Genomic DNA, 57671 nt, shown 5'->3' on the forward strand with positions numbered 1-57671 from the left:
GCTGGGCAGCCTGGAGAACGCACTCGAGGACTTCCCGGGCTGCGCCGTGGTCATCTCGCACGACCGCTGGTTCCTGGACCGCACCTGTACCCACATCCTCGCCTGGGAGGGCAACGTGGACGAGGGGCAGTGGTACTGGTTCGAGGGCAACTTCGAGGGCTACGAGAAGAACAAGGTCGAGCGTCTCGGCCCCGACGCGGCGCGCCCGCACCGGGTCACGCACCGCAAGCTCACCAGGGACTGACCGCAGATGGCCACGCCGACCACCCAGGGCTCGGACGCCCCGACCACCGGAACCTCACCCGGGGCCGCCACCGTGGCGGGGGCCGTGCACCGGGCCCGGATCCCGTTGCGCATCTCCGACTTCGTGGGCATGCACGTCAACAACGTGCGGTTCCAGGAGTTCTCGCAGGACGCCCGGCTGATGTGGTTCCGCGAGAAGTTCGGGGTGCCGGGCTCCCGGGTGCCGATCGCGCTGGCGCGGTGGATGGAGATCGATTTCCGCCGCACCATCGCCACGGGCGTGCCCGAGGTGTGGGTGGACGTGCAGGTGTTGCGGGTGGGCCGCACCTCGTTCACGATGCGGACCTCGATCGGCTCCGAGTCGACCGGCTCCGAGCCCTGCGCGGTGGTCGACACCGTCATGGTGGTGACCGCGGATGACGAGACCACGACACTGGAGATCACCCCCGAGGAGCGCGCGGCGCTGCTCGGGGACCGGGAGGAGGCGGGATGACCATGCGCGACGCCGTGGACGCCGGAACGTTCCGCTGCACCCTGCAGGTGCGGTGGGCGGATTTCGACCAGTACGGCCACGTCAACAACATCAAGTACCTCGAGTACGCGCAGGAGGCGCGGATCCTGTTCATCCGCAGCCGATTCGGGCCGTTCGGCCTGGGCAACCTGCCCCAGGTGGTGCGGCGCACCGAGATCGACCACCTGCGGCCCGTCCTGCGTGACTCCACCTCGGTGGACGTGGAGATCGACGTCGAACACGTCGGGACCACGTCGTACCAGATCCGCCAGACCATCCTGGACGCGGCGGGCGAGATCTGTTGCACGCTGCGGGTGGTCATGGTCGCCTACGACTCCTCCACCTCGACCGCGGTGGAGATTCCCTCCGGTGTCCGCAACGTGCTGGAGGCGGCCACACAGCCGGCGGCGATCACCGACCAGGGGCCCGCCACGTGACCGACCAGCTCGTCTACGAGACCGGCGGCCCCCTGGGCGTGTCCGGACAGCCGGGTCGCCGGGTGTTCACCTCGGCGATGCCGGTCCGGTGGTCGGACCAGGACCTCTACCATCACGTCAACCACGCCCGGATGATCACGCTCATCGAGGAGGCGCGGATCCCGTGGCTCTTCTCCGAGGGCATGCCCACCGCGACGCTCACCGCGGGAGCGGTGATGACCGACCTGTCGGTGAAGTACCGGGGCCAGGTCAAGCACGCCGACGGCCCCATCCGCGTGCGCATGTGGTGCGAGAAGGTCGGGGGAGCGATGTTCGTGGCCCGGCACGAGGTCCGCGGCCGCACCACCCCGGACTCGGCGTCGCCCGCGGTGGACTGCACGGCCACCATCGCCGCGTTCGACCTGGCAACCCAGCGCCCGCGTCGGTTCACCCGCGCCGAGCGCGACTATCTGCTGGAGTTCCGGCACGAGGACCCGGCGTGACGGCACCGGGTTCGGACGCCGGGATGATCCGGGTGCCCGACCCCGCCGACCGCGACGACCTGCGCACCCTCCTCCGCCGCATCCTCCGCCTCGATGAGGCCGCCGTGGTGCGGCTGACCTCCGGGGCCGGGGGCCGGATGCGCGTGTGGGCCCGCACTCCCTTCGGGGCACTGGTCGTCCGCGGACTCGGCGGCGACTGCCCCGGCGGCGACGTCGTTGCAGGTGCGGACCATCTGCTCACCGAACTCGACGTCCTGCCGCGCGGAGACATCGACGGTCGGATCGACCCCGGTATGCCACTGCTCTCGGCATGGCAGGGACTGCTGCCGCCCACCGACGGGTTCCAGCCCGTCGAGGACGTGCCGGCCCAGGTGCTGCTCGACCTCACCCGGTCGGGTCGGGAGGCCGCGCGGGAGAACGCCGGCCCCGCCGGCCTGCCGCCGTCGCTGCTCGACCAGGTCGCCCTGACCGTCCGCGCGGACACCGCCCACCCCGTCGGCGTGGACATGCGGACGGTGTTCTCCATGGTGATGTGCGGGTTCGTGCCGGAGAAGGCCGGTTCCGCCCCGGAGGGCGAGCCGGTCCGCGTGAGCGAACGCGGCGCCTGGCTCCGTCTGGACGCCCGGTACGGCACGGTGTTCCGGCGGACCGACTCACTCACCCTCGAACCACTGCGGTGACCGCTCCCGACTTCTCCATCTCCTGGCCCGGGCGGGGCCGCGCCGCGGCCCCGGGCGCCGACGGCCCGGTCCCGCGGATCGAGGCCCTCGTCACCGGCGACGCGGATCGCGCCGACGGGGCCGGGTTCGTCGCCGAGGGGGCCGTGCTGGTCGGTGACGGCGCGCGCATCGCCGAGGCCCACGACGCACTGGCCGCGCACGGCCTCGCGCCGTGCGGCGCCGCGCAGGTGGTCTACCTCGACCCGCCGTACAACCGTGGGGGCCGGTTCGACGCCTACCACGACAACATGCCGCGCCACGAGTGGCTCGACTACATCGAGGCGCGGCTCGTGGTGGCCCGCGACCTGCTCGCCGAGACGGGCACCGTGTGGGTACACCTCGACGACGCCGAGGCCCACCGGGTGCGTTGCCTGCTCGACGAGATCTTCGGCGCCGACGCGTTCATCGCGGACCTCACGGTGGAGAGCAACCCCAAGGGTCGGCAACTGGACCGCTTCTTCGCGGGCTCCCACGACCGGCTGATGGTGTACGCCCGTGACCCCGAGCAGGTACGGCTGGCGGGCGGGGTGGCCTCGGCGGTCGATCCGGCGGACTTCCCGCACCGGGGCATCGACGGGGTCAGCTACCGGCTCCTGCCGTTGCGCAACACCAACAAGCGTTTCAACCCGCGGACCACGCCCACCATGACGTACCCGCTCTACGGCGACCCGGGCACCGGCGAGGTGTCGGTGGAGCCGGGCGAGGGACTGGAAGAGGTCCTCCCGGTGTTCGGCGATCTCACCCCTGCGGTGTGGCGGTGGTCGCGAGAGCGGGCGCGGGAACGCGTCGGCGACCTGGTGTGCCGGACGGTGAAGGGTCGCTCGGGACCCCGGGTGGACATCTACCAACGGGACCGGTTCGAGGCGGGTCGGATCAAGAAGCTCAAGACCATCTGGCTGTCCCAGGAGGTCGGCTCGACGGACACCGCGCGAGCCGAACTGAGGGCGGCCGGGGTCGACGGGTTCCGCACCCCCAAGCCGGAAGCGCTGATGCGGCGGGTCGTCGAACTGGCCACCGACCCCGGCGAACTGGTCGTGGACCTGTTCGCCGGGTCCGGGACCACGGCGGTCGCGGCCCGTGCACTGGGCCGGCGCTGGGTGGTGGTCGAACGCAACCCCGAGACGGTCCGCGACGTGCTGGTGCCGAGGTTGCGAGTCGGCTCCGACGACGGTTAGCGGAGCATGAGCCCGCCGCCGTCGACCATCATCGTCTGGCCGGTCATGTACGACGCGTCGTCGCTGGCCAGGAAGACCGCGACCCGTCCGATGTCGGACTCGGGGTCCCCGAAACGGCGCATCGGGGTGCCGGACAGGAGCCGCTTCTCGATCCCCGGGTTCGCCTCGATGTAGGCTTCCACGCCCTCGGTGAGCGCGAGGGGGGAGATGACGTTGACGTTGATCCCGTCGCGCGCCCACTCGTTGGCGGCCACCCGGCTGATCGCGCGGATCGCCTCCTTCGCCGCGGCGTACGACGCCTGGGTGGGGCTGCCGTCGATGCCGGCGCCGGAGGCGAAGTTGATCACCGACCCGTCCCGCCTTGCCAGATGCGGGTGTGCGGCCTTCATCAGCCAGAATGTCGGATAGAAGCCGGTGGAGAAGGACAGGTCCATCATGTCGCCGGTGGTCTCGAGCAGTGGCGCCTGTCGGGAGGCGTGGGCGTTGTTGACCAGGACGTCCAGGTGCCCGAACGCCTCCACGGCGGCCGCGACGATCGATGCGGCGTTGGCCTCGACCGAGATGTCCGAGTGGAGGTAGCGCACCTGCTCACCGAGCTCGGCGGCGAGCGCGTCCCCGGCGTCGTCGTTGATGTCCACCACGAGGACGTTGGCGCCCTCCTTGACGAACGCACGGGTGATGCCGCGGCCGATCCCGCCGGCACCGCCGGTGACGATCGCGGTCTTGTCGGAAAGTCGCACGTCGAAGCCCTTCAGGAGTCCTGCAGCCACACGGCGGTGTCCGGTGGCAGATCCCTCCCGTCGAGTGGGCCGGAGGCGAGGAGGATCTCGCCGTCGGGCAGGGGCACCGTCCGAGGGGATGTATTGATCATGCACAGGATCCCGCCGCCTTCGCGCCGAAACGCCTGACACCCGTCAAGTTCACTTTCCCAGACGATCGCTTCGGTGTCCGCCGTCGGCCAGGATTGCCTGATCCCGATCGCCGTCCGGTACAGCGACAGCACGGAGTCGGGGTCCTCCCGCTGGGCGGCGACCGTGAGGTGCGACCATCCCTCGGGCATCGGCAACCAGGTGTCGTCGGCGGTCGAGAACCCGTACGGGGGCCGGTCGCCCTCCCACGGGATCGGCACGCGGCAGTGGTCACGGCCCATCTCAGCGTGGCCGGTCCGTTCCCAGGTGGGGTCGGTGAGTCGATGGTGGGGGATCGCAAAATCGCTGGGCAGGCAGAGCTCGGCACCGTTGTAGAGGAACGCGATCCCCGGCAGCGCCAGCGTGACCAGGAGCATGGCGCGGGCCCGGGCCGTACCGACGGCCCCGTTGCCGTAGCGGGTCACCTCGCGGACGACGTCGTGGTTCGACAGCGCCCATGTGGGTGCCGCCCGCGAGACCCGTGCGGCCTCGAGCGTGGAGTCGATCGCCTCGCGCAGGGCGCGCGCGTCGAACGGGGCGCCGGTGAGGGCGAAGTGGAACGCGAAGTGCAGCTCGTCGGGTCGGAGGTAGCGGGCGAACCGGTCGGTCGGTCCCACCCACACCTCGCCGAAGGTGGCGGCGCCCGGGTAGTCGTCGAGGACGCGGCGGATCCGTCGGTGGATGTCGTGGACGCCGGGTCGGTCCCAGCGCGCGTCGCGGGGGTCGACGACGAGCTGGGCGATCTCCACGTCGTCGGGTAGGTCCGCCAGGTCGTCGGGTTTGGCCAGCCCGTGGGCCACGTCGATCCGGAAGCCGTCGACCCCCAGGTCCAGCCAGAACCGCAGGGTCCGCTCGAGATCGTCGGCGACCTCGGGATTCGTCCAGTCCAGGTCCGGCTGTTCGGGGGCGAAGAGGTGGAGGTACCACTGGCCAGGCGTGCCGTCGGGCTCGGTGACGCGGGTCCAGGCGGGTCCGCCGAACACCGACGGCCAGTTGTTCGGCGGTTCGGAGCCGTCCTCGCCGCGGCCGTCCCGGAAGAGGTAGCGCGCGCGTTCCGGGCTGCCCGGTCCGGCGGCGACCGCGGCGGCGAACCAGGGGTGCTCGATGCTGGTGTGATTGGGCACCAGGTCCATGATGAGCACCTTGCGGGCGGCGTGGAGCCGCCCGAGGAGCTCACGCAGCGTGTCGACGCTGCCGAACAGCGGATCCACGTCCCGCGGGTCGGACACGTCGTATCCGTGGTCGGCGCCGGGGGAGCGCATGATCGGGGAGAACCACACCCCGTCGACGCCCAGATGGTCCAGGTGGTCGAGGCGGTCGATCACGCCCTGCAGGTCACCGACGCCGTCGCCGTCGGAGTCGGCGAACGACCGCGGGTAGATCTGGTAGAGGACCATGTCCTCCCACCGGCGCGTCGCGTGGGAGGGAGGCCTCACCTGATCTCCGCGGTGTTGACCATCATTGCCGCGGCGCGGGTGAGGTAGTCGACCAGCGCGGCCCGGTGTTCGTCGTCCAGCGTCTCGCGGTCGATCGTGTCCACGGCGGCCAGCATGTGGGTGAGCCAGGCGTCGTGGGCGGCGCGGTCGACGACGTACGGGTTGTGCCGCATCCGCAGCCTCGGGTGCCCGCGCTGCTCGGAGTAGGTGGTGGGCCCTCCCCAGTACTGCTCGAGGAACATCCGCAGGCGGTCCTCGGCCGGCCCCAGGTCCTCCTCGGGGTACATCGGGCGCAGCACGGGGTCGCCCGCCACCCGGCGGTAGAACTCGTGGACGATCTTCCGGAACGTCTCCGCTCCACCGATCTCGTCATAAAAGGTGCTGCTGCTCATGCCTCCCATCATGCCTGCCCAGGCGCTCGTGGGGCCCCTGGGCAGGTGGTGACGGGTGGGCGGTGGTGGCCGGACCCCCCCGGGGACGACGACGACGAGATCCCGCGACGGCGACCCGGATCCGCCCGCCCGCCGGGCCGAACCGGCGGGGTCGGCCACCTTCTGCTACGCGTTAGCCGCACGAAGTGTTCACCGAAGGTGCATCATCGTGGCAGGCGAGGTTCACGACGAGCCCGGACACGGCTGATGCACTGGGCTCGGGGCAGACGAGCGGAGACCGACCATGGGCACTGCAGTGCGCGAGAACACGGAGTACCGACAACGGGGTTCACGATCCCCCTCCCGGCTGGAACCGGTCCCGGACCGGCACGTCCCGCTCGCGTCCGCCCCGCGCGTCCTGCTGCTCAACGCCAGCTACGAGGCCCTGACGGCCCTGCCCGCCCGCCGCGCGGTGGTGATGTTGATCGGCGGTAAGGCCGACGTGGTCCATGACCACCCGGTCGAGCTCCTGGTCCGCTCGGTGGACACCGCGATCCGCGTGCCGTCGGTGATCCGGCTACGCGAATACGTCCGGATCCCGTACCGCTCGCAGGTCCCCATGACCCGCGCGGCGCTCATGCACCGCGACGGACACAGGTGCGGCTATTGCAGCGCCAAGGCCACCACCGTCGACCACGTCATCCCGCGCAGCCGCGGGGGAGCGCACGGGTGGGAGAACTGCGTGGCCTCCTGTGCGCCGTGCAACCACCGCAAGGCCGACAAGCTGCTCTCCGAGCTCGGCTGGGAGCTGCGGGTGCCCCTCGCCGCGCCGCGGGGCCGGACCTGGCGGTTGGTGTCCCAGTTGCGGGAGATCGGCCCGCACTGGGAGGACTACCTCTACCTCGACGCCGCCTGACCGACCGGTGTGGCCGCCCGGCCGACCGGCCGGTCAGCCGGCCTCGGCCGCGTCGACGGCCCGGGCGTCCAGAGCCCGGACCATGTCGGCGGTCTGCTCGGCGATGATCCGCCGCAGGGCCGACGGGTGGGTCTCGTCCGCGACGACCTGCTCGAAACGCTCGACGGTGTCGCGGTCCACCGCCCAGGACGGGAAGAGCCCCTCGGCGACGGTCTGGGCGAGATCGCCGGGTCGTGCCCTCCACAGCGCAGTGACGTCGTCCAGGTAGCGCTCGCAGAGGCCGGTGAGCAGGTGCTCCTGACCGGGCAGGTCGACACCCAGGAGCGTGGCGCGCACGATCGCGTTGGTGGGGGCGTCGGCACCGGTCTCCAGCAGCAGCTGCTCGGCCTCCTCCTTGGCTCCGACGGTGGGGCGGGCGGCACGCGCGGTGGCGGCCCGCCGGGCTCCGCCGGCGGTGTCGTCGGTGGCCAGTTCCGCCTCGATGCTGTCGGTGTCCGCGGCGCCGGCGGCGACCAGCGCGGTGAGCACGGTCCAGCGTAGGTCCGTGTCGACGACGAGGCCGGGCAGTCCCGCGTCGTCGGCTCCGGCGTCGAGGAGCGTGGCGAGCACGCGCCCCTGATCGACACCGACCGGGCAGGCGCACAGGGCGGTGAGGAACGCCAGCTGGTGATCGGACCCCGCCTCCGCGTCGCGGGCCGCGGTGAGCATGGCTGCGGAGAACGTCTTCCAGCCGGTGGCGGCGGCCCAGTCCGGGTCGGCGTAGCGTGCCAGCGCGGTCTGGGCCTGGGTGAGCACCCTCTGCACCACGCCGATGTGGGACTCACGCGGCACGGCCCGGGCCACGACCTCGACGAACCGGCGGGTCGGCAGGCGCCCCTCCCGCGTCATCTCCCACAGTGCGGACCAGCACAGCGTCCGCGCCAGCGGGTCCGCGACGTCCTCGAGCGACTCCAGGACGGTGGCCAGGGACCGCTCGTCGAGCCGGACCGAGCAGTAGGTCAGGTCGTCGTCGTTGGGCAGGACCAGATCGGGCACGGGCTGCCCGGCGAGCGCGGCGACGGGCGTCCGCTCGCCGGAGATGTCCAGCTCGGCCCGTTCGGTGCGCACGATCGCACCGGACCCGTCGCGGCTGTACAGGCCCACGCCGAGCCGGTGGGTGCGCAGCTCGCCGGCGCCCGGGGACGCCGGGCCCTGGACCACGGTCAGGTCGTCGATCGTGCGGGAGTCGCCACCGGTCGTGACCTCGACGGAGATCGGGTTGATGCCGGTCGTGCGCAGCCACTGGTCGGCCCAGCCCGACAGGTCGCGCCCCGACGATGCCTCCAGTGCGGAGAGCAGGTCGTCGAACCGGGCGTTACCGAAGGCGTGGTCGGCGAAGTACGCGCGCAGACCGGCCAGGAACGGCTCGCGACCGACATAGGCCACGAGCTGCTTGAGCACCGAGGCGCCCTTGGCGTAGGTGATCCCGTCGAAGTTCGTCTCCACCGTCTCCAGGTCGGTCATGTCCGCGGCGACGGGGTGTGTGGAGGGCAGCTGGTCCTGGCGGTACGCCCACGACTTCTCCACGATCGCGAAGGTCGTCCAGGCGTCCGTGTACTGCGTCGCGTCGACCTGGGCCAGCACCGAGGCGAACGTGGCGAAGGATTCGTTGAGCCACAGGTCGTCCCACCAGAACATGGTCACCAGATCGCCGAACCACATGTGGGCCATCTCGTGCAGGATCGTCTCGTTGCGCCGTTCGTAGCGGTAGCCGGTGGCCCGGGAGCGGAAGACGTAGTCCTCGAGGAACGTCACGGCACCGGCGTTCTCCATGGCACCGGCGTTGAACTCTGGGACGAAGATCTGGTCGTACTTGCCGAACGCGTACGGCAGGCCGAACTCACGGTGGTAGAAGCCGAAGCCCTCCTTGGTCTCGGCGAACAGGCGTTCCGAGTCGAGGAACTCCGCCAGCGACGCCCGGCACAGCAGGCGTAGAGGAATGGTGCCGTGCTCGTCGGTGTAGGCGTCCTCCACCACGTGGTACGGGCCCGCGATGAGGGCGACGAGGTACGTCGACATGATCTCGGTGGGGGCGAAGCGGTGCACCACGCCACCGCCGGGGGCCGGGGACTCCTCGGCCGGGGTGTTGGCCACCACCACCCACTGCTCGGGCGCGGTCACCGTCAGGGTGTAGCGGGCTTTGAGGTCGGGCTGGTCGAAGCAGGCGAACACCCGCTTGGCGTCCGCTGTCTCGAACTGCGAGTAGAGATAGACCTCCCCGTCGGCCGGGTCGACCATCCGGTGCAGGCCCTCACCGGTGGTGGTGTACGCCAGATCGGCGTCCACGATCAGTTCGTTCGTCGCCTGCAGGTCGGGCAGGGTGATGCCGTCCTCGTCGTTGTATCGCTCGTCGCCGGGGGCCGGGAACAGTTCCCGGCCGTTCAGGGTCGCCGACCGGATCACGGCCGCGCGGAGGTCGATGAAGGTCTCCGCACCCGGACGGGAGCAGGAGAACCGCACTACGGTGCGCGAACGGAAGGTGTCGGTCCCGGGCCCGCCGTGGCCGTCGGTGAGATCGATCTCCACGTCGTACGACTCGACGGCGAGCAGTTCCGACCGGGCGGCGGCGTCGGCGCGGGTGAGGTTGAGCGAGCGCATCGGTGAGGACCTCGGTTCGGTGGGGGTTCGGCTACCGCACCAGTCCTACCACCCGGCGGGGAGCCGAGGCGGCCGCAGTGGCGGCGGCCGCCGGAGACGGGGAGGATGGGGTCATGACATCAACTACCCGGTCCGCCACCCGCTCCGTCGACTTCTGGTTCGACCCGCTGTGTCCGTTCGCGTGGGTCACCAGCCGCTGGATCCTCGAGGTGGAGAAGGTCCGCGACATCTCTCTGACGTGGAACGTCATGAGCCTGTCCGTGCTCAACGAGGGTCGCGACCTGCCCGAGGACTACACGGCACTGATGCAGCGCGGCTGGGGGCCGGTGCGCGTGGCCATCGCCGCGGCGAAGCTCCACGGTCCGGAGGTCCTCGGGACGCTGTACACCGAGTTGGGCACCCGCATCCACGACCAGGGCCGCGGCATCGAGGACCCCACCGTGATCACCGAGGCGCTCCAGGCTGCAGGCCTGGACGCTGACCTCGCCGCCGCCGCGGGGACCGACGAGTACGACGACGAGCTGCGCGCCTCCCACCACCGTGGCATGGACCCGGTGGGCGACGAGGTCGGGACCCCGGTCCTCCACGTCGACGGCACCGCGTTCTTCGGTCCCGTCCTCACCCGCATCCCGCGAGGCGAGGACGCCGGCAAGGTCTTCGACGGCGCCGCCATGCTCGCCGACTACCCGTACTTCTTCGAGCTCAAGCGAAGCCGTACCGAGGACCCGCAGTTCGACTGAGATCGCGCGCGGCTGTGGTCGGCTGGGCGGCTCTCGCCCGGCCTCGCCTGCCGTGGGGATCCGTGGAGTCGCGTGGCAGAATCTCCGTCATGCGCATCTACCTGGGGGCGGACCACGCCGGCTTCGAGACCAAGAACGCCATCGCCGAGCACCTGAAGGCCTCCGGGCACGAGGTGGTCGACTGCGGCGCCCACACCTACGACGCCGAGGACGACTACCCGGCCTTCTGCATCGACGCGGCAGCCAAGGTCGTCGCGGACCCGGGCAGCCTCGGGATCGTGCTCGGCGGCTCCGGCAACGGCGAGCAGATCGCGGCCAACAAGGTCCCCGGCGCCCGCTGCGCCCTGGCGTGGAGCGTCGAGACCGCGCGGCTGGCGCGTGAGCACAACAACGCCCAGCTCATCGGCATCGGGGGCCGCATGCACTCGGAGGAGGAGGCGCTCGCGATCGTCGACGCCTTCCTCGACCAGGAGTGGTCGGGGGTCGAGCGTCATCAGCGGCGCATCGACATCCTCGCCGAGTACGAGGCCACCCACGAGGCCCCGCCCGTCCCCGGCGCCTGAGTCCCCGTGCCTGAAGGGCACACCCTTCACCGGCTGGCCCGCCTGCACACCGAGTACTTCGCAGGCGGGCCCGTTCGTGTGTCCAGCCCGCAGGGGCGGTTCGCCGACCACGTCAGCGTCGACGGCCGGTACTTCGACCGCGCGACGGCCGTCGGCAAGCACCTCTTCCACCACTACGAGGGCGGCCTCGCGGTCCACGTCCACCTGGGGTTGTACGGGTTCTTCGACACGCACCTCGTCCCCGAGGGGCAGGACCCGCCCGCCCCGGTCGGGCAGGTGCGGATGCGGGTGGGCGCGACGGCGGGGGACGGGCCCGCCCACGTCGTCGACCTGCGCGGCCCGACCCGCTGCGAGGTGATCGCCGAGGCGGGCGTCGCAGACGTACGAGATCGGCTGGGCCCGGACCCGCTGGACCCCGCGGCCGATCCCGATCGGGCGTGGGCGCGGATCAGTCGTAGCGCGCGGACGATCGGTGCGCTGCTCATGGACCAGAAGGTGCTGGCCGGCGTCGGCAACGTCTACCGCGCCGAGGTGCTCTTCCGGCACGGGATCAGCCCGTTCCTCCCCGGGGTGGAGCTGCGCGAGGGGGAGTTCCGGGCGCTCTGGGACGACCTCGTGACGCTGATGGAGGTCGGGGTGGAGACCGGCGCCATCCACACGATCCGTCCCGAGCACGACCACGGCGACGTACCCCGCCGGGGAGCCGATCGACCGCGCAATTACGTCTACCAGCGCGACGGCTGGGCGTGCCGGGTGTGCGGGGACGAGATCGCCCTGCAGACGATGGACGCCCGGACGCTCTTCTGGTGCCCGACGTGCCAGGCGGGCCGACCGCGCTGAGGCCGCGCAGGCGGCATTTCGCAGCCGCCCGCCGCCATGGCGTCTCGCGCGCACCGCGGTGCGGGCAGGGCGCCGGGCCGAGGAGCGGCTGTGGGAGGTGCGGGCATGCGCTCGCGCGAGACGCCATCCGCGGGAGCGCCTGCGGGGCGGAGGTGGGGACTTCGCGGGGATGCACCGCGTGGGACCTCCGGCCGGGAAATCGACGATGCCCCGCCTCGTCAGTGTCTGACGGGACAGGGCATCCGGTGGAGCGGGTGACGGGAATCGAACCCGCGTAGCCTGCTTGGAAGGCAGGGGCTTTACCATTAAGCTACACCCGCGTCGGCAGCCTGACCTGGCGTTTCATCCACGGTCACGCTCACGCCCGGACAACACTACCGGACCCTGGCGGCGCTCCCAACTCCCGGTCCGACAAGTCGGAATCGGCGGGCGGATGGCCCTGTCGTACACTGGGCGAGTTGGTTTGCGGCCCGGCGGATGTCCTGTGCATGATCGCGGGATGGTCGGCCGCGCGACTCACCGGGATGTGGCGCAGCTTGGTAGCGCATCCGCTTTGGGAGCGGAGGGTCGCAGGTTCGAATCCTGTCATCCCGACCAGCGGAGCCGAAAGACACGAACCCCACATGACTTCCTAGGAGAACATCACCGTGAAGAGCACTGTCGAGCAGCTCAACCCGACCCGGGTCAAGATCACCGTGGAGGTGCCGTTCGCGGAGCTCGAGCCGGATTTCGCCAAGGCCTACAAGTCGCTCGCCGGCCAGGTCAACATCCCGGGCTTCCGCCCGGGTAAGGCCCCGGCCAAGCTCCTCGAGTCGCGGATCGGTCGCCCGGCGGTCCTCGAGCAGGTCATCAACGACATGATCCCGTCGCGCTACAGCCAGGCCGTCGACGAGCACGAGCTCGTCGTGCTGGCCCAGCCCGAGATCGAGGTGACCAAGCTGGAGGACAACGACGTCGTCGAGTTCACCGCCGAGGTCGACATCCGCCCGGAGATCACCCTGCCGACCTTCGAGGACCTCGAGGTCACCGTGGAGGCCCCCGAGACCGACGAGGCCGCCGTCGACGCGGAGCTGGACAACCTGCGTGCCCGCTTCGGAACCCTCAAGGGCGTCGAGCGCGGCGCCACCACGGGCGACTTCCTCTCCGTGGACCTGGCCGCGACCGTCGACGGCGAGCCCGTCGACGAAGCCTCCACCGAGGGACTGTCCTACGAGCTCGGCTCGGGCACCCTCGTCGAGGGCCTGGACGACGCGGCGGCGGGTCTCAAGGCCGGCGAGTCCAAGGAGTTCACCTCCTCGCTCGTCGCCGGTGACCACGCCGGCAAGGAGGCGGTCATCACCGTCACCGTTCAGTCCGTCAAGGAGCGCGAGCTGCCCGAGGCCGACGACGAGTTCGCGCAGATGGCCAGCGAGTTCGACACCCTCGACGAGCTCAAGGCCGATCTGACCGAGAAGGTCGCGCAGCAGGCCAAGGCCGGCCTCGCGGGCGAGATCCGCGACAAGGTCCTCGACGCGCTGATGGAGGCCACCGACGTCCCCACCCCGGAGGCGGTCGTCGAGTCCGAGGCCCACGCCCAGATGCACCAGCTCATCGACCAGTTCGGTGGCGACGCGTCCATCCTGGACCAGGCGCTGGCCGCCGAGGGCACCGACCGCGAGACCTTCGAGGCCGAGACCCGTGAGGGTGCCGCCCGCGCCATCCGCAGCCAGCTGCTGCTGGATGCCGTCGCCGAGCAGAACTCGACCGATGTCTCGCAGGAGGAGCTCACCCAGCACATCCTGTTCCAGGCCCAGCGCTACGGCATGGACCCCAACCAGTTCGTGCAGCAGATCCAGCAGGCCGGTCAGCTCGGCTCGCTGTTCTCCGACGTCCGCCGGTCCAAGGCTCTGGCCGACGTGATCGGCAAGGTCACTGTCAAGGACACCGAGGGCAACGTCGTCGACACCAGCGAGTTCTTCGGCACCGTCGAGGCCGATGGCGCCGATGACGCCGAGGCGACCGCGTCCGACGCCGACGAGACGGCAGCGGACGAGAAGGACTCCGACGCCTGATCGTCCCTTGATCGACCCCCGACAGGGCCGGGACCGCACCACGCGGCCCCGGCCCTGTCGTCGTGGCCCCCGCGGACGATGCTGGTGGCCCGACGCTGAGAGCGAACACCCGCCCCGGCGGGACGGTTCCGTCGTCGGTGTTGGTTAGTGTTTGACGTAACGGTTCCCCGGCCACCGGTCGGCCGGGCGCCGCGCTAGCGGTGAAGACGATGAGCGAAGGTAGGATCCCCGTGGCCCAGAACGGTTCAGCGGCTCAGCCCGGTTCGACGCAGCCCGCACTCAGCTCGCCGGGGTCGCACGGACTCACCCTCGGCGACTCCGTGTACGAGCGCCTCCTGCAGGAGCGGATCATCTTCCTGGGCTCCCAGGTCGACGACGACATCTCCAACCGCCTCTGCGCGCAGATCCTGCTGCTCGCGGCGGAAGACCCCACCCGCGACATCGCGCTGTACATCAACTCGCCCGGTGGTTCCGTGACGGCCGGCATGGCGATCTACGACACGATGCAGTTCGTCGAGTGCGACGTGGCCACCTACGGCATGGGCCTGGCCGCCTCGATGGGTCAGTTCCTGCTGACCGCGGGCACCAAGGGCAAGCGCTACGCCCTGCCGCACGCGAAGATCATGATGCACCAGCCGTCGGCCGGTGTCGGTGGTTCGGCCGCCGACATCGCCATCCAGGCCGAGCAGTACGCCGCCACCAAGCGTGAGATGGCCGAGCTCATCGCCTTCCACACGGGCCAGACGTTCGAGCAGGTCACCGAGGACTCCGACCGTGACCGCTGGTTCTCCGCGGAGGAGGCCAAGGAGTACGGGTTCGTCGACCACGTGATCTCGCGTGCGTCCCAGACGGGCGGGACCTCGCCGTCGTGATCGAGCCCTCCGCCCACGGGAGCGCTCCCGCAGCCCACCCAGCCCCGCACACCACCACGGAGTCACCGATGACCTCAATGCCGACCTCCCGATACATCCTGCCGTCCTTCGTCGAGCACTCCAGCTACGGCGTCAAGGAGTCCAACCCCTACAACAAGCTCTTCGAGGAGCGCATCATCTTCCTGGGCACCCAGGTCGACGACGCCTCGGCGAACGACATCATGGCCCAGCTGCTGGTCCTGGAGGGTCAGGACCCGGACCGCGATATCACCATGTACATCAACTCGCCGGGTGGCTCGTTCACCTCGCTCATGGCGATCTACGACACCATGCAGTACGTGCGGCCGGACATCGTGACGGTCTGCCTCGGCCAGGCCGCGTCGGCCGCCGCCGTGCTGCTCGCGGCGGGCACCAAGGGCAAGCGGGCCGCGCTGCCCAACGCCCGCGTGCTCATCCACCAGCCGGCCACCGGCGGCATCCAGGGCCAGGTCTCCGACCTCGAGATCCAGGCCGCGGAGATCGAGCGGATGCGTCGCCTCATGGAGACCACGCTGGCCCAGCACACCGGGCGCACCGCCGATCAGGTCCGCAAGGACACCGATCGCGACAAGATCCTCACGGCCGCGGAGGCCAAGGACTACGGGATCATCGACACCGTGTTCGACTACCGCAAACTGTCGACGAGCAACTGAGCCGACGGCGGCGCGCCGCTGGGGGTAGCGGTGCGCCGTCGGGTGCAATGAACTGATCACGCGGGGTCGGCTTTACGGCCGTCACCGCGTACCGTCGACTACGGGGCGTGACATCGGCGCCCCCGGAATGCGAGGACGTAGAACTCATGGCGCGTGTAGGTGAGAGCGGCGACCTGTTGAAGTGTTCCTTCTGTGGGAAGAGCCAGAAGCAGGTCAAGAAGCTGATCGCCGGTCCCGGCGTCTACATCTGCGACGAGTGCATCGAGCTGTGCAACGAGATCATCGAGTCCGAGGTCGACGATGCGCAGGAGACAGGTCCGGACACGCTGCCCAAGCCGTCCGAGATCCACGCGTTCCTGGACGAGTACGTGGTGGGGCAGGACGCCGCCAAGCGGAACCTGGCGGTGGCCGTCTACAACCACTACAAGCGCATCCGGGTGGGGGCCTCCCTCGGCCGCGGCGACGGTGTCGAGTTGGCCAAGTCCAACATCCTCATGCTGGGACCCACCGGCTGTGGCAAGACGTACCTCGCCCAGACGTTGGCCAAGATGCTCAACGTGCCCTTCGCGATCGCGGACGCCACCGCGTTGACCGAGGCCGGTTACGTGGGTGAGGACGTGGAGAACATCCTCCTCAAGCTCATCCAGGCTGCGGACTTCGACACCAAGCGTGCCGAGATGGGCATCATCTACATCGACGAGGTCGACAAGATCGCCCGCAAGGCCGAGAACCCGTCGATCACCCGGGACGTCTCCGGTGAGGGCGTCCAGCAGGCGCTGCTGAAGATCCTCGAGGGCACGCAGGCGTCGGTGCCGCCGCAGGGCGGCCGCAAGCACCCGCACCAGGAGTTCATCCAGATCGACACGTCCAACGTGTTGTTCATCGTGGCCGGTGCCTTCCAGGGCCTGGAGAAGATCGTCGGCGACCGCGTGGGTCGCAAGGGGATGGGTTTCGGGTCCGAGGTCGCCAGCAAGAAGGACCTCGACACGACCGACAACTTCAGCGAGGTCATGCCGGAGGACCTGGTGAAGTACGGGTTGATCCCCGAGTTCATCGGCCGCCTGCCCGTCGTGGCGACCGTGACGAGCCTGGACCGCGAGGCCCTGGTCAACATCCTCTCCGAGCCCAAGAACGCACTGGTCAAGCAGTACGCCCGGCTGTTCGAGATGGACGGTGTCGAGCTGGAGTTCACCGAGGACGCGCTCGAGGCCGTGGCCGACCAGGCGATCCTGCGGGGGACCGGTGCCCGTGGCCTGCGCGCCATCATGGAGGAGGTCCTCCTGCCGGTCATGTACGACATCCCCGGGCGCGATGACGTCGCCCGCGTGGTGGTCACCGGTGAGACGGTCCGCGACAACGTCCTGCCGACGATCGTCCCCTTCTCCGACGAGGAGCTGCGCGAGCGTTCCGCCTGACACCGGACCCGTGAGAAGGCCCCCGCCACTCGGCGGGGGCCTTCCGTCGTCTCCGGCCCGGGCGGGCGCCGGGTCAGGCCGCGGCCCGCCGCTCCAGCAGCACCGAGACGGCCATCCCCAGCACGATGCCCCAGAACGGCGCCGAGATCCCGAGCAGCGACACGTCCGCGACGGTGACGAGCAGACACACGACCGGTCCGAGTGCCCGGTCGGTCCGGAACGCGGTGACGAACGCCGACTGCAGCGGCGCGAGCATCGCCAACCCGCCCAGGGCCGCGATGAACGCCGCGGGCGTGCCGAGGATGAGCCCGACGAAGGCCGGGGAGAAGACGCCGACCACCAGGGCCAGGCCGCCGTTGGCGATCGCGGCGGCGTAGTGGCGGTCGCGCTCACCGGAGGAGACGAGCAGGGCGTTCGTCGGTCCGGTCAGGCACGTCGAGACCGCGCCGACCGCCGAGACCAGCAGGGACCAGACGCCGCACGCCACCGCGCATGCCGAGACCGGGGGGTGGTGGCCCTTCGCGCGCAGGACCGCGATGCCCTGACCGTTCTGCACCACGAGGACGGTGATGGCCAGTGGCACGACCAGCTCGGCGATCGCCCGGAGGGTGAACTCCGGGGCCTGCAGCATGGGGGCGGCGATCAGCCCGTCGTCGAGGACGCCGCGCGACAGCCCGCCGGACAGGACCACGGCGACGATCCCCACGACCATCGCGGCCAGGATGGGCGGTACCACCCTGGCCAGGCGGGGGACGGCGCCGACGACGAGGAACGCGATCGCCATCGGTAGGGCCACCGCGACGGAGGCCCACACGGCCTCGACCAGTCCCAGCCCGAACCGGAGGAACACCCCGGCGACCATCGCCATGATGATCGGCATGGGGATCCAGTCCATGAGCCGGCGGGCCAGGCCGGTCAGCCCGACCAGCAGGATCAGCACCCCGGTCACGACGTAGGCCCCCAGGACCTCCGACCACCGCAGGTGCCCGAGCGAGTTGCCGACGATCACGGTGCCCGGGATGGTCCAGAAGAACGCCAGCGGCGTGCGGTAGACCCAGCTCATGAGGATGGTGAGCAGTCCGTTGGCGAAGAACACGCCGAAGATCCACGAGGACAACTGTGCGGGGGACAGGTCGCCCTGCCCGCCGGCGGCGAGGATGACGGCGACGGGGCCGGTCGCAGAGAACACGAGCGCGATCAGCGCGTTGGCGAACTCGCGGGGGCCGAGGTCGGCGAGGACCCGGCGGGGCGAGGGGCGCGCCACCGGGGCGGAATCGCGTCGGCGGCCGCGCGCGGGCGGTTGGCCGGTCGCGGTCGGGTCGGCGGGGCGGACGGTGGTGTCGTCCGGGGTTCCGTTGCTCACAGGTCTCCCGTGGGGTCGGGGTCGGTACGCGGTGCATCGGTACGCGGGGAATCGATACGCGGGGAATCGATACCGGGGGGGTCGGTACGGAAGGGTGCGCTGCTGCGGGAGACGTGGGCCGCCAGTTCCGTACGACCGCTCACTCCGAGCTTCGAGTAGATGCGGGTCAGGTGGTACTGGACGGTCTTGACCGACAGGAACAACTCCTCGGCCGCCTGGGCGTTGGTCCGGCCCGCGGCGACGAGCGTCGCGACCGCACTCTCCTGAGGCGTCAGGGTGCTGTTGCCCCCCGTCCTGGCCACGTCCACACCGCCCGCGCGTCGTTCGCGATCGCACCGCTCCACGTAGGCGCGGGCGCCCAGTTGCTCGTAGATGTCGCGGGCGGTGCCCAGCGCGAGGTGCGCCTCCCGGCGTCGGCCGGCCCTGCGCAGGGTCTGCCCGTAGCCGAAGTGCATGCGCGCGGAGTAGTAGGGCATGGCCAGGCCGTCGAGGTGGTCGAGACTGCGCCGGAAGATCCGGTTGCACTCGTCGACGTCCCCGCGCACTGCGGCGATACGGGCGCGCACCGCTCCGAGCCGGGCGAGGGTGGAACGGTGGCCCCGGCGCTCGGCGCGGGCCTCGGCGGGACCGATGAGGTCCTCCGCCTCGTCGAGCCGACCCGCGAGGACGAGCGCGTGTGAGTACAGGTCGTGCCACGGCCAGTACCCGGGTTGATCGATGTCGAGTTCGCGGGACAGGGCCACCAGGGGCTCGGCTGCCAGACGCACGGACGTGTAGTCACCGGACGAGGCCGCCACCTGCATCCGCGCCATCGCCGACGGGATGACCTGGACCGGGTAGGCGTCGGTGCTGGTCGTGAGATTGCGCAGGTGGGCGGCCGCCCCGAGGTGGTCTCCCCGCATCGACCGGATGACGGCGCCGGGCCAGTGGACGACCGGGGCGAGCAGGTCCAGTTCGAGGTCGTCGACCCTGCGGGCGGCGGTGTCCACCACCCGCAGGGCGTCATCCCAGTCGCCGCGCAGCAGGAGCGTGCGGGCGAGCCACGCCTGGGCCCAGATGGAGATGCGTGCGGAGCCCGAGACGTCCGCCGTGGGGACCGCGGACCCCAGGTGCCGGCGGGCGGTCTCCAGGTCGTCGCGAGCCAGGGCGATCCACCCCGATGCCATCTCGAAGCGCTGGGCCACGGCCGGCGCGAGACCGGCGAGCCGGTCCTCGACGGCGGGGGACGCGTCGGGGCCGCCCTCGATCGCGCGGCCCAGCATCTCGATGGCCCGGGCCTCCTCGACCTCGGGTTGGTCCGGGCGCCCGCTGCCGGTGACCACCCGTGTCCAGTGGCGGATGCGGGTCGGTCGCCACTCGCACAGGGAGTGGACGACGAACTTCTGGGCCAGGGCGACCGGGTCCGCGGCGGGAGAACCCGGGACGCCGCCCTCGCGGGCGGCGAGGGCGCGGTCGAGCAGGACCTGGGCCTCTCCGGCGTGCCCGAGGTGCACCGCGAGGGATCCCAGTACGGCGTCCCGCCGGGGATCCGACCGCACCCGCTCCAGTCCCTGGGCCAGTGATCGGGCCTCACTGATGCGGCCCGCGTTGATGAGTGCGTCGACCCCGTCGATGTGCAGGTCGCGGGCGCGGTCGCCGTCAGGGGTGAGCGCCGCCGCGGTGAGGTAGGCGTGGCCGGCCGAGCTCCATCGACCGGCGCGGGCGTGCACGAGCGCGCGGGCGCGCAGCGTCTCGGACAGGTCCGCATCGGGCCCCGTCGACGCGGAGGCGCGGTGGTCGAGCGCGCCGTCGACGTCGTCGGCGGCCTCGGCGACGCGGCCGGCCAGCGTATGCAGGTGGAGCAGTTCGCTGGGCGGTACCCCGCGAAGGACCGCCGTCCGCAACAGTGGGGAGCGGAACCGGACGGTCGCGGCGCCGGGGGAGAGGTCCACCTGGGCCAGGTCCGCCGTGTGCGCGGCGTCCAGGGCGGCGGACACGAGCGCGGGGCCGGGTACGACCCCGCCCCGCGCAGAGATGAGCGCGGTCAGCGACTCGAGCGTGACTGGTGGGGACAGGACGGCGGCAGCCTCGATGACCTCCCGCTGCCCGGGCTCCATCGCGTCGAGCAGCGCCGCCGTCTCCCGCTCGACGGAGGCGGGCAGCGGCGGGACGGAGAAGGGGGCGATCCACCACGAGCCGGGCGCCTGATCGGCCACTGTCGCCACGGCACCCGCCTCGCCGCCGGTGTAGTCCAGTAGACGCCGGGCCGCCGCCGCGGACGGTTCGCGCCCGGTCCGGGTCGCGACGAGCGTCCGGATTTCGGACTGGTCCAGGGCTCCCAGCCGCACGGTCTCGCGGGCCAACTCCGCGCACAGTTCGGCGGAGGGGCCGTGCGCGGGGCTGCCGAGGGTCAGCACGAGCATGACGGAGGCCCGGCCGGCCGCCTCCACGGCGGAGGCCAGGACACGCAGGGAGTCGGGATCGGAGTACTCCGCGTCGTCGATCACCACCACCGCGCCGGGGCCGGCGGTGACGAACGCCCGGGCCAGGGACTCGACGAGCACGACGTCACCGACCGGCCCGGCCGTCTCTGCGACCCCCGCGACCCCGGCCGTCTCTGCGGCCGCGGCGTGACGTGGTGGTTCGGCGTCGGGCCGGGGCAGGCGCTCGAGGACCCGGGCGGCCACGACGAGCTTCGTGTCCTTCTCCCACGGCAGCGCCCGCACGAGCACCGAGGTGACCCCGGCGAGTTCGGCGACCACGGAATCGACGAGGTGGCTCTTGCCCCCACCGTCGGCGGCGGTGACCAGCACGGTCGTCGACCGCTTGCCCGCCACCGCGTCGTGGATCGAATGGAGACGATCCGCGGCGCGGTGGTGACCGTAGCGGGGGACGGGGTGGGCGAAGGTCATGCGGTCAGCGTAGATCCGACCCGGCATGCTCGACCGGTTCCGCGGCGACGGGCTCCCCGGCCACCGCGGCGGCCGGCGGGTCGAAGTCCAGCGGCGTGACCTCGTCGGGGACCGCGACGGGCTCGGACTGGGCGGGCGAGCGGGGCACGGCCAGGGTCAGGGCGGCGCCGGCGAGGGCGATCCCGCCGAACACGAGGAAGGAGGTGTCCGCCTCCAGTCCGGCCGCGACGAGGAAGCCGCCGATCACGGGACCGAGGATGCCGCCGAGGCGTCCGAACCCCGCGCACCACGCCACACCCGCGGCGCGTGCGCCCGTCTCGTAGTAGTTGGAGACGAACCCGTACAGCAGGACCTGTGTGCCGATCGTGCCCATGCCGGCAGCCGCGACGAGGGCGACGACCAGGACGAACGGCGGGGACACGGTGATGGCGACCAGGGCCAGGGTGGCCAGGACGAACGAGCAGGCGACGATCACGCGCGGCCCGTGCCGGTCGGCGAGCCACGAGGCCGCGAGACCGCCCACGATCGCGCCGCCGTTGAGGACGAGCAGGAAGCCGAGGGAGCTCTTGGCGTCGATGCCGTAGTTCTCCATGATCGTCGGCAGCCAGGTGTTGAGGCCGTAGGTGAGCAGCAGGCCGGCGAAGCTCATGAACCCCAGGAGCAGGGTGCCGAGGCGGTAGGCGGGGGACAGCAGGGCGGCGAAGCCGGTGCGGGCGGCCACCTTGTCGTCGTCGCGGTCATCGCGAGGCGTCGTGTCGGCGGTGCGGGGCGCGCCCGGCGCCGCGGCCATCTCGAGCGGCAGGCCCCTGCTGGCGCACACCTCGGCGGCCTGGCGGGTGCGGCCGCGGGAGGCCAGCCACCGCGGGGACTCGGGGAGCGCGAACCAGGCGTAGGGGAGGACCAGCACCAGTGGGACGGCGCCGATGAGGAACAGGCCGCGCCATCCGATGTGGTCCCGCAGCACCATGGCCAGCGCGGAGGCCAGGACACCGCCGGCGGGGATCCCGCTGTAGACGACCGCGTTGAAAAGGTTGCGACGCCCGGCGGGGGCGAACTCGGCGATGATCGCACCGGCCGTGGCGACGATGGCGCCGATCCCCAGCCCGGTGAGCAGGCGAAGGACGCCGAACGTGGTGATGTCGCGGGCAAACGCGGTGGCGGCCATCCCGACGGAGAACCAGGCGATGGCGCCGAGCATGATCCGGCGTCGGCCGATGCGGTCACCGACGGCGCCGGCGGTGAGGGCGCCGATCATCACGCCGACGAGGGCGTACGAGCCGAGCGCACCGGCCTGGGCCGCGCCGAGGGCGCCGATCTGGGTGGGGTCGGCCATGAGGGTGGGCAGGACGGCGCCGTAGATGACGAGGTCGTATCCGTCGAAGAGGATGGCGAGCGCCACCACGGCGAGGACACCGTAGACCGTGCGGCGGTGGGCGGGGGACTCCCACACCTCGGGGGCGGGGATGGTTCTCCCGGGTGGGCTGGAGGGGACGGAGCGGCTGGAGGGCGCAGGGGTGCTCGAGGACACGGAAGGGCTCCGTTCGGTGGGGGGTGGGGAGAGGTGTGGGCGTTCAGCCCGGGGTGGCAGGCGGTTCAGCCCGGGGTGGCAGGCGGTTCAGCCCTGGTCGCCGCCGGCGACGGGGAGGACGGATCCGGTGATGTAGGAGGCCTCGTCGGAGGCGAGGAAGCAGATCGGCGCGGCCTGCTCGTGGAGGGTGCCGTAGCGGCCCATCACGGTGGAGTCGACGGTCTGCTCGACGATCTCCGAGTACCAGGTCTTCTCCTGGTCGGTGCGGGCGTCGCCGCCACGGGAGATCCGTCGTTCGGGGGCGAGGGTGCCGCCGGGGGCGGTGGCCACCACCCGCACCCCGTGCGGCGCGGCTTCCAGCGCCAACGCCGAGGTGAGGCCGTTGACGCCGCCCTTGGACGCGGCGTAGGGGACACGGTTGACGCCGCGGGTGGCGACGGAGGAGACGTTGACGATCGTGCCCGCGCCCGCCGAGACCATGGACGGCAGGACCGCCCGGCACATCCACAGCGTGGGGAACAGGGAGCGGCGGACCTCGGCCTCGATCTGCTCGGCCGAGTACTCGTGGTACGGGCGGGCCCAGATGGTGCCACCGACGTTGTTGATGAGCACGTCGATCCGGCCGTGGGCGTCCAACGCTGCGCGGGCCGAGGCCTCGGCACCCTCGAACGTCTCCAGGTCGGCCTCGACGGGTACGACCCGGTGACCGTCCGGGGACACCGCGGTCAGCTCGTCGGCGACCGTGCTGATGAGGTCGGCCCGGTCCACCACGGTGACCAGCCCGCCCTCGCGGACCACCCGGTCGGCGACGGTGCGGCCGATCCCCTGGACAGCGCCGGTGATGAGCACCGACCGGCCGGCGAAGCGACCGCGGGAGACGACGGGCGGGACGGGGTCGTACTCGCCGACGGGCGCGCTCACGACGCCGCCTCCACGGCCTGCTGGTCCAGTGCGGTGCGCATGGTGGCCTTGGCGTGTTCGCTGTGCCGGCGGATGAGGTATCGGGCGGCGTCGCGGTCGCCCGTCTCGAAGGCCGCGACGATCTCCAGGTGCTCGGGGACGATGTCCTCGGACACCCAGCGGGCGTCGGGCAGGACGCTGTTCATCACCTGGGTCACCTCCAGCATGCGGTAGGCCTGCAGCAGCGAGTCGTTGCCGGTGCAGCGGAACAGGAATTCGTGGAACTGGGCGTTCGCGGCGGTGAACCGTTCGGGGTCGAGGAAACGATCGCCCTCGATGTACTGGTTGGCCGACTCGGCGAGCATCCGGAACTCGGCGAGCCGGGCGTCGGCGAGGCGTCCCATGGTCAGCTCGATCACGCCGAGCTCGAGCGCCATGCGGGCGTCGAACTGGGCGTCGGAGTGGCGGATCGCGGGGTGCACCTCGCCACTGACGACGCCGGGGGCCGAGGTGACGGTCTCGGAGCGGTTCCCGCCGGCCAGGGACACCGTGGTAGTGGTGGCGGCGGTGGGCGCGGGTGACCTGGGCGCGAGCGTGACCTGCGGCGGGACGTAGCCGACCGGGCGTGCGGCGATGGGCGCGGGGGATTCGGTCGCGCGGTCGGCGGGCGCGGCGTGCCCGCCCGGGGTCGGCGGGGTGAAACCGACCGGGCGCGCGGCGATGTTCGCCACCGGCTCGGCGGTCCGGGTGACGGGCGCCGTGTGGCCACCGGGGGCGGGAGGGGTGTAGCCGACCGGTCGGGCCTCGATGGCCGGCACGGGGTCCCCGGGGCGGCGCGAGATGATCCGGACCGGCCCGTGTGGTGCGGCCGGAGCCGTGGTGGCCGCGGCGGGTGCCGCGGGCTCCGTCTCCGGGGTGGAGGGGGAGGTGTCGACGACGAGGGCGGCCTCCTCCGTCGGCTCCGCCGATTCCGCGGCGGGCTCGGCGGACCGGTCGGGCACCGCGGTCGCGGGAGTGAACTTCTCGTAGTAGAAGTGCGTCACCTGCTGACCCTCGTCGTCGAGGAATCCACGCACCGCCTCGACCATCGGGGGAGGCCCACACAGGTAGATGTCGGTCGTCCCGTCATGCAGGTGCTCCGGGCGGATCAGCCCCGTGACGTACCCGCTGTTCGGGTGGGTCGTGGCCGGATCGGCGACGACCAGATCCCAGGTCATGCCCGGGATCCGGGTGGTGAACTCGTCCAGCAGGTCCGTGTAGACCACGTCGGTGTCGAACGAGGTGCCGTAGATGAGGTGGACCGGCCGGTCGGTGGTGCCGGCGGCGGCGAGGGTCTCCAGGATCGACAGCACGGGCGCCAGGCCGGTGCCGCCCGCCAGCAGGAGCAGGGGGCGGCTGGACTCGCGGAGGAAGAAGCTGCCCATCGGACCGGTCAGCTCGAGGCGGTCGCCCACGGCGCAGCGCTGGGCCAGGTACTCCGACATCGCGCCGCCGGAGGCGTACTTGATGAGGAACGACAGGTGCCGCGAGTCCGCTCCGGTGGAGAACGAGTACGACCGCGTCTGGTCGGTACCCGGAACCGCGATGTTGACGTACTGGCCGGGCAGGAACGCCAGGGCGTCGCGGTCGTCCAACTCGACCGACAGCGCGAAAGCACCCTCGGCCAGGCGCTCGACGGCGGTGACCGTCGCCGGGTGCGCCGCAGCGGCCGTCTTGGCCACGTCGGAGGTGGTGGGGATCTGCACGACCAGGTCGGAGCGCGGGACCATCTGGCAGGGCAGGCAGTATCCGGCCGCGGCCTCTTCCTCGGTGAGGGCGTCGTCGATGTAGTCGCCGCCGTCGAAGTCGCCGGATTCGCAGAGGGACTTGCACGTCCCGCACGCTCCGTCGCGGCAGTCGAGGGGGATGTTGATCCGGGCCTTGTACGAGGCGTCGGCGACGGTCTCCATCGGACCGCAGTTGACGAAGCGCGTCACGCCGTCCTCGAAGGCCAGTGCCACTGAATAGCTCATGGGGTCTCACTCCAGGTCGCTGGCGATGTCGGCCGCGCACGCGACCGGGTGGGTGCCGGCGCCCTGGGCGGGCGCCGGCGCGGGTGTGGGATCACACCATGTAGACGTCCACGATGTGGTGGATGTAGTCGTTCTTCAGGACCACCTTCTTGTAGGTGATCAGCGGGGACTCACCGGTGACGTCGAGGGTGTAGAAGGACGTGCCGAAGTACTGGTCGGTGGTGTTGTACCGGAAGTACGACGACAACCAGTTGAAACGGATGTCGACCTCTCCGGGCCGGCGGTCGAGCACCTCGATGTTGCTGATGAGGTGGTTCGTCCGCGGTTCCGGCAGTGACGTCGAGGAGGAGCGCTCGGTCCGGATGCGGAACACCCGGTCCTCGATACCGGCCCGGTTCGGGTAAAAGATCAACGAGATCTCCGAGTACGGGTCGGTCGTGAGCTCACCGTCGTCGTCCCAGGCGGGCATCCAGTACATCGCGTCCTCGCGGTAGCACTCGATCCACTGCTCGAACTGGCGGTCGTCGAGCAGTCGTGCCTCGCGGAACAGGAAAGCGGAGATCTCGTCGACGGAGATCGACGCCGCGGCGGGTGCGGTCATGGTCAGGCCTTTCGTGGGGCGGGGGTGGGGCGTGCAGTCGACTCGGGCCGGGTCAGGCGTCTGCCGGGACGGTCGTGCGCTGCCGGGCCCGACGCTCGTCGTCCTCGCGGGCCTGAGCCTCGGCGGCATCACGGGCGGCGGTCTCGGCCTCGAGCGCGCGCTGCATGGTCTCGAGCCAGTAGGCGTGCTGGATCGGGTACAGCCCCTCGTCCTCGGTCTTGGCCCCGGAGGACAGCACGTTCTCCATGCCCAGGCCGCGGGCGGTCTCGTCCGGGCCGGTGATCTGGTGGGTGCTGCCGCGGGTCATGTCGTTCCACGGCGCGACGTCCGCCAGGTAGGTTTTCTGGCAGGACCGGAACTCCTCCAGGTCGTCCGGGGTCGCCATCCCGGTGGCGTTGAAGAAGTCCTCGTATTGACGGATCCGGGCCGCGCGGTTCTCGGCGCTCTCGCCCTTGGGGGCGATGCAGCAGATCGTCACCTCGGTCTTGTCCACCGAGACGGGCTTGAAGTGCCGGATCTGACTCGAGAACTGGTCCATCAGGTACACGTTCGGGTACAGGCACAGGTTGCGGGAGGCTCCCACCATGAACTCGGCCTTCTTGGTGCCGATCTGGTCGGCGAGCTCCTGGCGGCGGTCCCACAGCGGCCGGTCCTCGGGGTTGCCCCACCACATCCACAGGAGCAGGTGGCCGTGCTCGAACGACCAGTAGCCGCCGCCCTGCTTGCCCCAGGTGCCGGCGTCCATCGCCTTGGTCTCGTTCTTGGACTCACCCGACGAGCGGCGCGCGGTGGTCGCCGCGTAGTTCCAGTGGGTGGCCGACACGTGGTAACCGTCGGCCCCGTTCTCGGCCTGGAGCTTCCAGTTGCCGTCGAAGGTGTAGGTGGACGAGCCGCGCAGGACCTCCAGTCCCTCGGGGGACTGGTCGACCAGCATGTCGATGATGGTGCGGCTGTCTCCCAGGTGCTCCTCCAGCGGGAGCACGTCCGGGTTGAGGCTGCCGAAGAGGAACCCGCGGTAGCTCTCGAAGCGTGCCACGCGACGCAGGTCGTGCGAGCCGTCGGTGTTGAACTGCTCGGGGTACCCGGCGTCCCGCGGGTCCTTGACCTTGAGCAGTTCCCCGGAGTTGGAGAACGTCCAGCCGTGGAACGGGCAGGTCAGGGTGGTGCGGTTGTCGCTCTTGCGCCGGCAGAGCATCGCGCCGCGGTGGGAGCAGGCGTTGATGAGGCAGTTGAGCTGCCCGTCCTTGCCGCGGGTGATCACGACGGGCTGGCGGCCGATGTCGGTGGTGAAGTAGTCGCCGACCTCCGGGATCTGGCTCTCGTGCGCCAGGTAGACCCAGTTGCCCTCGAAGATGTGCTTCATCTCGAGTTCGAAGATCTCCTCGTCCGTGAAGATGCGACGGTTGGCGCGGATGATGCCGTCCGCGGGCCGGTCCTCGAGTGCGGTCTCGAGGGTGGCCTGGACGTGGTCGAGTCGATCTGACATCGAGGGCTCCTAGCGTGGGGTCGGTTCCGGCCGCGACGATGCGGCCTGCTGCCGGTGTTCCTCCACGGTGCCCTACTGTGCCTTCGATCACACTAGGGCACCTCCTAGTCATACCTAAGTGCGCCGCGTTCGCAATGCGAACACTGTGGAGGCTCCGGGCACGAGACCTGCACTATTGTCTGAAAAGCGTTCGCTCCGCGCACGGACTATGCTCTACATGCGTTGTGGGCGGTGATTGACGACACATCGAATCCGGCGCACAGTAGGGACATCGACCGGGCCCCACCGGTCCGATCCGACCCCCACACCGACCCCACCAGAGGGAGCGTCATGACCAGCACCGCAGTGCCCACCGCCGCCGGCTCCGGCTCCGCCGCGACGGACAAGTTCAAGGGCAGCCGCTTCACGTCCGACACGAGCACCGAGCGTGCGGCCGCCATCTACAAGGACGTGCTCACCAAGCTGTCCGAGGTGATCTTCGAGCACGAGGTCACCTACGACGAGTACCGCGTCCTCAAGCAGTGGCTCATCGAGGTCGGCGAGGGTGGCGAGTGGCCGCTCTGGCTGGACGTCTTCCTGGAGCACTTCATCGAGGACTCCAACAGCCGCATCTTCAACGGGACCAAGGGTTCCATCGAGGGCCCCTACTACGTGCCGAACGCCCCGGACCTCGGTGCCAAGGGCGTCATGCCGATGCGCGAGGACGAGAAGGGCACGCAGTTCGTGTTCAAGGGCCAGGTCCGCGACCTGGACGGCACGGGCATCGAGGGCGCGTCCGTCGAGCTGTGGCACGCCGACGCCGACGGCTACTACTCGCAGTTCGACGACGGCATGGGTATCCCGGAGTGGAACCTGCGCGGAACCTTCACCACGGACGCCGAGGGCAACTTCCACATCACCACGGTCCAGCCGGCCCCGTACCAGATCCCGCACGACGGACCGACCGGTGAGTTCATCGCCAGTTACGGTGGCCACCCGTGGCGTCCGGCGCACCTGCACCTGAAGGTCACCGCCCCGGGCAAGCGCCTCATCACCACCCAGCTGTACTTCCAGGGTGGAAAGTGGGTCGAGGACGACGTGGCCGGTGCCGTCAAGCCCGAGCTGATCCTGGACCCGAAGCCCAACGCCGACGGGATTGACGAGGTCACCTACGACTTCGTCCTGGACCCCGTCTCCGACAAGCGTTTCGTGGCCTGACCGGCGACGACCTCGTCTGCAATCCCCGCCCGCCCCGGCCGCCACGAGCGGCCGGGGCGTCGGCGGTCGATCCGGCCGGACCACCAACACGAAGGGCTCGACGATGTCTGACCTGACCATCCGTTCCGTGGAGACACGGATCCTCGACGTGCCGCTCATCAGGCCGCACAAGTTCGCCACCACCACCGCCACCGCCCAGTCGATCCTGCTCGTGGCGGTGACCACCGAGTCCGGGGTCGTGGGCTACGGCGAAGGCGTCACACCGGGCGGCCCCTGGTGGGGAGGCGAGTCCGCCGAGACCATGCAGGTCCTGGTGGAGAAGTACCTGGCCCCCGTGGCCGTCGGTCGGCGGGTCGACGAGATCCCCGCCGTCCTCGAGGCGATGGAGGGCGTGGTGGCCCGCGGCCGTTTCGCCAAGGCCTCCCTCGAGATCGCCATGTTCGACGCGTGGGCCCGGTCGCTGGACGTACCCGTGCGCTCGCTGCTCGGCGGAGCGGTCCGCGACTCGATCGAGTGCACGTGGGCCCTGGGCGCGATGCCGCTCGAGGAGATGGTCGAGGAGATCGACGAGCTCCTCGCCGCGGACCGTCACCGCACGTTCAAGCTGAAGATGGGCGCCCTGGACCCGGCCGAGGACGTCGCCCGCATCGCGGCGCTGGCCGAGCGCCTCGACGGGCGGGCGGGCCTTCGGGTGGACATCAACGCACGCTGGGACCGGTTCACCGCGAACGTCCACCTCCCGGCGCTCGTCGAGGCCGGCATCGAGCTGATCGAGCAGCCGACCCCCACCGAGCAGATCGAGGTGCTCGCCGAGCTCAACCGCTCGCTGCCGGTGCAGTTCATGGCCGACGAGTCGGTCCAGTCCCCGCACGACGCCCTCGAGGTGGCACGGCGGGACGCGGCCGGGGTGGTCGCGGTGAAGACCACCAAGCTCGGTGGACTGAGCCGGGGCAAGGAGGTCGTGGCGATCGCCCGCGCGGCCGGGATCGCCTGCCACGCCGCCACGTCGCTCGAGGGGCCGATCGGGACCGTCGCGTCACTGCATCTCGCGTGCGCCGAGCCCGGCTTCAACTACGGCTCGGAGCTCTTCGGGCCGCTGCTGCTCGCCGAGACCTACGTCACCACCCCGATCCGCTACGAGGCCGGCCGGGTCCACCTGCCGTCCGGGCCCGGGCTGGGCGTCGAACTCGACCACGACGCCGTCGACAAGTTCACCCGCCGCTGACCGCGGCACCACACGAGAAGGAGCGCCCGACGATGGCACTGTTCCACGTCCGCATGGACGTCACCATCCCCAATGACCTGGACCCCGAGGTCCGCGCCGACACCCTGGCCCGTGAGAAGGCCTACAGCCAGGAGCTGCAGCGCTCCGGCACGTGGCGGGAGCTGTGGCGCATCGTGGGCCGGTACTCGAACATCAGCATCTTCGATGTCGAGTCCGGCGACGAACTGCACGAGATCCTCCAGGGGCTGCCGCTGTTCCCGTACATGGACATCGAGGTCATGGCCCTGACGCGGCACCCGTCGCGAATCGAGTGATCGCGCCGGGCTGACCTCCCGGGCACTCCCGTCCCGCGAAAGACGACGAGGCCGCCCGCCCCGAAAGGGGCGGGCGGCCTCGTCGCGCGGGAGGTGTGTCGGTCAGACGCGCTCGAACACCGCGGCGAGCCCCTGGCCGCCTCCGATGCACATGGTCTCCAGGCCCCACTGCGCGTCGCGGCGCACCATCTCGCGCGACAGGGTGGCGAGCATGCGCGCCCCGGTGGCGCCGACGGGGTGGCCCAGGGAGATGCCGGAGCCGTGCGGGTTGAGGTGCTCGGAGGTGGGGTCGATGTCCCACTCGCGCATCACGGACAGGGCCTGCGCGGCGAACGCCTCGTTCAGTTCGATGACGTCCATGTCGGCGAGCGTGAGGCCGAGTCGGTCGAGCGCCTTGGCGGTGGCGGGGACCGGCCCGATGCCCATCGTCTCCGGTGCCACGCCCGCGACGGCCCACGAGGCGAGGCGGACCAGGGGGGTCAGTCCGAGGGCGGCGGCCCTGTCCGCGGTGGTGACGACGCACATCGCGGCACCGTCGTTCTGGCCGGAGGCGTTCCCGGCGGTCACGGTGGCCTCCGGGTCGGTGCGGCCCATGATGGGCCGCAGGCGTGCCAGCGCCTCGACGGAACTGTCGGCACGGGGATGCTCGTCGGTGTCGACGACGAGGTCGTCACCCTTGCGCTGCGGAACGGTCACCGGGACGATCTCCTCGGCGAACGCCCCGGACTCCTGCGCCGCCACGGCCCGCTGGTGGGACTGCACGGCCAACCGGTCCTGCTCGTCCCGGCTGATGCCGTACTCACGACGGAGGTTCTCGGCGGTCTCGATCATCCCGCCGTCGATGGTGTGCGAGCGTCCGCCGACGGTGGTGCGGGCCCGGCCGAGACGGTCGACCAGCGAGATCCCGTCCCCGCGGATGCCCCAGCGGGGGCTCGGGGAGGCGTAGAACTCCACCTGGCTCATCGACTCGACGCCGCCGGCGACCACGAGGTCCATGCCGCCGGAGGCGACCTGGAGTGCGCCGGTGATGATCGCCTGGAGTCCGGAGCCGCAACGCCGGTCGAGTTGCAGGCCCGGCACGTCGATCCCCAGGGGGGAGTCGAGTGCGGCGATGCGGCCGATGGCGGGTCCCTCGCCGTTCGGGGAGCCCTGTCCCAGCACCACGTCGTCGACGTCGGCTCCGGTCAGTCCGGTGCGCTCGACGAGGGCGGTGAGCAGGCAGGTGGCCAGGGTGTTCGCGTCCAGGTCGCGGAACACCCCGCCAAAGCGTCCCACGGGGGTGCGCAGGGGTTGGCAGATGACGACGTCACGCATGGATTTTCCTCAGTTCGGGTTCAGCGGTTGACGATGGCGAGGTCGGCCGACAGTGCGCGGGCGGTGGCCAGCAGTTCGGGGATGACCTCGCCTGTGAGCTGGTCGGGGGAGTAGCGGGCGGCGTGGGTGGAGACGTTGAGGGCCGCGCTGACCGCGCCGTGGCGGTCGTGGACCGGTGCGGCCACCGAGCGCAGGCCGGGCTCGAGTTCCTGGTCGACGACGCACCACCCGCGCTCGGCCACCCGCGCCAGCTCCGCGCGGAGCGCTGACTCGTCGGCGAGGCCGTGGGGGGTGAGCGCCCGCAGGTCCGTCGCGGCGAGGTAGGCGTCGAGGTCCTCGGCGGGGAGCGAGGCGAGCAGGACCCGCCCCATCGACGTGGCGTAGGCGGGGAACCGGGTTCCGATGGTGATGCCGATGGTCATGATGCGACGCACCTGGACGCGCCCCACGTAGACGATGTCGGGGCCGTCGAGCACCGCCACGGACGAGGATTCGCCGAGTCGCGAGCTGAGCTTCTCCAGGTGCGGTTGGGCGAGATCGGTCAGCGGGAGCGCCGACAGGTAGCTGTACCCAAGGTCGAGGACCCGGGGGGTGAGCCAGAAGACCGAGTCGGCCGTGTCCACGTAGCCCAGTTCGACGAGGGTGTGGAGGAAGCGGCGGGCGGTCGCCCGGGTCAGTCCGGTGTTGCGCGCGACGTCACTGAGGGTCTGGCGTGGCTGGCGGGCGTCGAATGCCCGGATGACCGCCAGGCCGCGCGCGAGCGACTGGACGAAGTCGGGGGAGGCCGGGCGGTCGCCGCCGTCGTCCACGGACCCGGCCGGGGTCGACACCACGTCGGGGCGGGTCACGCCGCGCCCGTGTTTCGTGCGGCGTCGAGGTGTCGGCGGAGCACGTCGGTGATGCGGTCAGGGATCTCGACGGTGGGCACGTGGGCCGCCGGGGAGACGACGACGAAGTCCGCTCCGGGCACCCCGTCGGCGATCTCGCGCAGTACCTCCGGGGGAGTGGAGGGGTCCTCGTCCCCCGCGAGCACGAGGGTGGGGCAGGAGATCCGACCCAGCTCGGCGCGGTTGTCCCAGCCGGCCAGCGCGTCGCAGCAGGAGGCGTATCCCTCGGCCGGGGTGCCCAGGACCATCTCGCGGAGCCCGGCGACCAGCTCGGGCTCGGCCTCGGCCCGCGCGGCGGTGATCCACCGTGCGACGACGGCGTCGGCGACCGCGGCCGTCCCGCCCTCGCGGACCGCGGTGGCGCGATCGGCCCAGCCGGACGGTTCACCGAACTTCGCGGCGGTGCACAGGAGGGCGGTGGAGAGCACGCGGGTGGGTTCGTGGACGGCGAGCCACTGGGCCACCGCGCCACCGAGCGAGAGTCCGGCCACGTGGAACCGGTCCACGTCGATCGAGTCGAGCAGGGCCAGAACGTCGGCGGCCAGGTCGGCGATCGTGCAGGGGCCGGGGACGACCTCGGACGTGCCGTGGCCCCGGTGGTCCACCGCGACCACGGTGTGGTCGCGGGACAGGTCCCGGGCCTGCGCGTCCCACATCGAACGGTCGGACCCGAGTGATCCGAGGAGGACGAGGACGGGGGTGTCGGCGGACCGGGGTCCGCTGACCTCGTGGGACAGGGTGGCGGGCATGGTGTCGGTCCTCTCGTGCGTCTGGTCGCGGGCGGTGCGTTGCGTGGTGTGTGGTGCGCTCGGGCGCAGGCGCTCCACGTCGGTACCTGACCCACGATACCCGCATATCGTACGAGGAGCGAACACTTGTACAAGATGCGAACACCGGATAGGGTTCGTGACATGACCAACAAGATCTTCTCGTCGGCCGCGGACGCGGTCGCGGACATCCCCGACGGTGCCTCCCTGGCCGTGGGCGGGTTCGGTCTGGTCGGCATCCCCGCCGTCCTCATCGACGCGCTCCTCGAGCAGGGCGCCACCGACCTGAGCACGGTGAGCAACAACTGCGGGACCGACGGTTTCGGCCTGGGCAAACTTCTGGAATCGCACCGGATCACCCGGACCACGGCCTCGTATGTCGGCGCCAACAAGGAGTTCGCCCGCCAGTACCTCTCCGGCGAGCTCGAGGTGGAGCTCACGCCGCAGGGCACGCTCGCCGAGCGCATGCGGGCCGGAGGCGCCGGCATCCCCGCCTTCTACACCCCGGCCGGCGTCGGCACGATGGTCGCCGACGGGGGCCTGCCACTGCGTTACGACGGCGAGGGGGGCGTCGCCAAGGCGTCCGAGCCCAAGGAGGTCCGGGTCTTCGACGGCGAACAGTACGTCCTCGAGCGCGGGATCGTCACCGACTTCGCCCTGGTCCACGCCCACAGGGCCGACACCATGGGCAACCTGCAGTTCCGTGGGACGGCCCGCAACTTCAACCCGGACGTGGCCATGGCCGGTCGGATCACGATCGTGCAGGCCGAGGAGGTCGTCGAGCCGGGCGGGATCGACCCGGCCAACGTCCACATCCCCGGCATCTTCGTCCAACGGATCGTCGAGGTCGGCCGCCAGGAGACCGGCGTCGAGATCCGCACCACCAGGGAGGCCTGAGCCATGAGCTGGACCCACGAGCAGATGGCGGCCCGCATCGCCGCGGATTTCACCGACGGCCAATACGTCAACCTCGGTATCGGTATGCCCACCCTCATCCCCGGTTGTCTTCCCGAGGGTGTGCAGGTGACCCTCCACTCGGAGAACGGCATCCTCGGCGTCGGGCCGTACCCGACGGACGACGAGCTCGACCCCGAGATGATCAACGCCGGCAAGGAGACCATCACCGCCGAGGAGGGGGCGGCGTTCTTCTCGTCGTCGGAGTCCTTCGCCATGATCCGCGGCGGTCACGTCGACGTCGCAGTCCTCGGCGCTATGCAGGTCTCGCAGTCCGGCGACCTGTCCAACTGGATGGTCCCCGGCGCCATGGTCAAGGGCATGGGCGGTGCGATGGACCTCGTCCACGGCGCCGACCGCGTGATCGTGATGATGGACCACGTCACCCGCAAGGGCGACCTCAAGCTCATGCAGGAGAACACGCTCCCGTACACGGGCAAGGGCTGCGTCCAGCGGGTCGTCACCGACCTGTGCGTCCTCGACATCGCGCCGGAGGGCTTCCGGCTCGTCGAACTGGCGCCGGACGTGACGATCGACGAGGTCCGCCGGAAGACGGGCGCCGAGATCCACGCCTGAGTCGATCCACCCCGAGCCGACGCGCGGGTGGACGTCAGGTGTACACCGCCCGCGGAGGCGGGAGGCGGGGTCGGATTCTCACTACTGTGGGAACCGACCCCGTCGTCGTCTCCGGAAGGTCCGCCCCGCATGAGCACCTCCACCCCGGTCACCGCCACCCCGGCCACCGTGACCGTCACCGGCGCCGCCGGAAAGATCGCCTACTCGTTGCTGTTCCGTCTCGCCTCCGGGCTGGTGTTCGGGCCCGGGACCCCGGTCCGCCTGCGTCTGCTCGACATCCCGTCGGCCGTGGTCGCGGCGGAGGGCGTCGCGATGGAGATCGAGGACTGCGCGCTCCCGCTGGTCGAGTCGATCGAGATCACCGACGACGTGGACACCGCGTTCGACGGCGCCAACGCGGCATTCCTGGTGGGCGCCAGGCCGCGCGGCAAGGGGATGGAGCGCGCCGACCTGCTCACCGCCAACGGGGCGATCTTCCGGGAACAGGGCCGCGCCATCAACGCCCACGCCGCTGACGACGTGCGGGTGGTGGTGGTCGGCAACCCCGCCAACACCAACGCCTACATCGCCCACCGACACGCGCCCGACGTCCCCGCCGGTCGCTTCACCGCCCTGATGCGGCTCGACCACAACCGCGCGCTCAGCCAGCTCGCCACCCGGCTGGGAGCGCCGGTCGCCGACCTGGACGGGGTGGTGGTCTGGGGCAACCACTCGGCCACCCAGTTCCCCGACGTGTCGTACCTGACGCGACGGGGCGAGCCGGTCACCTCCGGGCTCGACGAGGAGTGGCTGGCCGACACGTTCATCCCGCGGGTCGCGAACCGGGGAGCCGAGATCATCTCGGTGCGCGGATCGTCGTCGGCCGCCTCGGCCGCCGGCGCGGCGGTCGACCAGATGCGCGACTGGGTGCACGGCACCAGTGGGGAGAGCTGGACCACGGTCGCACTGCCGTCGGAGGGGCAGTACGGCACCGTGCCGGGTGTCGTGACGGGGTTGCCCTGCCGCAGCCGCGGCGCGGAGTGGGAGGTCGTCGAAGGACTGGCGATCGGGGACTTCCAACGAGCCCGCATCGACGCGTCGGTGGCGGAACTGGTCTCGGAGCGTGACGCCGTTCACGGACTGGGACTGGCCGACTGACCTCGGGTGCACCGGGGCTGACGGCGTGTGCCGGGCCCCGGCGCCCACGGCCTAGGATGGTCGGGTGACGACTCCAGCTTCTGCCTCCCCGAACACCGACCGCGCGGACGCCCTGCCCGCCTCCTGGAACCCAGGTGAGGTGGAAGGCGGGCTGTACCAGCGCTGGGTGGAGGCCGGCTACTTCGAGGCCGACCCGTCCAGCGACAAGCCTGCCTACTCGGTGGTGTTGCCGCCGCCCAACGTCACGGGCAGCCTGCACATGGGCCACGCGCTCGACCACACCCTCATGGACGTGCTCACGCGGCGCAAGCGCATGCAGGGCTTCGAGGTCCTGTGGCTGCCCGGCATGGACCATGCGGGGATCGCCACGCAGACCCTCGTGGACCGCAAGCTCCGCGACGAGGGGATCGACCGCCACGAGATCGGCCGCGAGGCGTTCATCGAGAAGGTCTGGGAGTGGAAGCGCGAATCCGGCGGCACCATCGGCGAGCAGATGCGTCGCCTCGGCGACGGTGTCGACTGGTCTCGTGAGCGGTTCACCCTCGACGACGGACTGTCGCGCGCGGTGCAGACCATCTTCAAGGAGCTCTACGACAGCGGTCTGATCTACCGCGCCGAGCGACTGGTCAACTGGTCGCCCACCCTGCAGACCGCGATCTCGGACATCGAGGTCAAGTACGCGGACGTCGAGGGCGAGCTGGTGAGCTTCCGCTACGGCTCGATGGACGACTCCGAGCCGCACCTGGTCGTGGCCACGACCCGGCTCGAGACGATGCTCGGTGACACCGCGATCGCCGTCCATCCCTCCGACGAGCGCTACGCGCACCTGGTGGGCACCGAGATCCCGCACCCGTTCCGTGAGGGGTGGACCATGCGCGTGGTCGCGGACGACTACGTCGATCCCGAGTTCGGGACCGGCGCGGTGAAGGTCACGCCCGCGCACGACCCCAACGACTTCGCGATCGGCCAGCGTCACGGCCTCGAGATGCCCACGATCATGGACGCCACCGGCCACATCACCGGGACCGGGACCCGCTACGACGGCATGGACCGTTTCGACGCCCGCAAGGCCGTCCGGGAGGACCTCGCCGAGCAGGGGCGCATCGTCAAGGAGGTGCGTCCGTATCTGCACTCGGTGGGCCACTCCGAACGGTCCGGCGAGCCGATCGAGCCGCGGCTGTCGCTCCAGTGGTGGGTGCGGGTCGAGGAGCTGGCGAGGATGGCTGGGGACGCCGTGCGCGACGGTGACACGGTGATCCACCCGACGAGCCAGGAACCGCGCTGGTTCGACTGGGTCGACGACATGCACGACTGGTGCATCTCCCGTCAGCTGTGGTGGGGTCACCGCATCCCGATCTGGTACGGACCCGACGGCGACGTGGTCTGCGTGGGACCCGGCGAGGAGCCGCCCGCCGGGTACACGCAGGACACCGACGTGCTCGACACGTGGTTCTCCTCCGGACTGTGGCCGTTCTCCACCATGGGCTGGCCCGGGCGCACCGCCGACCTCGAGCGGTTCTACCCCACGTCCGTCCTGGTCACCGGGTACGACATCCTCTTCTTCTGGGTGGCACGGATGATGATGTTCGGCACCTTCGTGGGCCGGACCCTCACCGGCGACAAGGCCGCTCCGGGGAAGGTTCCGTTCACCGACGTCTTCCTCCACGGCCTCGTGCGCGACGAGCACGGCCAGAAGATGTCCAAGTCCAAGGGCAACGGCATCGACCCGCTCGACTGGGTGGACCGCTTCGGCGCCGACGCCCTGCGCTTCACCCTGGCCCGCGGGGCCAACCCGGGCGGCGACCTGTCGGTCGGGGACGACGCCGCCCAGGCGTCCCGCAATTTCGCCACCAAGCTGTTCAACGCCACCCGCTTCGCGCTGATGAACGGGGCGAAGGTGGGCGAACTGCCCGCCGCATCCGCGCTCACCGATGCCGACCGGTGGATCCTGCACCGGCTCGGGGAGGTGCGGGTGGGCGTCGACGACGCGTTGGACCGCTACGAGTTCTCCAAGGCATGCGAGGCCCTGTACCACTTCGCCTGGGACGAGGTGTGCGACTGGTACCTCGAGCTCGCGAAGGTCCAGTTCGGTTCGGACGACGACGCGCGCGCCTCCGAGCGGGCCGAGAACACGAGACTCGTCCTCGGACACGTGTTGGACGTCCTCATGCGGATGCTGCACCCGGTGATCCCGTTCGTCACGGAGACGCTGTGGACCGCACTGACCGGACGGGAGTCCGTGGTGGTCGCGGACTGGCCCACCGACGTGGCGCCGGCCGATGACGCCACGGGGCCGGTCCGCCGCGTGGCCGACGCCCAGACCCTCGTCACCGAGATCCGGCGGTTCCGCTCCGACCAGGGCCTCAAGCCCGGTCAGCGGGTGCCGGCACGGATCTCCGGCGTGGACGCCGCCGACCTGCCGGTGGACCTGCTCGCCCAGGTGTGCGCGCTCGCACGGCTGACCCCGGCCGCCGAGGACTTCACCGCCACGGCCTCGCTCGAGGTCCGGCTCGGGTTGTCGACGGTAGACGTGGAGATCGACACCTCCGGGACGATCGACCTCGCCGCCGAGCGACGCAGGTTGGAGAAGGATCTCGCCGCCGCCCGCAAGGAACTCGAGACCACCGGTGCCAAACTCGGCAACGAGGCGTTCCTGGGCAAGGCGCCCGACCACGTCGTCGACAAGATCCGCGGTCGCCGCGACCTCGCCGAGGCCGAGGTCTCCCGGATCACCGCCCGGCTCGAGTCGATGCCGGCAGGAAGTGACCCCGCGTGAGCGATCGACAGTGGCTCCCACCGCACGACCCGAGCGAGGGGTGGGACACCCCGACCGAGGAGGACGTCGCCGAGATGCTCGGCGAGGACGGCCTCGTCTCGGGCGTCCCGCTCGGTGGTCCGATCCCGGGTGACGAGGACGGCGACGGCGACGATCACCTGCCGCCGCGCCCGGTCCCCGAGGTCGGCAGCCCCGAATGGCAGGCCGACGCGGCCGACCTGGCCGCGGTCGAGGAGGAACTGACGACCCGCTGGCCGGAGTCCCGCCTCGAGCCGAGCCTGGACCGGATCGCCGAGCTGATGTCCGTGCTCGGCGATCCGCAGCACGCGTACCCCGTGGTCCACGTGGCGGGCACCAACGGCAAGACATCGGTCACGCGGATGGTCGACGCGCTGCTGCGGGCCCTGCACCAGCGCACCGGACGCAACTCCAGCCCCCACCTGCAGAGCGTCACCGAGCGCATCGCGCTCGACGGGGAGCCGGTCACCGCCCGCACCTTCGTGGACACCTACCGAGAACTCCAGCCCTATCTCGAGCTCGTCGACCAGCGGTCCGAGGAGGCCGGCGGCCCACGGATGAGCTACTTCGAGGTGCTGACCGCGATGGCGTTCGCCGCGTTCGCCGACGCACCGGTCGAGGTGGCGGTCGTGGAGACGGGGATGGGCGGGACGTGGGACGCCACGAACGTGGTCCGGCCCGCCGTCGCCGTGATCACCCCCGTTGGCCTGGACCACACCGACTACCTGGGCGAGGACCTCGCGACGATCGCGGGGGAGAAGGCCGGGATCATCCAGCCGGGCCCGGAGGACGATCTGCTGCCGCGAGACCCGATCGCCGTGATCGGGCGCCAGGAGCCCGAGGCCATGGACGTCCTGTTGCGTCGCGCCGTGGAGGTGGGCGCGGTCGTCGCCCGCCTCGGTTCGGAGTTCGACGTGGTCGAGCGGCGGGTCGCCGTCGGCGGCCAGCAGCTCACCCTGCGAGGCCTCGGTGGCGAGTACCCCGAGGTGTTCCTCCCGCTGTTCGGGGAGCACCAGGCCGAGAACGCCGCGACCGCGCTCGCGGCCGTCGAGGCGTTCTTCGGCGCGGGCCCGGACAGGGCCCTGGACCCGGAACTCATCCGTGCAGGCTTCGCTGCGGTCGACAATCCCGGGCGCCTCGAGCGGCTCAGCTCCAGCCCCACCGTCCTGGTGGACGCCGCCCACAACGGGCACGGAGGACGCGCACTCGCCGAGGCTGTCACCTCGGAGTTCGACTTCAAGCGGCTGGTCGCCGTGGTCGCGATGCTCGACGGCAAGGACGCCGACGCGTTTCTCGCCGCACTCGAGCCGGTGGTGGAGGAGGTCGTCGTCACCCGGGCCGCCTCATCGCGCGCGATGGACCCGGGCGACCTCGCACGCATCGCCGAGGAACGGTTCACCGCCCAGCGCGTCCACGTGGTGGACACCCTGCCCGACGCGGTCAGCGCGGCCCTCGACCTGGTCGGGGTCCCGGATCCGACCGCGGACGACGACGTCTCGGGCGTCGGCGTGCTCATCACGGGTTCCGTGGTGACCGCCGGGGCCGCCCGCAGCCTGTTCGGAAAGGACGCACAGTGACCGACCCGACCCCCGGCCCCCGGGGCGCAGCGCACGAGCCCTCGGTGGACCCGTGGAAGGGGCTGCGGGGCATCATGGCCGGCACCCTCGTGCTCGAGGCGATCGTGATCGGTCTGGTGCTGACGGTCATCGCCCGGCTCGACGGCGGCGCCCACTTCCAGCCGTGGAAGGTGTGGTTCGTCAGCCTCCTCGCGGTCGCGATGCTCGTGGCCAGTGGACTCCAGCGCAAACCCTGGGCGATCCCGCTGAACCTCACGCTCGCGGGTCTGGCCGTCGCCGGCTGGGCCGTGCACTGGTCGATGGGGGTCTGCGGGCTCATGTTCGCCGCGGTCTGGGCGTACATCCTGTACCTGCGCCGGGACCTGACCCGCCGGATGGCCGGCGGCTATCTGCCCAGCCAGCACGACTGACGGCTCCGGACGGTCGGCGTGGACACCGGGCTTGTAGGATCGCCCTCGTGACCGAGAGAACTTTCTTCCTCATCAAGCCCGACGGTGTCGAGCGCGCGCTGACCGGGACCATCCTGGCCCGTATCGAGGCCAAGGGCCTCAAGATCGTCGCCATGGACATGCGTCAGGTGTCCCAGGAGACGGCGGCCGAGCACTACGCCGAGCACTCCGAGCGTCCGTTCTACGGGGACCTGCTCGAGTTCATCACCTCCGGTCCGGTCGTCGCCGGCGTGCTCGAGGGCCCCCGGGCGATCGCCGCGTGGCGTCAGCTCGCCGGGGGCACCGACCCTGTGGAGAAGGCCGCGCCCGGCTCCATCCGTGGCGACTTCGGTCTCGAGACCCAGTTCAACCTCGTCCACGGCTCGGACTCCGAGGAGTCCGCCGCCAGTGAGATCGCGCTCTGGTTCCCCGGTCTGTAGATCCCCGTCCTCCCGCAGTGATCGAGCTGCGCGCGCCCGTCGGCCCCGAGGCCCGGCGGGCGCGTTTGCGTTCGGTGGTGCCGGGCGACGACGTTTCGGCGGCGGGTGTGGGAGAATGGTCGAAGCCCATCCTGGCGAGTGGACCACCAGTCCGCCCCGGAACGGGCGCCCGCCACCCGTGGCCCGGTTCGTCCCGGTGCCGCGGACCACAAGACGTCGTCCCACCCAGGTGGGGCCCAGACAAGAAGACGCCCGACCCCGTGCGGCGGCGTGGGTCACCGTTATCCGGTGACGTGATCGCGCCCGGAGTCCGGCCGGAGGAGACACGTGTCGGATCCGAACCTGACAATCGACGACATCAACGCGCTTCCCGAGAGGATGCGTGCGCACGCGGCCGCCAGGGCCGTGGGCATGAGCAGCAGGGAATTCCTGGCCGCCATGGCCGGGATCGGCGTGGAGATCAAGAGCGCCCAGTCCGGGGTGACCAGGCAGGTGCTGCTCGACTGGTTCACCAGCCGCGGGCAGGACACGGAGACGGCGTCCGGTGTCGCGCCGGCAGGGGACACCGGTGCCCAGGCGCCGGCGGCCGAGGCGTCCGCGACCGACGCCCCCGCCCGGAAGGCCCCGGGGGACAAGGCCCCGGCAGAAAAGGCCCCCGCGAAGAAGGCCGCCGCCAAGAGGGCGGCCAAGGCGCCCGCCAGGAAGACCGCGGAGAAGACCCCCACCGCAGAGGTGCCCGCCGACCCGGCGTCGGCTGAGGCGACCGCCGCTGGGACAACGCCGGCCGAGACGCCGGCCGAGGCGCCTGCTGCGGAGTCGGCGACGGGCGGGACGGCGGCGACGGAGACCGCTCCCGCGAAGAAGGCGTCCGGCAGGAAGAGCCCGGCGCGCAAGACCACCGCCGAGAAGACCGCCGAGAAGGCCACGGACGCCGAGAAGTCCGCCTCCAGGTCAGCGGAAAAGTCCGGCGCGAGGACCGGGACGAAGTCCGTGCAGGGCTCGGCGGACGAGTCCGCAGGGACCGGGGGAGGCGGGACGAGCGGTCGGAACCGCCCGGCGCTGCCCGAGATCGCGATCGTCACCGGCGAGGTGGGGTCGGAGGAGTCGGGCAACCGTCGGCGTCGGTCCACTGCGACCCCGTCGTTCTCTCCGCTGTTCCTCTCGCCCGACGAGGCTCCCGCGCAGACGCAGGCGGACACCCGCTCGGGCGACGAGCCCCGCGGCCGCCGCGGCCAGGGCCAGACCCAGACCCAGGGCCAGACCCAGGGCCGGGCCCGCACCGAGACCGCCCCCGACACCGCCCCCACCCCTCCCGCCGAGGACACGCAGGTCGAGCAGGACGGGCAGGAGCAGGGATCCGACGACGGCCGCGCCACGGACCAGTCCGACTCCGGTGACGGCGGGACCCGTCGTCGCCGTCGGGGCCGTCGCGGACGTGGGCGCGGGCGCGGCGAGGCCGGCGACGACCAGAACGGTGAGAACACCGGGACCGAGTCGTCGGACGACGGAGACCAGCGCGACAGCGACCAGCGCGGCAGCGACCCTCGCGACAGCGACCCGGACGAGACCTCCGGCAGCGATGACGGGAGTTCCGACGCCCGTCCCGATTCCGCCGCCGAGACCGACGACCGGTCCGCCGACGACTCCGACGGGCAGTCCGGTCCGGGTGACGCCGACGGTGATGATTCGGACGACTCGGGGAACGGTCCGTCGGGTTCGAGGCGCCGTCGCCGTCGTCGTCGTCGCAGTGGGGGCTCCGGCTCCGACGACACCCAGACGTCCAACGATGACCCGCCCCAGACCGAGGTCCACGAACGCGAGGCCCGCCGTCGCTCCGGACGCGGGGGACAGGGCTCGGGTACGTCGTCCGACGAGGTCCAGGGCATCACCGGCTCCACGCGGCTCGAGGCCAAGCGCCAGCGTCGCCGCGACGGCCGCGAGGCCGGTCGTCGTCGCCAGCCGATCCTCTCCGAGTCCGAGTTCCTCGCCCGCCGCGAGGCCGTGGACCGCGTCATGGTGGTCCGTGAGAAGCAGCGCGGCGACGGCAAGGGCGTCATGACCCAGGTCGGCGTGCTCGAGGACAAGGTCCTCGTGGAGCACTTCGTCACCACCGAATCGGCGCGTTCGATGGTCGGTAACGTCTACCTCGGCCGTGTGCAGAACGTGCTGCCCAGCATGGAGGCGGCGTTCGTCGACATCGGGCGCGGCCGCAACGGCGTCCTGTACGCCGGCGAGGTCAACTGGGAGGCCGCCGGGCTCGGCGGCAAGGCCCGGCGGATCGAGCAGGCACTCAAGTCCGGCGACATGGTGCTGGTGCAGGTCACCAAGGACCCGATCGGGCAGAAGGGTGCCCGCCTGTCCACGCAGATCTCGCTGGCCGGGCGCTTCCTCGTGTACGTACCGGACGGCAACTCCACCGGCATCTCGCGCAAGTTGCCCGACACCGAGCGTCGCCGCCTCAAGGCGATCCTCAAGGAGGTCGTGCCGGAGGGCTCCGGCGTGATCATCCGCACCGCCGCCGAGGGCGTCAGCGCGGAGGAGATCGGCCGCGACGTCGAGCGCCTGGCCGCCCAGTGGACCGAGATCTCGGAGGCTGCCGCCAAGCGCACCGACTCCGGGGCCGGCACGCCTGTGTCCCTGTACGAGGAGCCGGACCTGCTGGTCAAGGTCGTCCGCGACCTGTTCAACGAGGACTTCTCCAAGCTCGTCATCCAGGGCGAGACCTCCTGGGACACGGTGCACGACTACGTCTCGCGGGTCGCGCCCGAGATGACGGAGCGCGTGGAGCGGTACAACAACCCGGATGTGGACGTGTTCGCCACCTATCGTGTGGACGAGCAGCTGGCCAAGGCGCTCGACCGCAAGGTGTGGCTGCCCTCCGGCGGCTCGCTGGTGATCGACCGCACCGAGGCGATGACCGTCATCGACGTTAACACCGGCAAGTACACCGGCTCCGGCGGCAACCTCGAGGAGACCGTCACCAAGAACAACCTCGAGGCCGCCGAGGAGATCGTCCGCCAGCTGCGCCTGCGCGACGTCGGCGGGATGGTGATCATCGACTTCATCGACATGGTGCTCGAGTCCAACCGCGACCTCGTGCTGCGGCGCCTCACCGAGGCGCTGGGGCGCGATCGCACCCGCCACCAGGTCTCCGAGGTCACGTCACTGGGGCTGGTGCAGCTCACCCGCAAGAAGCTCGGTACCGGGCTGGTCGAGGCGTTCTCCACCCCGTGCGAGCACTGCCAGGGCCGCGGGCTGATCGTGCACGCGGACCCCCTGCACACCGAGTCGCACAACGCCGACGAGCCCGGTGGCCGCCGCGGCCGTCGCAAGGGTGGCAACGGCAAGGGCTCGGGGGAGTCCGAGGCGCCCGCGCCCAAGCAGGCCGCGCGCAAGGACGGCCCCGCGCCGGCCGCGCACCCGGCCGCGCTTGCGATCTCACGGCAGCACGCCGAGGCAGACGCCGACAGCGGCGCCGAGCCGAACGCCCAGGGTGGCACCCGCACCGACGGGGGCCGTGACACCGACCAGGGCCGTGACGCGGCGCCCGAGACCCGGGCAGCCGGGAGAGCGGACGCCGGCGCCCGGGGGGCCACCGCCCCCGAGGTCGTGACCGCGCCCGCGGCGGAGGCACCGGCCGCTCCCGCCGCGGAGCAGACCGCCGAGCCGACGCCGGGGACCGCCGAGCCCGACTCGGCGGACGCCGCCGGGACCACGCGGCCGGCGCGTCGCCGCCGGGCAGCGAGGCGGGCCACGAGCAGTGCTCCGGCGCCGACGACCGCGGCCGAGGACGCCGCCGCGGCCGAGGTGACCGACTCCCCGCAGTCCGAGGCCGCCGTGGTGGCCGAGGCGGAGACGGTCGTGGAGCAGGTCTCCACCCCGGGTCCCGACACTGCGGGTCCGGACACGGCGGGTCCGGATACCGGGCCCACGGGTCAGGCCCCGGGCGGGCGCCGCCCCCGCCGGCGGTCCACCCGCCGCGAGGCTGGCGCCGCCGGGACCGACACCGCGCCGCAGGCCGCACCGGCCGATCCGGTGGCGAAGGTCGAGGCCGCGCCCCTGGCGGAAGCGCCCACCTCGGTGGTCGCCGAGCCGCGCACGCGGCCGGCGAGGCGACGTGCCACCAGGACGACGACCGCCCCCGCTGGCGACTGACGCACCCGGCCGCGGGCCGGCGGCACGGTCGGTTTGACCTGCTGTGCCGCCGGACCGTAACCTTGACAGGTCGCTCGGCGCGGCGCTATGTCGTGGCGCGAGGAGTCGCGCGACGGGACCGGGAACGGTTCCGGGGCCCGCGACCCTCGACCGACGCGAGTCGGCGAGCAAGAGAGAACACCGCACACCAGGTGTGGTCGCCCCAGGCGGCCGCACACCCGAGAAGCAAGGGGAAGCCCTCGATGTACGCGATCGTCAAGACCGGCGGCAAGCAGTACAAGGTCGCCGAAGGGGACCATGTCAAGGTCGAGAAGATCGAGGGCGAGGCCGGAACCTCCGTGTCGCTGTCCCCGATCCTCGTGGTCGACGGTTCGGCCGTCACCTCCGACGCCGACGCCCTGTCCAAGGTCACCGTCTCCGGCGAGATCGTCGAGCAGACCAAGGGACCGAAGATCCGGATCCACAAGTTCAAGAACAAGACCGGGTACCACAAGCGTCAGGGCCACCGTCAGAAACTGACGGTCGTCAAGATCACCGGTATCAAGTAATCCATCTCCGGCCGCTCAGGCCACCAGCTCAGCGCCCTCGGGCGTGCTCCCTGAAGGAGGGACTCGGACATGGCAAGTAAGAAGGGCGCATCCAGCACCCGTAACGGTCGTGACTCCAACGCACAGCGCCTCGGCGTCAAGCGGTTCGGCGGCCAGGAGGTCAACGCCGGTGAGATCCTGGTGCGCCAGCGCGGCACCAAGTTCCACCCGGGCGTCAACGTCGGCCGTGGTGGCGACGACACCCTGTTCGCCCTCTCCGCCGGCGCGGTGGAGTTCGGCACCAAGCGCGGTCGCAAGACCGTGAACATCGTGCCGGCCGGCGCCGAGGCCTGAGCCTCCCAGCCGACCACTTTCATGAACAGCCCTCGGGGGCCGGGCGGGGTCGTCAAGACCCCACACCCGGCCCCCGAGAGTATTTGCACCACCCCGCCCGTCATCGCCCGTCACCCGGAGGAGTCCCCACCATGTCGAGATTCATCGACCGCGTAGTCCTCCACCTCGCGGCGGGGGACGGCGGCCGCGGCTGCACCTCGGTGCACCGCGAGAAGTTCAAGCCCCTCGGCGGCCCCGACGGCGGCAACGGCGGGCACGGTGGCGACGTCGTCCTCGTCGTGGACCCCCAGGTCCACACCCTGCTCGACTTCCACTTCCGGCCCCACGCCCGCGCGGGCCGGGGCCAGCCGGGTATGGGCGCCAACCGCAACGGAGCCCAGGGCGCCGACCTCGTGTTGTCGGTACCGCCCGGCACCGTCGTGCTCGACGAGGACGGCGAGGTGCTGGCCGACCTCACCGGCGTCGGCACCCGCTTCGTCGCCGCCGAGGGTGGCAAGGGCGGTCTGGGCAACGCCGCCCTGGCCTCCCGGGCCCGCAAGGCCCCCGGCTTCGCGCTGCTCGGCGAGCCCGGCGAGGTCCGCGATCTCACGCTCGAGCTCAAGTCCATGGCCGACGTCGGACTGGTGGGCTTCCCGTCCGCCGGCAAGTCCTCCCTGGTCTCGGTTCTCTCGGCGGCCAAGCCCAAGATCGCTGACTACCCCTTCACCACCCTGGCACCCAACCTCGGCGTGGTCTCGGTCGGCGACGACACCTTCACCATCGCCGACGTTCCCGGCCTCATCCCCGGTGCCAGCGAGGGCCGGGGCCTGGGTCTGGACTTCCTGCGTCACATCGAGCGCACCGCCGTGCTGGCCCACGTGGTGGACTGCGCGAACCTCGAGTCCGACCGGGACCCGATCTCCGACGTGGACGCCCTCGAGGCCGAGCTCGCCGCCTACCGGTCCGAACTGACCGACGCCGGGATCGGGGACCTGGCCGACCGCCCCCGCGTGGTCGTGCTCAACAAGATCGACGTGCCCGACGCCGCCGACATGGCGGAGATGGTGCGCGAGCACTTCGAGGCCAAGGGGTGGCCGGTCTACGCGATCTCCGCGGTGGCCCACAAGGGGTTGGACGAGCTGCGGTACGGCCTGTACGAGTTGATCAAGGCGCACCGTAGGGCCAACCCGCCCGCCGCGCCCGAGCGGATCGTCATCCGCCCCAAGGCGGTGGACGTCGAGGAGTTCCGCGTCCGCCCGGATCCCGCCGACCGCGGCGCGTTCATCGTCACCGGGGCCAAGCCGGAGCGGTGGATCCGTCAGACCGAGTTCGACAACGACGAGGCCGTGGGCTTCCTCGCCGACCGGCTGGCCCGGATCGGGGTCGAGGAGGCGCTCATCAAGGCCGGCGCCACGGAGGGCTGCACCGTCACCATCGGTGACGTCTCGTTCGAGTGGGAGCCGCAGACCCCGGCCGGCGTCGACCTCATGCGCACCGGGCGTGGCACCGACATCCGGCTGGAGTCCGACGAGCGGATCGGCGCCACCGAGCGCAAGTACCGCAAGCGGGTGCGCCGCGGCCTGATCGACCCGGACGAGGAGATCCTGGAGTGACCAAGGAGCGGGAGTTGCGCCGTCGTATCGGCGCGGCCCGCCGCGTGGTGGTCAAGATCGGCTCGTCGGCCATCACCAGTTTCCACGGCGGGATCCGGCGGGCCGAACTCGACGCACTCGCCGACGTCTGCCAGTCGCGGATGGCCGCGGGGTCGGACGTCTTCGTCGTCTCCTCCGGTGCGATCGGCGCCGGCATGGCGCCACTGGGGATGACCACCCGCCCCGGCACCCTGTCCGCGAAGCAGGCCGCGGCCAGCGTCGGACAGCTCGAGCTGGCGCGCGCGTGGGGCGACTCGTTCGCCCGCTTCGACCGGGTGGTGGGCCAGGTGCTGCTCACGGCCGCCGACATCGGGCGGCGGGACAGCGCCGCCAACGCCCAGCGGACCCTCGACCGCCTGCGCACCCTGCACGCGGTGCCGGTGATCAACGAGAACGACACCGTGGCCACCAACGAGATCCGGTTCGGTGACAACGACCGGCTCGCCGCGTTGGTCGCGCACCTCATCAGCGCCGACGCCCTCATCCTGCTCTCGGACGTCGACGCCCTGTACGACTCCGACCCGCGCAAGGGCGGGGCCAGCGCGGTGACCATGGTCGGCGGCGAGGGCGACCTCGACGGCGTGATCGCCGGTGCCGGCGGTGCCCTGGGGACCGGCGGCATGGCCTCCAAGCTCGCCGCCGCCCGTCTGGCCGCGGACGCGGGCATCCCGGTCCTGCTCACGGCCGCGGAGCTGGCGCCGCAGGCCCTCGCCGCCGACCCGACGGTGGGCACGGTCTTCGCGGCCCGGCCCGAGCGGATGACCGCCCGGCGCTTCTGGGTCCGGCACGCCGCGGACGCCCGCGGGGCGGTCCTGCTGGACGACGGAGCGGTCCGAGCGGTGACCGGCTCGCGACGCTCCCTGCTACTGGCCGGGGTGACCGGGGTGGACGGGCTGTTCCACTTCGGCGACGTCATCGAGATGCACGACGTCGACGGCCGGGTGGTCGCCCGCGGGATCGCCCAGTACGACTCGGTCGAGGTCCGCGCCCGGCTGGTCGACCGGGCGGCGGGCGGCACCGGCTCCGGTCAGGGGCGCCCGTTGGTGCACGCCGACGACCTCGTCCCGGTCTGACCAGCGCTGGTCCGACCACCGACCCCGGTCGGCCCGCGCTCAGCCTTCCGTGACGGTCCCCTCGGTGTGGACCGGGGTGACGGTCCCCTCCTCGAGGTTGTAGATCGCGCCGACGATCGCGGTGCGGCCCTCGGTGATCGCGCGGTCGACGACGGCCGACTTCTGCCGGATCGCGGTGACGGTGTGGCGGACGTTCTCCACCACCACGTCGTCGTACCCGGCGTCCGGGTCGCGCCGCGCCTCGAACACGGCCGGCGAGATCCGCTCGACCACGTCGCGCAGGTACCCGGACGGGGTGGAGTGCGTGTCGATGGCGGTGATCGTGGCGCCCACCGCGCCGCACGAGGTGTGTCCCAGGACCAGGGTCAGCGGGATGTTCAGGGCCTCGATCCCGAACTCGATCGACCCGAGCACCGACGAGTCCACGATGTGGCCGGCGTTGCGGATCACGAACAGGTCGCCGAGCCCCTGGTCGAAGACGACCTCGGCGGGGACGCGGGAGTCCGCGCAGCCGAACACCTGCGCGAACGGATTCTGCTGGCCGGCGAGCTCGGTGCGCCGAGAGGGGTCTTTGTGCTCGTTGAGGTTCTCCCCGGCCACGTAGCGGGCGTTGCCGCGGAGTAGTCGGGCCAGCGCGGTCTCCGGTGTCTTTGCGATCTGCATGGCCCTATTTTGCTCCTTGACGCTCACCCGTGGCGCGGCAGGGCCGCATCTGTCAGCTCGAGGACCTCCACGCAGTCGCCGTCGATCGTCAGGGTGGCCTCGCCGTGCGCGCGGGTGCGGCCGCGGTTGACCACCGCGACGGGCGTGCCGGTGGTCACCGCACGCCGTACGAACCGGTATCCGGAGCGGACGGTCAGGGAGGAGCCGACGACGACGACGAGGTCCGACCCGTCGACGAGCGCGTTGGCCTCCTGCACGCGATGCGCGGGGACGTTCTCGCCGAAGTAGACGATGTCCGGTTTGAGGACTCCCGAGCAGGCCCGACAGTCGACCATGCGGAAGTCGGAGGTCTCGGCCAGGACGGCGTCGGCATCCGGCGCCACCTCGATCGCGCCGCGGGAGGTCACGCGTTCGATGAAGCCGGGGTTGAGGCGTTCGAGCTGTTCGTGCAGCGCCCACCGGCTCTGTCGCAGGCCGCAGTCCAGGCAGATGACCACGGCGTAGGTCCCGTGCAGGTCCACGAGCCGGCGGTTGCCCGCCTTGAGGTGCAACAGGTCCACGTTCTGGGTGATCACCCCGGTGACCAGGCCGCGACGCTCCCAGTCGGCGAGCAGGAGGTGCGCGGCGTTGGGTCGTGCGGCCTCCATGTGCCGCCACCCGAGGTGGTTGCGCGCCCAGTAGTGCCGGCGGAACGTGGGGTCGCCCACGAACTGTTGGAACGTCATCGGGGTCCGGCCGGGCGAATCGGGCCCGCGGTAGTCGGGGATGCCCGACGGGGTCGAGATGCCGGCGCCGGTGAGCACCACCGCCCGCCGGCCCCGGAGGAGTTCGGCGAGTGCGGCCGCGCGGTCGGGCAGGTCCGGGTCCGCCTCCGTGCGCTCGGCCGGCGTCCAGGCGGTTTCGCGGATCCTGGCCATCTAGAGGCCCCCGGGCCCCGAGGGGTCGTGCGCGCACACCACGTCGAGGGTGCCGTGGCGACGCCGGGCCAACCCGGCGAGCCTGGCGTGCGTCAGGGACACCGCGCCCGGTTCCAGGGCCAGGGCGCGTTCCAGGACGGGGATCGACCGCGGCACGCGACCCGTCTGACCGATCTGCCCCCGGTGGTAGAAGGCGTCCCCGGCGTGGAGGAGGTCCTTGTCGTCGTCACCGCCACCGGGCACGAACACCCCGGCGTGACCCACCGCGTGGCCCGGCAGGTCCACCAGCATCATCCCCTCGGCGACATGGTCCAGGGGGTGCGCCCGGAAGCCCTCCCACCGGTCGGTCCCGTAGGAGTACTCGACGAACCGCGGCCCGTGCGACCACTGGGGGCGGCGGTACCGGCGGCGCTCGACGAACCGCGGCGTGCGCACCGCCCACGTCAGCGCCTGGGCGGCGACGTGCACCTGTGCCTCCGGGAAGTCGGCGAGCCCACCGATGTGGTCGGCGTCCATGTGGGTCAGCACTATGTGCCGCACGTCCCGCGGATCCAGGCCCAGCGCCTCGATGCGGCGGACCGCGGTCTCGCCGGTGCGCAGCGCCGGGCGCAGCGCGTGACGCATCGTCCCGAGGCGGCCGGCCGGGTCGGCGATGTCCTGCAACCCGATCCCGGAATCCACCAGCACGAGCCCGTCCGGGGCCTCCACGAGCAGCACGCGCGTCGGAACGAGGCCCCCCATCGTGCCGCAGTTGAGCTGGTGGATCCGCATGGGAGAAACGGTACCGACCGACGGTAGGGTGCGTGGCATGGCCGCAGGTGGAGTGCTCGATCCACGACCGGTGGTACGCGTCGAGCGGCAGCGCGACGGGGGCGTGGACGAGCGGGCCGAGCCCGTGTCGGCCGGGGCGGGGCGGTGGCCGTACTCGATCCCGGCGGTGGCCCAGCTGTTGCGCGAGGGACTCGAACTCGACGACCTCACCGTGCTCGTGGGGGAGAACGGCGCCGGCAAGTCGACGATCGTCGAGGCCGTCGCCATGGCGTACGGGCTCGGCGCCGAGGGCGGGTCGGTCAACGGCCGTGACGTCACCTGGGAGTCGGAGTCCCCGCTGCACGACTCACTGCGGCTGGTCCGGGGCGGGGGCGCGCCGAAGTGGGGCTACTTCCTGCGCGCCGAGACCATGCACGGCATGTTCACCTACCTGCAGTCCTCCGGCCCGGAGCAGGACTTCCACTCCCGCAGCCACGGTGAGGCGTTCTGGGATATTGTCACCACCTCGCGGTTCTCCGGCGGCGGGTTGTTCGTGCTGGACGAGCCCGAGGCCGGACTGTCCTTCGACGCCCAACTCCGACTGGTCGCCCTGCTGCTCGAGCTGGCCGACCGGCGCGGGGCGCAGGTGCTCATGGCCACCCACTCGCCGATCCTCGCTTCGGTGCCCGGCGCCGCGGTGTACGAGCTCTCCGACGCCGGGATGCACCGCACCCGGTGGGAGGATCTGGCGATGGTCGACCACCACCGGCGCTATCTCGACGCGCCGGAACGGTATCTGCGCCACCTGCTGGAGTGACCGGGCACACTGGGGCGCATGAGCCGCTCTGAGTCCCGATCGCACCGCACCACCGGCGAGGCCCGGCCCGTCCACCCCGTCTACCCGGAGTGGCAGCCGCCGTCGGCGTCACGGGCGGCCAACACCGGACCGCTTCCCGCGCCGGAGCCGGGCTTCACCCCGGACGTGATCGTCGTGGGGCACGGTCTGTCCGGACTGGTCGCCACCCACGAGGCGACCCGCGCGGGCAATAAGGTGCTCGTGGTGGACCAGGAGAACGAGAAGAACCTCGGCGGTCAGGCGTTCTGGTCCCTCGGCGGACTGTTCCTCGTGGACACCCCGGAGCAGCGGCGGATCGGGATCTCCGACTCGCTCGAGTTGGCGTGGCGGGACTGGCTCGGCTCCGCCGGCTTCGACCGGCCGGAGGACCACTGGCCGCGGCAGTGGGCGCGTGCCTACGTCGAGTTCGCCGCGGGGGAGAAGCGGCGGTACCTCCACGACCTGGGCCTGCGGATCATCCCCACCGTCGGCTGGGCCGAGCGCGGCGGCGGCGACGTGGCCGGGCACGGCAACTCCGTCCCGCGCTTCCACGTGACCTGGGGGACCGGGCCCGAGGTGGTGCGGGTGTTCGAGGAACCCGTCCTGGAGGCCGCCCGGGCCGGGCTCGTGCGCTTCGCCGTACGTCACCGGGTCGACGAGATCGTGGTCGAGGACGGTCGCGCCGTCGGAGTGCGCGGCGCGACGCTCGTTCCCTGCGACCTCGACCGGGGCGTGGCCTCCCCGCGCGAGGAGACCGGCGCGTTCGAGTTCCGGGCCGGGGCGGTGCTCCTCGCCTCCGGCGGTATCGGCGGCAACCCCGACCTCGTTCGTCGGTACTGGCCCGCGGACCGGCTCGGCGACGCTCCCGAGCGCCTGATCCTGGGGGTGCCCGAGCACGTGGACGGCCGGATCCTGGAGATCTCCGCGGTGGCCGGGGCCAACCTCATCAACCGGGACAGGATGTGGCACTACACCGAGGGCGTCGAGCACTACGCGCCCGTGTGGCCCTCGCACGCGATCCGCATCATCCCCGGGCCGTCCACCCTGTGGCTGGACGCGAACGGCGACCGGATGCCGGTACCGCTGTTCCCGGGGTTCCACACCACGGCGTCCATCGAGGCCATCCGCCGCACCGGCCGGGACTACTCCTGGTTCATCCTCGACTCCGCCATCGCCGGCAAGGAGTTCATCCTCTCCGGGTCCGAGCAGAACCCGGAGCTCACGGACAAGAGCATCAAGAAGTTCGCCTCCAAGGCCGGAAGCGGACTGCCGCCGTCGATCGCCGAGTTCGCCGAGAAGGGCGTCGACTGGGTGGTCGCGGACACCCTCGAGGAGATGGTCGCCGGCATGAACTCGCTGCTGCGCGACGGGGAGCCGGAGCTCGACGTGGAGCGGGTGCGCGAGTTCGTCCTGGCGATGGACGGGCAGATGGACAACCCGTTCGCCAAGGACGCCCAGGTGCAGGCCATCCACAACGCGCGGCGCGTCCTCACCGACAAGCTCACCCGGTTGGCCAAGCCGCACCGGCTGCTCAGGGACTCGGGCCAGGGCACGGGCTCGGCGGCCGGCTCCGGCGGCCCGCTCATCGCGGTCAAGGTGCACCTCATGACCCGCAAGACGCTCGGCGGCATCGAGACGACCCTCGACTCCCAGTGCCTGACCCCCGACGGCGAGCCCTTCCCGGGCCTGTACGCGGCGGGCGAGGTCGCCGGCTTCGGCGGCGGCGGCGTGCACGGGTACAACTCGCTGGAGGGGACGTTCCTCGGCGGGTGCATCTTCTCGGGCCTCAAGGCGGGCCGGGCGATGGTGCGGGAGGCCTGATCGGCGCGGGCGGCGGCGAGGAGCGCACGCTCTCCGCGGCGAGGATCGGTATCGCCGGCGCGGCGGTCGTCGGCGTCGCCTTCGGCATGGCGCGGTACGTCTACGGGCTCACCCTGCCCGACATCCGCCGGGACCTCGGTCTGCCGGAGCTGGTGCTCGGGCTCGTCGCCAGCGCCTCGTTCGTCGGCTACCTGGCCGGCCTGCTGCTCGCGGGACCCCTGACGGCCCAGCGTGGACCGCGCGCACCGACCACCGTGGGCGGGGTCTGCGGCGCGCTCGGTGCCGCCATCGTGGTGACCGCCCAGTCGCCGTGGCTGCTCGCGGTGGGCGCGGTTCTGGCCGGCAGCGCGGGCGGCTGGGTCTGGGCGCCGTACTCGGACATCGTCACCCGGACGGTGACCGCCCGACACCAGCCCAGGGCGCTGGCGATGATCACCACCGGTACGGGCGTCGGGCTGATCGCCCTGGGCGGGCTGGCCGTCCTCGCCGTCCAGGGATCCTGGCGTCTGGTGTGGGCGATTGCGAGAACTGTGGGCGGACGGCTGGCGAGACGGCGGGATCGACTGGGTGAGGGACATCGCCGAGCGTCTCCCGCCCGCCGTCGTCGCGAAGCTCATGGGGCTGCCGCCACAGGATGCCGACCGACTGTGGGAATGGGCGTTCGCCAGTACCAGGATGTTGGACGGGATGGTCACGGCCGACGAGTTCGACGACTCGCTCCGGTCGGCCGGGGAGCTGGTCGACTACCTCTCCGCCGCTGTGACCGGGGCGGAGGCCGGGCAGAGCGCCTCGGTGCTCGGGGCACTCGCCCGTGAGCTGGAGCGTGGCGACATCTCCCACGACGCCGCGGTGCAGGTCCTGGTCCAGCTCGTGGCGGCCGGAATCGAATCCACCGTGGGCCACCTGGGCACCCTGGTATGGCGCCTGGGGCAGCACCCCGAGCACATCGACACACTCCGGTCGGACCCGGGGCGCCGCTCGCCGTTCATCGAGGAGACCCTCAGAACGGATGCGCCCTTCCGGGGGCACTACCGCCACGTCACCACGGACACCGAACTCGGTGGGACCGCTCTCGCCGCGGACACCCACCTCTTCCTCCTGTGGGGTAGCGCCAACCGGGACCCCCACCGGTACGGGGACCCGGACCGGTTCAGACCGGACCGCGATGAGGGCTCGCACCTGTCGTTCGGGCGCGGCATCCACTTCTGCCTGGGTGCGGCCCTGGCGCGCATGGAATCCCGCGCCGCACTCGACTTCCTCCTCGAGATCGGCGGGGACCTCGAGATCGACGTATCGCAGACACAATGGCACCAGAGTCTTCTGGTCCGTCGCCTCCGGAGCCTCCGACTCACCGTTTGAACCGGAGGTCCTCGGCGAACGGGCCCGGCGAGGGTGCTCAGCCGTCGCCGGTCGTCACCTCCGTGGGGCCCTCCTCGTCCGCTCCGCGCGCCCCCGCCTCGACTCGCCGGTCCCGCGCCTGTCGGCGCCCCCGCAGCACACCGAGTTCATAGGTGGCCAGCACGATGAGCCACAGCGCGGTGATGGGGATGACGAACCAGAGCATGGCGGCGCTGAACGGATCCAACGCGTCGTGGTCGGCCGCCTGCAGCACCACGTAGACGACATACGCGGCGTAGAAGCCGGCGAAGAGCAGTCCCTCCCACCGCTTGATCGCCATACCGGTGAAGGCGACCGGGAGCAGGGCCAGCGAGACGGCGAGCATGATCGGCAGGTCGAAGCGGACGGCCCCGGGGGCGACGTCGATGGGCGTGATGAGCGAGGTCATCCCGAGAACGGCACCGATGTTGAACATGTTGCTACCGACGATGTTGCCGATGGCCAGGTCCCGTTCGCCGCGGATCGCCGCCACCACGCTCGTGGCGAGCTCCGGCAGCGACGTCCCGACCGCCACCACCGTGAGGCCGATGACCAGGTCACTCATCCCCCATGCCGACGCGAGATCACTCGCCGCCGCGACGAGTAGTCGCGCGCCGACCACCAGCAGGGCCACTCCGACGACCACGAAGACGCTGCTGACCAGAACCGGGTGTGACGACGCGACGCCGGACGACCGCGTCTCGCCGGCACTGGCGCCACCCGCGTCGCCATCACCCGCGCCGTCGACGGCGGCGTCGCCACCACCGGCGCCGTCAGCGACCGGGTCCTCCGGTGCCGCGGCGGCCCGGCCTCCATCCTGCTTGCGCGAGATGACGATCGTCGCCACCACATACGCCACGAGGCCGGCGAACAACAGCAGACCGTCGAGGAAGCTGATCGTGCCGTCGAGCGCCACCAGCAGCGCGACCACCGAGAACAGCACCATGATGGGGATGTCGACGCGCACGATCCGGGACGTCGCCACCAGCGGGGCGACGATCGCTGTCAGGCCCAGGATGAGCAGGATGTTCGCGATGTTGCTGCCCACCACATTGCCGACGGCCAACCCCGGGTATCCGCTCAGCGCGGCGTCGACGCTCACCGCGAACTCCGGCGCGGAGGTGGCGAAGGCGACGACGGTGAGTCCCACCACCAGCGGGGAGATCCCGAGGGTCGCGGCCAGACCGCCGGCGCCTCGCACCAGCACTTCGCCGCCGCCGATGAGCAGGACGAATCCCACCGCGAGGGCGAGCACCGTGAGGGCGCTCATGACGGGTCCGACCGGATCGTGGTGAACCCCGGCCCGGCCGACGGTGACGGTCTCGTTGCATTACCCATGGGTCGATGATCCCGTGCCGGACTCCGGTCTGTCGATGCGCGGGCGGCGACCCAGCCGGACATCACACCTAGCCGTACATCACACCTAGCCGGCTGTGGCCACGGCCAGGGGCAGGACGGCGGGGACCCCGGAGGAGCGGAGATGCCGGGCCGCCTCGGTGATCGTCCACCCCGTCCCGAGCAGGTCGGTGACCAGGAGGACGGGGCCCTCGGACGGCGTCGACGGGCCGGAGAACGTGCCCCACAACTGAGCCACGCGGTACGCGGAGTTCTGGGCCGTCACCGCGGGCAGGGCCGGATCGCGGGAGATCTCCCCGAGATGTTCCATGCGACCCATCTGCGCCAGGGCATGGGCGAGAGTGGTGACCAGCTGCGGGTGCTCGCCGGTGAGGAGGGCGGCCACGCCGGTGGGCCGGTCGGCCCAGCCCCACTCGCGGAGGACGGGAATACACGCGCGTGCGAGCCATTCCGGAGCGTCCTGGTCGGGCTCGGCGAGCAGGGCGCGCAGCTTCTGGCCCAGGCCGAGATCGGTCAGGCGGGCCAGAGCCCGGCCCTCGGCGGGGCCGTCGGCGATCTTGCCCTTGAGCGGGACATCGAGCTTGGCGAGGCCGGTGGGCCACTGGCGGCGGGGCGGCAGGACCACGCCGGGCCGTTCGAGGGCCTCGCGGGCGCGGGTCAGGGCCCCGGAGTCGACGTCCGTGGTGCGGCGCTGACCCGTGCAGTTGTCGCAGCGACCGCAGCCGTCGGAGGCCGGGTCGAGGGTGGGGTCGTCGAGCTGGCCGCGGAGGAACTCCATGCGGCAGGACCCGGTGCGCTGGTACTCCAGCATCG

At 71.4% G+C, this 57671-nt stretch carries 51 protein-coding genes, 2 tRNA genes and 1 pseudogene (2 of these 54 cut by a window edge); 34 read left to right on the forward strand and 20 right to left on the reverse strand.

Annotated features, from left to right (window positions below):
- The 6 genes in view from ettA to AB5G72_RS05850 are tightly spaced (at most 6 nt apart) and all read left to right on the forward strand, a layout consistent with a single transcriptional unit that may run on beyond the window.
- On the forward strand, window positions 1-244 hold the final stretch of the coding sequence (ettA, locus tag AB5G72_RS05825) for an energy-dependent translational throttle protein EttA (protein WP_067719805.1). It extends 1430 nt beyond the left edge of the window; 244 of the gene's 1674 nt are visible here — the last part of the coding sequence; its start codon lies off the left edge, out of view; it ends in the stop codon at window positions 242-244.
- Window positions 245-250: 6 nt separating this feature from the next.
- Window positions 251-736, forward strand: a complete 486-nt coding sequence (locus AB5G72_RS05830; protein ID WP_440221219.1) for an acyl-CoA thioesterase — start codon at window positions 251-253, stop codon at window positions 734-736.
- Window positions 733-1191: an acyl-CoA thioesterase gene (locus AB5G72_RS05835; protein ID WP_067719802.1), complete on the forward strand. Its 459-nt coding sequence runs from the start codon at window positions 733-735 to the stop codon at window positions 1189-1191. Before AB5G72_RS05830 ends, AB5G72_RS05835 begins: the two co-directional genes overlap by 4 nt.
- A complete protein-coding gene (locus tag AB5G72_RS05840) occupies window positions 1188-1673 on the forward strand; it encodes an acyl-CoA thioesterase (protein ID WP_154830477.1) in 486 nt (161 codons plus the stop codon). The genes AB5G72_RS05835 and AB5G72_RS05840 overlap by 4 nt, the downstream gene beginning before the upstream one ends.
- Window positions 1670-2353, forward strand: coding sequence for a hypothetical protein (locus tag AB5G72_RS05845; RefSeq protein WP_244294303.1), 684 nt, complete (start codon window positions 1670-1672; stop codon window positions 2351-2353). The genes AB5G72_RS05840 and AB5G72_RS05845 overlap by 4 nt, the downstream gene beginning before the upstream one ends.
- Window positions 2350-3567, forward strand: a complete 1218-nt coding sequence (locus AB5G72_RS05850) for a site-specific DNA-methyltransferase (protein WP_154830476.1) — start codon at window positions 2350-2352, stop codon at window positions 3565-3567. Before AB5G72_RS05845 ends, AB5G72_RS05850 begins: the two co-directional genes overlap by 4 nt.
- Here AB5G72_RS05850 and AB5G72_RS05855 read toward each other — a convergent pair.
- From AB5G72_RS05855 to AB5G72_RS05865, 3 genes are read right to left on the reverse strand one after another with little or no spacing between them, the layout of a single operon-like run.
- Window positions 3564-4307 (reverse strand): SDR family NAD(P)-dependent oxidoreductase, encoded by a 744-nt coding sequence (locus AB5G72_RS05855; protein ID WP_067719946.1) that lies wholly within the window; start codon window positions 4305-4307, stop codon window positions 3564-3566. The genes AB5G72_RS05850 and AB5G72_RS05855 overlap by 4 nt on opposite strands.
- Window positions 4308-4318: 11 nt before the next feature.
- The gene (locus AB5G72_RS05860; RefSeq protein WP_440221472.1) at window positions 4319-5872 is read right to left on the reverse strand and encodes a glycoside hydrolase family 13 protein; all 1554 of its coding nucleotides are present in this window, start codon (window positions 5870-5872) and stop codon (window positions 4319-4321) included.
- Between the two features lie 35 nt (window positions 5873-5907).
- A complete protein-coding gene (locus tag AB5G72_RS05865; RefSeq protein ID WP_120286386.1) occupies window positions 5908-6303 on the reverse strand; it encodes a globin in 396 nt (131 codons plus the stop codon).
- Window positions 6304-6586: 283 nt separating this feature from the next.
- On the opposite strand from AB5G72_RS05865, the gene AB5G72_RS05870 reads away from it, so the two are divergent.
- Window positions 6587-7198 carry an HNH endonuclease gene (locus tag AB5G72_RS05870; RefSeq protein WP_120286337.1) on the forward strand — a complete coding sequence of 204 codons (612 nt, stop codon included), beginning with the start codon at window positions 6587-6589 and terminating at the stop codon, window positions 7196-7198.
- A gap of 33 nt (window positions 7199-7231) precedes the next feature.
- On the opposite strand, the gene pepN is transcribed toward AB5G72_RS05870, so the two are convergent.
- Window positions 7232-9835, reverse strand: a complete 2604-nt coding sequence (gene pepN, locus AB5G72_RS05875; protein ID WP_440221220.1) for an aminopeptidase N — start codon at window positions 9833-9835, stop codon at window positions 7232-7234.
- Window positions 9836-9948: 113 nt separating this feature from the next.
- Here pepN and AB5G72_RS05880 point away from each other — a divergent pair, with 113 nt between their 5' ends.
- The 3 genes from AB5G72_RS05880 (at window position 9949) to AB5G72_RS05890 (ending at window position 11978) form a co-directional block, all read left to right on the forward strand.
- Window positions 9949-10575, forward strand: a complete 627-nt coding sequence (locus tag AB5G72_RS05880; RefSeq protein ID WP_067719785.1) for a mycothiol-dependent nitroreductase Rv2466c family protein — start codon at window positions 9949-9951, stop codon at window positions 10573-10575.
- Between the two features lie 89 nt (window positions 10576-10664).
- Window positions 10665-11138: a ribose-5-phosphate isomerase gene (locus AB5G72_RS05885; protein ID WP_096905799.1), complete on the forward strand. Its 474-nt coding sequence runs from the start codon at window positions 10665-10667 to the stop codon at window positions 11136-11138.
- 6 nt (window positions 11139-11144) lie between these two features.
- Window positions 11145-11978 (forward strand): Fpg/Nei family DNA glycosylase, encoded by an 834-nt coding sequence (locus AB5G72_RS05890; protein ID WP_096905798.1) that lies wholly within the window; start codon window positions 11145-11147, stop codon window positions 11976-11978.
- A 246-nt stretch (window positions 11979-12224) separates the two neighbouring features.
- Here the strand turns inward: AB5G72_RS05890 and AB5G72_RS05895 are convergent.
- Window positions 12225-12298, reverse strand: a tRNA-Gly gene (locus tag AB5G72_RS05895).
- A 200-nt stretch (window positions 12299-12498) separates the two neighbouring features.
- On the opposite strand from AB5G72_RS05895, the gene AB5G72_RS05900 reads away from it, so the two are divergent.
- The 5 genes from AB5G72_RS05900 (at window position 12499) to clpX (ending at window position 17008) form a co-directional block, all read left to right on the forward strand.
- Window positions 12499-12575 (forward strand) — tRNA-Pro (locus AB5G72_RS05900).
- 50 nt (window positions 12576-12625) lie between these two features.
- Window positions 12626-14029 carry a trigger factor gene (gene tig, locus AB5G72_RS05905; RefSeq protein WP_154830471.1) on the forward strand — a complete coding sequence of 468 codons (1404 nt, stop codon included), beginning with the start codon at window positions 12626-12628 and terminating at the stop codon, window positions 14027-14029.
- A 209-nt stretch (window positions 14030-14238) separates the two neighbouring features.
- Window positions 14239-14901, forward strand: a complete 663-nt coding sequence (locus tag AB5G72_RS05910) for an ATP-dependent Clp protease proteolytic subunit (protein ID WP_440221221.1) — start codon at window positions 14239-14241, stop codon at window positions 14899-14901.
- A gap of 68 nt (window positions 14902-14969) precedes the next feature.
- Window positions 14970-15593 (forward strand): ATP-dependent Clp protease proteolytic subunit, encoded by a 624-nt coding sequence (locus AB5G72_RS05915; RefSeq protein ID WP_119192402.1) that lies wholly within the window; start codon window positions 14970-14972, stop codon window positions 15591-15593.
- Between the two features lie 146 nt (window positions 15594-15739).
- On the forward strand, window positions 15740-17008 hold the full coding sequence (gene clpX / locus AB5G72_RS05920; RefSeq protein ID WP_096905794.1) for an ATP-dependent Clp protease ATP-binding subunit ClpX: 1269 nt from the start codon (window positions 15740-15742) through the stop codon (window positions 17006-17008).
- A gap of 73 nt (window positions 17009-17081) precedes the next feature.
- On the opposite strand, the gene AB5G72_RS05925 is transcribed toward clpX, so the two are convergent.
- The 7 genes from AB5G72_RS05925 to benA all read right to left on the reverse strand — a co-directional run bounded on the left by AB5G72_RS05925 (window position 17082) and on the right by benA (window position 27789).
- Window positions 17082-18371: a benzoate/H(+) symporter BenE family transporter gene (locus tag AB5G72_RS05925; protein WP_440221222.1), complete on the reverse strand. Its 1290-nt coding sequence runs from the start codon at window positions 18369-18371 to the stop codon at window positions 17082-17084.
- Window positions 18368-21262, reverse strand: a complete 2895-nt coding sequence (locus AB5G72_RS05930; protein WP_440221223.1) for a LuxR C-terminal-related transcriptional regulator — start codon at window positions 21260-21262, stop codon at window positions 18368-18370. Before AB5G72_RS05930 ends, AB5G72_RS05925 begins: the two co-directional genes overlap by 4 nt.
- Window positions 21263-21266: 4 nt before the next feature.
- Window positions 21267-22727 carry an MFS transporter gene (locus tag AB5G72_RS05935; protein WP_271799893.1) on the reverse strand — a complete coding sequence of 487 codons (1461 nt, stop codon included), beginning with the start codon at window positions 22725-22727 and terminating at the stop codon, window positions 21267-21269.
- Between the two features lie 150 nt (window positions 22728-22877).
- Window positions 22878-23711: a 1,6-dihydroxycyclohexa-2,4-diene-1-carboxylate dehydrogenase gene (locus AB5G72_RS05940; protein ID WP_440221224.1), complete on the reverse strand. Its 834-nt coding sequence runs from the start codon at window positions 23709-23711 to the stop codon at window positions 22878-22880.
- Window positions 23708-25702: a benzoate 1,2-dioxygenase electron transfer component BenC gene (benC, locus tag AB5G72_RS05945; protein WP_440221225.1), complete on the reverse strand. Its 1995-nt coding sequence runs from the start codon at window positions 25700-25702 to the stop codon at window positions 23708-23710. The genes AB5G72_RS05940 and benC overlap by 4 nt, the downstream gene beginning before the upstream one ends.
- Before the next feature lie 91 nt (window positions 25703-25793).
- Window positions 25794-26303, reverse strand: a complete 510-nt coding sequence (gene benB, locus AB5G72_RS05950) for a benzoate 1,2-dioxygenase small subunit (RefSeq protein ID WP_154830466.1) — start codon at window positions 26301-26303, stop codon at window positions 25794-25796.
- Window positions 26304-26355: 52 nt separating this feature from the next.
- Window positions 26356-27789: a benzoate 1,2-dioxygenase large subunit gene (gene benA / locus AB5G72_RS05955; protein ID WP_440221226.1), complete on the reverse strand. Its 1434-nt coding sequence runs from the start codon at window positions 27787-27789 to the stop codon at window positions 26356-26358.
- A gap of 330 nt (window positions 27790-28119) precedes the next feature.
- Here benA and catA point away from each other — a divergent pair, with 330 nt between their 5' ends.
- From catA to catC, 3 genes are all read left to right on the forward strand, one after another.
- Window positions 28120-28986 carry a catechol 1,2-dioxygenase gene (catA, locus tag AB5G72_RS05960; protein WP_154830464.1) on the forward strand — a complete coding sequence of 289 codons (867 nt, stop codon included), beginning with the start codon at window positions 28120-28122 and terminating at the stop codon, window positions 28984-28986.
- Window positions 28987-29089: 103 nt separating this feature from the next.
- Window positions 29090-30211: a muconate/chloromuconate family cycloisomerase gene (locus tag AB5G72_RS05965; protein WP_440221227.1), complete on the forward strand. Its 1122-nt coding sequence runs from the start codon at window positions 29090-29092 to the stop codon at window positions 30209-30211.
- Window positions 30212-30243: 32 nt separating this feature from the next.
- Window positions 30244-30525, forward strand: coding sequence for a muconolactone Delta-isomerase (gene catC, locus AB5G72_RS05970; protein WP_182634121.1), 282 nt, complete (start codon window positions 30244-30246; stop codon window positions 30523-30525).
- A 102-nt stretch (window positions 30526-30627) separates the two neighbouring features.
- On the opposite strand, the gene AB5G72_RS05975 is transcribed toward catC, so the two are convergent.
- From AB5G72_RS05975 to pcaD, 3 genes are read right to left on the reverse strand one after another with little or no spacing between them, the layout of a single operon-like run.
- Window positions 30628-31839 (reverse strand): acetyl-CoA C-acetyltransferase, encoded by a 1212-nt coding sequence (locus AB5G72_RS05975; RefSeq protein WP_440221228.1) that lies wholly within the window; start codon window positions 31837-31839, stop codon window positions 30628-30630.
- Between the two features lie 20 nt (window positions 31840-31859).
- Entirely contained in the window at window positions 31860-32648 is a 789-nt protein-coding gene (locus AB5G72_RS05980) for an IclR family transcriptional regulator (RefSeq protein ID WP_096907296.1), read from the reverse strand.
- A 35-nt stretch (window positions 32649-32683) separates the two neighbouring features.
- Window positions 32684-33475, reverse strand: coding sequence for a 3-oxoadipate enol-lactonase (gene pcaD / locus AB5G72_RS05985; RefSeq protein ID WP_120286385.1), 792 nt, complete (start codon window positions 33473-33475; stop codon window positions 32684-32686).
- Window positions 33476-33637: 162 nt separating this feature from the next.
- Between pcaD and AB5G72_RS05990 the strand changes: the two genes are divergently transcribed.
- The 12 genes from AB5G72_RS05990 to proB all read left to right on the forward strand — a co-directional run bounded on the left by AB5G72_RS05990 (window position 33638) and on the right by proB (window position 49139).
- The gene (locus AB5G72_RS05990; protein ID WP_120286322.1) at window positions 33638-34390 is read left to right on the forward strand and encodes a CoA transferase subunit A; all 753 of its coding nucleotides are present in this window, start codon (window positions 33638-33640) and stop codon (window positions 34388-34390) included.
- Between the two features lie 3 nt (window positions 34391-34393).
- A complete protein-coding gene (locus AB5G72_RS05995; protein WP_132062044.1) occupies window positions 34394-35023 on the forward strand; it encodes a 3-oxoacid CoA-transferase subunit B in 630 nt (209 codons plus the stop codon).
- Window positions 35024-35152: 129 nt separating this feature from the next.
- Window positions 35153-36160, forward strand: coding sequence for a malate dehydrogenase (locus tag AB5G72_RS06000; RefSeq protein WP_067719743.1), 1008 nt, complete (start codon window positions 35153-35155; stop codon window positions 36158-36160).
- A gap of 64 nt (window positions 36161-36224) precedes the next feature.
- Window positions 36225-38936, forward strand: coding sequence for a valine--tRNA ligase (locus tag AB5G72_RS06005; RefSeq protein ID WP_440221229.1), 2712 nt, complete (start codon window positions 36225-36227; stop codon window positions 38934-38936).
- Window positions 38933-40531, forward strand: coding sequence for a bifunctional tetrahydrofolate synthase/dihydrofolate synthase (gene folC, locus AB5G72_RS06010; protein ID WP_172812194.1), 1599 nt, complete (start codon window positions 38933-38935; stop codon window positions 40529-40531). The genes AB5G72_RS06005 and folC overlap by 4 nt, the downstream gene beginning before the upstream one ends.
- Window positions 40528-40941 (forward strand): DUF4233 domain-containing protein, encoded by a 414-nt coding sequence (locus AB5G72_RS06015; protein ID WP_067719739.1) that lies wholly within the window; start codon window positions 40528-40530, stop codon window positions 40939-40941. Before folC ends, AB5G72_RS06015 begins: the two co-directional genes overlap by 4 nt.
- A 47-nt stretch (window positions 40942-40988) precedes the next feature.
- A complete protein-coding gene (ndk, locus tag AB5G72_RS06020) occupies window positions 40989-41399 on the forward strand; it encodes a nucleoside-diphosphate kinase (RefSeq protein WP_120286318.1) in 411 nt (136 codons plus the stop codon).
- A 327-nt stretch (window positions 41400-41726) separates the two neighbouring features.
- Window positions 41727-45554: an Rne/Rng family ribonuclease gene (locus tag AB5G72_RS06025; protein ID WP_440221230.1), complete on the forward strand. Its 3828-nt coding sequence runs from the start codon at window positions 41727-41729 to the stop codon at window positions 45552-45554.
- A gap of 242 nt (window positions 45555-45796) precedes the next feature.
- Window positions 45797-46102 carry a 50S ribosomal protein L21 gene (gene rplU, locus AB5G72_RS06030; RefSeq protein WP_317470677.1) on the forward strand — a complete coding sequence of 102 codons (306 nt, stop codon included), beginning with the start codon at window positions 45797-45799 and terminating at the stop codon, window positions 46100-46102.
- 69 nt (window positions 46103-46171) lie between these two features.
- Window positions 46172-46435: a 50S ribosomal protein L27 gene (gene rpmA, locus AB5G72_RS06035; RefSeq protein ID WP_007626965.1), complete on the forward strand. Its 264-nt coding sequence runs from the start codon at window positions 46172-46174 to the stop codon at window positions 46433-46435.
- A gap of 131 nt (window positions 46436-46566) precedes the next feature.
- A complete protein-coding gene (gene obgE / locus AB5G72_RS06040; RefSeq protein ID WP_120286317.1) occupies window positions 46567-48027 on the forward strand; it encodes a GTPase ObgE in 1461 nt (486 codons plus the stop codon).
- A complete protein-coding gene (proB, locus tag AB5G72_RS06045) occupies window positions 48024-49139 on the forward strand; it encodes a glutamate 5-kinase (protein ID WP_120286316.1) in 1116 nt (371 codons plus the stop codon). Before obgE ends, proB begins: the two co-directional genes overlap by 4 nt.
- A gap of 39 nt (window positions 49140-49178) precedes the next feature.
- Here the strand turns inward: proB and AB5G72_RS06050 are convergent, their stop codons facing one another.
- The 3 genes from AB5G72_RS06050 to AB5G72_RS06060 are packed head-to-tail and all read right to left on the reverse strand — an operon-like array spanning window position 49179 to window position 51490.
- Window positions 49179-49802: a carbonic anhydrase gene (locus AB5G72_RS06050; protein ID WP_185951448.1), complete on the reverse strand. Its 624-nt coding sequence runs from the start codon at window positions 49800-49802 to the stop codon at window positions 49179-49181.
- A 23-nt stretch (window positions 49803-49825) separates the two neighbouring features.
- The gene (locus AB5G72_RS06055; RefSeq protein ID WP_440221231.1) at window positions 49826-50719 is read right to left on the reverse strand and encodes a Sir2 family NAD-dependent protein deacetylase; all 894 of its coding nucleotides are present in this window, start codon (window positions 50717-50719) and stop codon (window positions 49826-49828) included.
- Window positions 50720-51490 (reverse strand): MBL fold metallo-hydrolase, encoded by a 771-nt coding sequence (locus AB5G72_RS06060; protein ID WP_440221232.1) that lies wholly within the window; start codon window positions 51488-51490, stop codon window positions 50720-50722. It abuts the gene before it with no gap.
- Window positions 51491-51527: 37 nt separating this feature from the next.
- Between AB5G72_RS06060 and AB5G72_RS06065 the strand changes: the two genes are divergently transcribed.
- From AB5G72_RS06065 to AB5G72_RS06080, 4 genes and pseudogenes are all read left to right on the forward strand, one after another.
- Window positions 51528-52286 carry an AAA family ATPase gene (locus tag AB5G72_RS06065; RefSeq protein ID WP_268091879.1) on the forward strand — a complete coding sequence of 253 codons (759 nt, stop codon included), beginning with the start codon at window positions 51528-51530 and terminating at the stop codon, window positions 52284-52286.
- A gap of 18 nt (window positions 52287-52304) precedes the next feature.
- Window positions 52305-54125 carry an FAD-binding dehydrogenase gene (locus AB5G72_RS06070; RefSeq protein ID WP_440221233.1) on the forward strand — a complete coding sequence of 607 codons (1821 nt, stop codon included), beginning with the start codon at window positions 52305-52307 and terminating at the stop codon, window positions 54123-54125.
- A gap of 86 nt (window positions 54126-54211) precedes the next feature.
- Window positions 54212-54589, forward strand: a pseudogene (locus AB5G72_RS06075) (MFS transporter); the annotation flags it as partial.
- Window positions 54590-54692: 103 nt separating this feature from the next.
- Window positions 54693-55484, forward strand: a complete 792-nt coding sequence (locus AB5G72_RS06080; RefSeq protein WP_440221234.1) for a cytochrome P450 — start codon at window positions 54693-54695, stop codon at window positions 55482-55484.
- 37 nt (window positions 55485-55521) lie between these two features.
- On the opposite strand, the gene AB5G72_RS06085 is transcribed toward AB5G72_RS06080, so the two are convergent.
- Entirely contained in the window at window positions 55522-56772 is a 1251-nt protein-coding gene (locus tag AB5G72_RS06085; protein ID WP_440221235.1) for a calcium/sodium antiporter, read from the reverse strand.
- A 153-nt stretch (window positions 56773-56925) separates the two neighbouring features.
- Window positions 56926-57671, reverse strand: the 3' end of a protein-coding gene (locus AB5G72_RS06090) for a RecQ family ATP-dependent DNA helicase (protein WP_440221236.1). 1396 nt of this gene lie beyond the right edge of the window; 746 of the gene's 2142 nt are visible here — the last part of the coding sequence; its start codon lies beyond the right edge, outside the window; the stop codon is at window positions 56926-56928.

The organism is Dietzia sp. MNB45, assembly GCF_051994785.1.
GTDB lineage: Bacteria > Actinomycetota > Actinomycetes > Mycobacteriales > Mycobacteriaceae > Dietzia > Dietzia kunjamensis.

Excerpts from the sequence above, each read along its gene's own strand:
- AB5G72_RS05830 (WP_440221219.1), top strand. The coding sequence starts at position 251 with ATGGCCACGCCGACCACCCAGGGCTCGGACGCCCCGACCACCGGAACC.
- AB5G72_RS05835 (WP_067719802.1), top strand. The coding sequence starts at position 733 with ATGACCATGCGCGACGCCGTGGACGCCGGAACGTTCCGCTGCACCCTG.
- AB5G72_RS05860 (WP_440221472.1), bottom strand. The coding sequence starts at position 5,872 with ATGGTCCTCTACCAGATCTACCCGCGGTCGTTCGCCGACTCCGACGGC.
- AB5G72_RS05865 (WP_120286386.1), bottom strand. The coding sequence starts at position 6,303 with ATGAGCAGCAGCACCTTTTATGACGAGATCGGTGGAGCGGAGACGTTC.
- AB5G72_RS05870 (WP_120286337.1), top strand. The coding sequence starts at position 6,587 with ATGGGCACTGCAGTGCGCGAGAACACGGAGTACCGACAACGGGGTTCA.
- pepN (WP_440221220.1), bottom strand. The coding sequence starts at position 9,835 with ATGCGCTCGCTCAACCTCACCCGCGCCGACGCCGCCGCCCGGTCGGAA.
- AB5G72_RS05880 (WP_067719785.1), top strand. The coding sequence starts at position 9,949 with ATGACATCAACTACCCGGTCCGCCACCCGCTCCGTCGACTTCTGGTTC.
- AB5G72_RS05885 (WP_096905799.1), top strand. The coding sequence starts at position 10,665 with ATGCGCATCTACCTGGGGGCGGACCACGCCGGCTTCGAGACCAAGAAC.
- AB5G72_RS05910 (WP_440221221.1), top strand. The coding sequence starts at position 14,239 with ATGAGCGAAGGTAGGATCCCCGTGGCCCAGAACGGTTCAGCGGCTCAG.
- AB5G72_RS05915 (WP_119192402.1), top strand. The coding sequence starts at position 14,970 with ATGACCTCAATGCCGACCTCCCGATACATCCTGCCGTCCTTCGTCGAG.
- clpX (WP_096905794.1), top strand. The coding sequence starts at position 15,740 with ATGGCGCGTGTAGGTGAGAGCGGCGACCTGTTGAAGTGTTCCTTCTGT.
- AB5G72_RS05930 (WP_440221223.1), bottom strand. The coding sequence starts at position 21,262 with ATGACCTTCGCCCACCCCGTCCCCCGCTACGGTCACCACCGCGCCGCG.
- benC (WP_440221225.1), bottom strand. The coding sequence starts at position 25,702 with ATGAGCTATTCAGTGGCACTGGCCTTCGAGGACGGCGTGACGCGCTTC.
- benB (WP_154830466.1), bottom strand. The coding sequence starts at position 26,303 with ATGACCGCACCCGCCGCGGCGTCGATCTCCGTCGACGAGATCTCCGCT.
- benA (WP_440221226.1), bottom strand. The coding sequence starts at position 27,789 with ATGTCAGATCGACTCGACCACGTCCAGGCCACCCTCGAGACCGCACTC.
- catA (WP_154830464.1), top strand. The coding sequence starts at position 28,120 with ATGACCAGCACCGCAGTGCCCACCGCCGCCGGCTCCGGCTCCGCCGCG.
- AB5G72_RS05965 (WP_440221227.1), top strand. The coding sequence starts at position 29,090 with ATGTCTGACCTGACCATCCGTTCCGTGGAGACACGGATCCTCGACGTG.
- catC (WP_182634121.1), top strand. The coding sequence starts at position 30,244 with ATGGCACTGTTCCACGTCCGCATGGACGTCACCATCCCCAATGACCTG.
- AB5G72_RS05975 (WP_440221228.1), bottom strand. The coding sequence starts at position 31,839 with ATGCGTGACGTCGTCATCTGCCAACCCCTGCGCACCCCCGTGGGACGC.
- pcaD (WP_120286385.1), bottom strand. The coding sequence starts at position 33,475 with ATGCCCGCCACCCTGTCCCACGAGGTCAGCGGACCCCGGTCCGCCGAC.
- AB5G72_RS05990 (WP_120286322.1), top strand. The coding sequence starts at position 33,638 with ATGACCAACAAGATCTTCTCGTCGGCCGCGGACGCGGTCGCGGACATC.
- AB5G72_RS05995 (WP_132062044.1), top strand. The coding sequence starts at position 34,394 with ATGAGCTGGACCCACGAGCAGATGGCGGCCCGCATCGCCGCGGATTTC.
- AB5G72_RS06000 (WP_067719743.1), top strand. The coding sequence starts at position 35,153 with ATGAGCACCTCCACCCCGGTCACCGCCACCCCGGCCACCGTGACCGTC.
- rplU (WP_317470677.1), top strand. The coding sequence starts at position 45,797 with ATGTACGCGATCGTCAAGACCGGCGGCAAGCAGTACAAGGTCGCCGAA.
- rpmA (WP_007626965.1), top strand. The coding sequence starts at position 46,172 with ATGGCAAGTAAGAAGGGCGCATCCAGCACCCGTAACGGTCGTGACTCC.
- obgE (WP_120286317.1), top strand. The coding sequence starts at position 46,567 with ATGTCGAGATTCATCGACCGCGTAGTCCTCCACCTCGCGGCGGGGGAC.
- AB5G72_RS06050 (WP_185951448.1), bottom strand. The coding sequence starts at position 49,802 with ATGCAGATCGCAAAGACACCGGAGACCGCGCTGGCCCGACTACTCCGC.
- AB5G72_RS06055 (WP_440221231.1), bottom strand. The coding sequence starts at position 50,719 with ATGGCCAGGATCCGCGAAACCGCCTGGACGCCGGCCGAGCGCACGGAG.
- AB5G72_RS06060 (WP_440221232.1), bottom strand. The coding sequence starts at position 51,490 with ATGCGGATCCACCAGCTCAACTGCGGCACGATGGGGGGCCTCGTTCCG.
- AB5G72_RS06065 (WP_268091879.1), top strand. The coding sequence starts at position 51,528 with ATGGCCGCAGGTGGAGTGCTCGATCCACGACCGGTGGTACGCGTCGAG.
- AB5G72_RS06070 (WP_440221233.1), top strand. The coding sequence starts at position 52,305 with ATGAGCCGCTCTGAGTCCCGATCGCACCGCACCACCGGCGAGGCCCGG.
- AB5G72_RS06085 (WP_440221235.1), bottom strand. The coding sequence starts at position 56,772 with ATGAGCGCCCTCACGGTGCTCGCCCTCGCGGTGGGATTCGTCCTGCTC.